58 protein-coding genes and 1 other annotated feature (1 of these 59 running past the window's edge) are annotated in these 56,735 nt (G+C 47.3%); of the genes, 31 read left to right on the forward strand and 27 right to left on the reverse strand.

All coding sequences use genetic code 11. The features are described from left to right. Together R7V76_RS05540 and R7V76_RS05545 are read left to right on the forward strand one after the other, a co-directional pair. A partial coding sequence (locus tag R7V76_RS05540) for an IS3 family transposase (protein WP_318091540.1) occupies positions 1-542 on the forward strand: 542 nt, incomplete at its 5' end. Between the two features lie 126 nt (positions 543-668). Further along, positions 669-1,241 carry a 3'-5' exonuclease gene (locus R7V76_RS05545; protein ID WP_012371709.1) on the forward strand — a complete coding sequence of 191 codons (573 nt, stop codon included), beginning with the start codon at positions 669-671 and terminating at the stop codon, positions 1,239-1,241. A 50-nt stretch (positions 1,242-1,291) separates the two neighbouring features. Here the strand turns inward: R7V76_RS05545 and R7V76_RS05550 are convergent, their stop codons facing one another. From R7V76_RS05550 to R7V76_RS05560, 3 genes are all read right to left on the reverse strand, one after another. Beyond that, positions 1,292-2,407, reverse strand: a complete 1,116-nt coding sequence (locus tag R7V76_RS05550; protein ID WP_012371710.1) for an NADH-dependent flavin oxidoreductase — start codon at positions 2,405-2,407, stop codon at positions 1,292-1,294. A gap of 103 nt (positions 2,408-2,510) precedes the next feature. Beyond that, positions 2,511-4,616 (reverse strand): MMPL family transporter, encoded by a 2,106-nt coding sequence (locus R7V76_RS05555; protein WP_318091541.1) that lies wholly within the window; start codon positions 4,614-4,616, stop codon positions 2,511-2,513. 62 nt (positions 4,617-4,678) lie between these two features. After that, the gene (locus tag R7V76_RS05560; protein WP_148206650.1) at positions 4,679-5,473 is read right to left on the reverse strand and encodes a hypothetical protein; all 795 of its coding nucleotides are present in this window, start codon (positions 5,471-5,473) and stop codon (positions 4,679-4,681) included. 115 nt (positions 5,474-5,588) lie between these two features. Here R7V76_RS05560 and R7V76_RS05565 point away from each other — a divergent pair, with 115 nt between their 5' ends. Continuing rightward, a complete protein-coding gene (locus tag R7V76_RS05565) occupies positions 5,589-5,765 on the forward strand; it encodes a YycC family protein (RefSeq protein WP_114596622.1) in 177 nt (58 codons plus the stop codon). Positions 5,766-5,827: 62 nt separating this feature from the next. On the opposite strand, the gene R7V76_RS05570 is transcribed toward R7V76_RS05565, so the two are convergent. Next, positions 5,828-6,310 carry a site-2 protease family protein gene (locus tag R7V76_RS05570; protein WP_318091542.1) on the reverse strand — a complete coding sequence of 161 codons (483 nt, stop codon included), beginning with the start codon at positions 6,308-6,310 and terminating at the stop codon, positions 5,828-5,830. A 208-nt stretch (positions 6,311-6,518) separates the two neighbouring features. Then, positions 6,519-8,531: a type I pullulanase gene (gene pulA / locus R7V76_RS05575; RefSeq protein ID WP_318091543.1), complete on the reverse strand. Its 2,013-nt coding sequence runs from the start codon at positions 8,529-8,531 to the stop codon at positions 6,519-6,521. A 160-nt stretch (positions 8,532-8,691) separates the two neighbouring features. Here pulA and R7V76_RS05580 point away from each other — a divergent pair, with 160 nt between their 5' ends. Next, positions 8,692-9,186 carry a YajQ family cyclic di-GMP-binding protein gene (locus tag R7V76_RS05580; RefSeq protein ID WP_318091544.1) on the forward strand — a complete coding sequence of 165 codons (495 nt, stop codon included), beginning with the start codon at positions 8,692-8,694 and terminating at the stop codon, positions 9,184-9,186. Positions 9,187-9,232: 46 nt separating this feature from the next. Here the strand turns inward: R7V76_RS05580 and R7V76_RS05585 are convergent, their stop codons facing one another. Beyond that, the gene (locus R7V76_RS05585; RefSeq protein ID WP_318091545.1) at positions 9,233-10,015 is read right to left on the reverse strand and encodes a 3-hydroxybutyrate dehydrogenase; all 783 of its coding nucleotides are present in this window, start codon (positions 10,013-10,015) and stop codon (positions 9,233-9,235) included. A gap of 114 nt (positions 10,016-10,129) precedes the next feature. On the opposite strand from R7V76_RS05585, the gene R7V76_RS05590 reads away from it, so the two are divergent. From R7V76_RS05590 to R7V76_RS05600, 3 genes are all read left to right on the forward strand, one after another. Then, positions 10,130-11,005 (forward strand): LysR family transcriptional regulator, encoded by an 876-nt coding sequence (locus R7V76_RS05590; protein ID WP_318091546.1) that lies wholly within the window; start codon positions 10,130-10,132, stop codon positions 11,003-11,005. 96 nt (positions 11,006-11,101) lie between these two features. Then, positions 11,102-11,515: a carboxymuconolactone decarboxylase family protein gene (locus tag R7V76_RS05595; RefSeq protein ID WP_290828155.1), complete on the forward strand. Its 414-nt coding sequence runs from the start codon at positions 11,102-11,104 to the stop codon at positions 11,513-11,515. 63 nt (positions 11,516-11,578) lie between these two features. Then, entirely contained in the window at positions 11,579-12,172 is a 594-nt protein-coding gene (locus R7V76_RS05600; protein ID WP_318091548.1) for a metallophosphoesterase family protein, read from the forward strand. 71 nt (positions 12,173-12,243) lie between these two features. On the opposite strand, the gene R7V76_RS05605 is transcribed toward R7V76_RS05600, so the two are convergent. Next, on the reverse strand, positions 12,244-12,849 hold the full coding sequence (locus R7V76_RS05605; RefSeq protein WP_214766471.1) for a hypothetical protein: 606 nt from the start codon (positions 12,847-12,849) through the stop codon (positions 12,244-12,246). A 30-nt stretch (positions 12,850-12,879) separates the two neighbouring features. Next, the gene (gene argS, locus R7V76_RS05610) at positions 12,880-14,562 is read right to left on the reverse strand and encodes an arginine--tRNA ligase (protein WP_318091549.1); all 1,683 of its coding nucleotides are present in this window, start codon (positions 14,560-14,562) and stop codon (positions 12,880-12,882) included. Between the two features lie 56 nt (positions 14,563-14,618). After that, positions 14,619-14,840 (reverse strand) — a binding site (T-box leader). Positions 14,841-14,965: 125 nt separating this feature from the next. Here argS and R7V76_RS05615 point away from each other — a divergent pair. Together R7V76_RS05615 and R7V76_RS05620 are read left to right on the forward strand one after the other, a co-directional pair. Then, positions 14,966-16,642: a GGDEF domain-containing protein gene (locus R7V76_RS05615; protein ID WP_318091550.1), complete on the forward strand. Its 1,677-nt coding sequence runs from the start codon at positions 14,966-14,968 to the stop codon at positions 16,640-16,642. A 6-nt stretch (positions 16,643-16,648) separates the two neighbouring features. Further along, positions 16,649-17,437 (forward strand): alpha/beta hydrolase, encoded by a 789-nt coding sequence (locus tag R7V76_RS05620; RefSeq protein WP_318091551.1) that lies wholly within the window; start codon positions 16,649-16,651, stop codon positions 17,435-17,437. A 60-nt stretch (positions 17,438-17,497) separates the two neighbouring features. Here the strand turns inward: R7V76_RS05620 and trhO are convergent, their stop codons facing one another. Next, positions 17,498-18,415 (reverse strand): oxygen-dependent tRNA uridine(34) hydroxylase TrhO, encoded by a 918-nt coding sequence (gene trhO / locus R7V76_RS05625; protein ID WP_012371725.1) that lies wholly within the window; start codon positions 18,413-18,415, stop codon positions 17,498-17,500. A gap of 239 nt (positions 18,416-18,654) precedes the next feature. On the opposite strand from trhO, the gene R7V76_RS05630 reads away from it, so the two are divergent. From R7V76_RS05630 to R7V76_RS05660, 7 genes are all read left to right on the forward strand, one after another. Continuing rightward, the gene (locus R7V76_RS05630) at positions 18,655-19,299 is read left to right on the forward strand and encodes a TVP38/TMEM64 family protein (protein WP_131503486.1); all 645 of its coding nucleotides are present in this window, start codon (positions 18,655-18,657) and stop codon (positions 19,297-19,299) included. A gap of 293 nt (positions 19,300-19,592) precedes the next feature. Then, positions 19,593-19,919, forward strand: a complete 327-nt coding sequence (locus R7V76_RS05635) for a DUF485 domain-containing protein (RefSeq protein WP_131503487.1) — start codon at positions 19,593-19,595, stop codon at positions 19,917-19,919. Then, positions 19,916-21,472 (forward strand): solute symporter family protein, encoded by a 1,557-nt coding sequence (locus tag R7V76_RS05640; RefSeq protein WP_012371728.1) that lies wholly within the window; start codon positions 19,916-19,918, stop codon positions 21,470-21,472. Before R7V76_RS05635 ends, R7V76_RS05640 begins: the two co-directional genes overlap by 4 nt. A gap of 107 nt (positions 21,473-21,579) precedes the next feature. Then, a complete protein-coding gene (locus R7V76_RS05645; protein WP_012371729.1) occupies positions 21,580-22,434 on the forward strand; it encodes a sulfite exporter TauE/SafE family protein in 855 nt (284 codons plus the stop codon). 204 nt (positions 22,435-22,638) lie between these two features. Next, positions 22,639-23,856 carry a PucR family transcriptional regulator gene (locus R7V76_RS05650; protein ID WP_114596638.1) on the forward strand — a complete coding sequence of 406 codons (1,218 nt, stop codon included), beginning with the start codon at positions 22,639-22,641 and terminating at the stop codon, positions 23,854-23,856. 120 nt (positions 23,857-23,976) lie between these two features. Continuing rightward, positions 23,977-25,101 carry an alanine dehydrogenase gene (ald, locus tag R7V76_RS05655; RefSeq protein WP_026827186.1) on the forward strand — a complete coding sequence of 375 codons (1,125 nt, stop codon included), beginning with the start codon at positions 23,977-23,979 and terminating at the stop codon, positions 25,099-25,101. 108 nt (positions 25,102-25,209) lie between these two features. Beyond that, positions 25,210-26,073 carry a tetratricopeptide repeat protein gene (locus R7V76_RS05660; protein WP_012371732.1) on the forward strand — a complete coding sequence of 288 codons (864 nt, stop codon included), beginning with the start codon at positions 25,210-25,212 and terminating at the stop codon, positions 26,071-26,073. Position 26,074: 1 nt separating this feature from the next. Here the strand turns inward: R7V76_RS05660 and R7V76_RS05665 are convergent, their stop codons facing one another. Then, entirely contained in the window at positions 26,075-26,722 is a 648-nt protein-coding gene (locus tag R7V76_RS05665) for a diacylglycerol/polyprenol kinase family protein (RefSeq protein ID WP_318091553.1), read from the reverse strand. Between the two features lie 115 nt (positions 26,723-26,837). On the opposite strand from R7V76_RS05665, the gene R7V76_RS05670 reads away from it, so the two are divergent. Next, positions 26,838-27,458 (forward strand): DUF1836 domain-containing protein, encoded by a 621-nt coding sequence (locus tag R7V76_RS05670; protein WP_012371734.1) that lies wholly within the window; start codon positions 26,838-26,840, stop codon positions 27,456-27,458. Between the two features lie 48 nt (positions 27,459-27,506). Here R7V76_RS05670 and R7V76_RS05675 read toward each other — a convergent pair whose 3' ends face one another. Together R7V76_RS05675 and R7V76_RS05680 are read right to left on the reverse strand one after the other, a co-directional pair. Further along, positions 27,507-27,983: a hypothetical protein gene (locus tag R7V76_RS05675; RefSeq protein ID WP_012371735.1), complete on the reverse strand. Its 477-nt coding sequence runs from the start codon at positions 27,981-27,983 to the stop codon at positions 27,507-27,509. Positions 27,984-28,155: 172 nt separating this feature from the next. After that, positions 28,156-28,680 carry a restriction endonuclease gene (locus R7V76_RS05680; RefSeq protein WP_012371736.1) on the reverse strand — a complete coding sequence of 175 codons (525 nt, stop codon included), beginning with the start codon at positions 28,678-28,680 and terminating at the stop codon, positions 28,156-28,158. Positions 28,681-28,897: 217 nt separating this feature from the next. Between R7V76_RS05680 and R7V76_RS05685 the strand changes: the two genes are divergently transcribed. The 3 genes from R7V76_RS05685 to R7V76_RS05695 are packed head-to-tail and all read left to right on the forward strand — an operon-like array spanning position 28,898 to position 32,864. Continuing rightward, positions 28,898-31,042: a PAS domain-containing sensor histidine kinase gene (locus R7V76_RS05685; RefSeq protein WP_290828132.1), complete on the forward strand. Its 2,145-nt coding sequence runs from the start codon at positions 28,898-28,900 to the stop codon at positions 31,040-31,042. Further along, the gene (locus R7V76_RS05690) at positions 31,039-32,124 is read left to right on the forward strand and encodes an SDR family oxidoreductase (RefSeq protein ID WP_012371738.1); all 1,086 of its coding nucleotides are present in this window, start codon (positions 31,039-31,041) and stop codon (positions 32,122-32,124) included. The genes R7V76_RS05685 and R7V76_RS05690 overlap by 4 nt, the downstream gene beginning before the upstream one ends. Further along, entirely contained in the window at positions 32,121-32,864 is a 744-nt protein-coding gene (locus tag R7V76_RS05695) for a sugar nucleotide-binding protein (protein ID WP_012371739.1), read from the forward strand. The genes R7V76_RS05690 and R7V76_RS05695 overlap by 4 nt, the downstream gene beginning before the upstream one ends. A gap of 63 nt (positions 32,865-32,927) precedes the next feature. Here the strand turns inward: R7V76_RS05695 and R7V76_RS05700 are convergent, their stop codons facing one another. Beyond that, a complete protein-coding gene (locus tag R7V76_RS05700; RefSeq protein ID WP_012371740.1) occupies positions 32,928-34,319 on the reverse strand; it encodes a TrkH family potassium uptake protein in 1,392 nt (463 codons plus the stop codon). Positions 34,320-34,548: 229 nt separating this feature from the next. Between R7V76_RS05700 and R7V76_RS05705 the strand changes: the two genes are divergently transcribed. The 3 genes from R7V76_RS05705 (at position 34,549) to motB (ending at position 36,350) form a co-directional block, all read left to right on the forward strand. Next, complete coding sequence (locus tag R7V76_RS05705) at positions 34,549-34,719, forward strand: hypothetical protein (RefSeq protein WP_235188802.1); 171 nt, start codon at positions 34,549-34,551, stop codon at positions 34,717-34,719. Positions 34,720-34,816: 97 nt separating this feature from the next. Further along, positions 34,817-35,602: a flagellar motor stator protein MotA gene (motA, locus tag R7V76_RS05710; protein ID WP_012371742.1), complete on the forward strand. Its 786-nt coding sequence runs from the start codon at positions 34,817-34,819 to the stop codon at positions 35,600-35,602. Further along, complete coding sequence (motB, locus tag R7V76_RS05715; RefSeq protein ID WP_214766451.1) at positions 35,577-36,350, forward strand: flagellar motor protein MotB; 774 nt, start codon at positions 35,577-35,579, stop codon at positions 36,348-36,350. The genes motA and motB overlap by 26 nt, the downstream gene beginning before the upstream one ends. A gap of 68 nt (positions 36,351-36,418) precedes the next feature. Here the strand turns inward: motB and R7V76_RS05720 are convergent, their stop codons facing one another. From R7V76_RS05720 to R7V76_RS05745, 6 genes are all read right to left on the reverse strand, one after another. Further along, positions 36,419-36,952: a DUF420 domain-containing protein gene (locus R7V76_RS05720; RefSeq protein ID WP_290828122.1), complete on the reverse strand. Its 534-nt coding sequence runs from the start codon at positions 36,950-36,952 to the stop codon at positions 36,419-36,421. Between the two features lie 3 nt (positions 36,953-36,955). Continuing rightward, positions 36,956-38,383 carry a dihydrolipoyl dehydrogenase family protein gene (locus tag R7V76_RS05725; protein WP_214766449.1) on the reverse strand — a complete coding sequence of 476 codons (1,428 nt, stop codon included), beginning with the start codon at positions 38,381-38,383 and terminating at the stop codon, positions 36,956-36,958. Then, positions 38,380-38,757, reverse strand: coding sequence for a DUF1499 domain-containing protein (locus tag R7V76_RS05730; protein ID WP_114596652.1), 378 nt, complete (start codon positions 38,755-38,757; stop codon positions 38,380-38,382). Before R7V76_RS05730 ends, R7V76_RS05725 begins: the two co-directional genes overlap by 4 nt. A gap of 97 nt (positions 38,758-38,854) precedes the next feature. Then, positions 38,855-40,240 carry a sensor histidine kinase gene (locus R7V76_RS05735; protein ID WP_012371747.1) on the reverse strand — a complete coding sequence of 462 codons (1,386 nt, stop codon included), beginning with the start codon at positions 40,238-40,240 and terminating at the stop codon, positions 38,855-38,857. Further along, complete coding sequence (locus tag R7V76_RS05740; protein ID WP_012371748.1) at positions 40,237-40,929, reverse strand: response regulator transcription factor; 693 nt, start codon at positions 40,927-40,929, stop codon at positions 40,237-40,239. The genes R7V76_RS05735 and R7V76_RS05740 overlap by 4 nt, the downstream gene beginning before the upstream one ends. 24 nt (positions 40,930-40,953) lie before the next feature. After that, positions 40,954-42,216: a hypothetical protein gene (locus R7V76_RS05745; RefSeq protein WP_251136009.1), complete on the reverse strand. Its 1,263-nt coding sequence runs from the start codon at positions 42,214-42,216 to the stop codon at positions 40,954-40,956. 125 nt (positions 42,217-42,341) lie between these two features. Here R7V76_RS05745 and R7V76_RS05750 point away from each other — a divergent pair, with 125 nt between their 5' ends. Next, positions 42,342-43,148, forward strand: coding sequence for a Cof-type HAD-IIB family hydrolase (locus R7V76_RS05750; RefSeq protein ID WP_012371750.1), 807 nt, complete (start codon positions 42,342-42,344; stop codon positions 43,146-43,148). Positions 43,149-43,202: 54 nt separating this feature from the next. Here R7V76_RS05750 and R7V76_RS05755 read toward each other — a convergent pair whose 3' ends face one another. After that, positions 43,203-43,862, reverse strand: a complete 660-nt coding sequence (locus R7V76_RS05755) for a uracil-DNA glycosylase (RefSeq protein ID WP_012371751.1) — start codon at positions 43,860-43,862, stop codon at positions 43,203-43,205. Between the two features lie 80 nt (positions 43,863-43,942). Between R7V76_RS05755 and R7V76_RS05760 the strand changes: the two genes are divergently transcribed. Further along, entirely contained in the window at positions 43,943-44,665 is a 723-nt protein-coding gene (locus tag R7V76_RS05760) for a WecB/TagA/CpsF family glycosyltransferase (protein WP_318091556.1), read from the forward strand. Positions 44,666-44,715: 50 nt separating this feature from the next. On the opposite strand, the gene R7V76_RS05765 is transcribed toward R7V76_RS05760, so the two are convergent. Further along, on the reverse strand, positions 44,716-45,348 hold the full coding sequence (locus tag R7V76_RS05765) for an NAD(P)H-dependent oxidoreductase (RefSeq protein ID WP_012371753.1): 633 nt from the start codon (positions 45,346-45,348) through the stop codon (positions 44,716-44,718). Between the two features lie 116 nt (positions 45,349-45,464). Then, on the reverse strand, positions 45,465-45,923 hold the full coding sequence (locus R7V76_RS05770; RefSeq protein ID WP_290828109.1) for a MarR family winged helix-turn-helix transcriptional regulator: 459 nt from the start codon (positions 45,921-45,923) through the stop codon (positions 45,465-45,467). A 172-nt stretch (positions 45,924-46,095) separates the two neighbouring features. Between R7V76_RS05770 and R7V76_RS05775 the strand changes: the two genes are divergently transcribed. After that, positions 46,096-46,353, forward strand: coding sequence for a hypothetical protein (locus R7V76_RS05775; protein WP_290828107.1), 258 nt, complete (start codon positions 46,096-46,098; stop codon positions 46,351-46,353). Between the two features lie 12 nt (positions 46,354-46,365). After that, positions 46,366-47,331, forward strand: a complete 966-nt coding sequence (locus R7V76_RS05780) for a LacI family DNA-binding transcriptional regulator (protein WP_290828105.1) — start codon at positions 46,366-46,368, stop codon at positions 47,329-47,331. A 68-nt stretch (positions 47,332-47,399) separates the two neighbouring features. Here R7V76_RS05780 and R7V76_RS05785 read toward each other — a convergent pair whose 3' ends face one another. The 5 genes from R7V76_RS05785 to cbpA form a co-directional block, all read right to left on the reverse strand. Beyond that, positions 47,400-48,062, reverse strand: coding sequence for a C40 family peptidase (locus R7V76_RS05785; protein ID WP_318091558.1), 663 nt, complete (start codon positions 48,060-48,062; stop codon positions 47,400-47,402). A 217-nt stretch (positions 48,063-48,279) separates the two neighbouring features. Beyond that, positions 48,280-51,453 (reverse strand): efflux RND transporter permease subunit, encoded by a 3,174-nt coding sequence (locus R7V76_RS05790; protein WP_318091559.1) that lies wholly within the window; start codon positions 51,451-51,453, stop codon positions 48,280-48,282. A gap of 44 nt (positions 51,454-51,497) precedes the next feature. Beyond that, positions 51,498-52,055 carry a TetR/AcrR family transcriptional regulator gene (locus R7V76_RS05795; protein ID WP_290828102.1) on the reverse strand — a complete coding sequence of 186 codons (558 nt, stop codon included), beginning with the start codon at positions 52,053-52,055 and terminating at the stop codon, positions 51,498-51,500. Positions 52,056-52,244: 189 nt separating this feature from the next. Then, on the reverse strand, positions 52,245-53,012 hold the full coding sequence (locus tag R7V76_RS05800; protein WP_318091560.1) for a pyrroline-5-carboxylate reductase family protein: 768 nt from the start codon (positions 53,010-53,012) through the stop codon (positions 52,245-52,247). Positions 53,013-53,069: 57 nt separating this feature from the next. Continuing rightward, positions 53,070-53,708, reverse strand: a complete 639-nt coding sequence (gene cbpA, locus R7V76_RS05805) for a cyclic di-AMP binding protein CbpA (RefSeq protein WP_012371761.1) — start codon at positions 53,706-53,708, stop codon at positions 53,070-53,072. 335 nt (positions 53,709-54,043) lie between these two features. On the opposite strand from cbpA, the gene R7V76_RS05810 reads away from it, so the two are divergent. The 4 genes from R7V76_RS05810 to R7V76_RS05825 all read left to right on the forward strand — a co-directional run. After that, positions 54,044-54,661, forward strand: a complete 618-nt coding sequence (locus R7V76_RS05810; protein ID WP_012371762.1) for a DUF47 domain-containing protein — start codon at positions 54,044-54,046, stop codon at positions 54,659-54,661. 16 nt (positions 54,662-54,677) lie between these two features. Next, positions 54,678-55,682, forward strand: a complete 1,005-nt coding sequence (locus R7V76_RS05815; RefSeq protein ID WP_290828099.1) for an inorganic phosphate transporter — start codon at positions 54,678-54,680, stop codon at positions 55,680-55,682. 131 nt (positions 55,683-55,813) lie between these two features. Continuing rightward, positions 55,814-56,629 (forward strand): bifunctional hydroxymethylpyrimidine kinase/phosphomethylpyrimidine kinase, encoded by an 816-nt coding sequence (locus R7V76_RS05820; protein ID WP_290828098.1) that lies wholly within the window; start codon positions 55,814-55,816, stop codon positions 56,627-56,629. 66 nt (positions 56,630-56,695) lie between these two features. Then, positions 56,696-56,735, forward strand: the start of a protein-coding gene (locus R7V76_RS05825; RefSeq protein WP_318091563.1) for a YojF family protein. 326 nt of this gene lie beyond the right edge of the window; the window shows 40 of its 366 coding nt (coding positions 1-40); its start codon is at positions 56,696-56,698; its stop codon lies off the right edge, out of view.

The following is a 56,735-nucleotide window of genomic DNA, read 5'->3' on the forward strand; positions in this document are numbered from 1 at the left end:
GTGAGCGCATCATAACGGCACCTAATCTTCTCGAGCGTGACTTCACAGCAAGTAAGCCGAATCAGAAGTGGGTGACGGATATCACCTATATCCAATACGGCAGCACGACAAAATATCTTTCCACCATCATCGATCTTTTTAATAACGAAATCATTGCCTACAAATTATACGATCACCAACAGACACCACTCGTCATCGATACGTTGAAATTGGCATTAGAGAATCGAAATCACCCCGAGGGGGTCATCCTTCATTCAGACCAAGGAAGTGTCTATACATCGTATGTCTTTCAAGATTTCGTCAAGAGGAATCATCTAACAAGCAGTATGTCGCGTAGAGGAAACTGTTGGGACAACGCAGTCATCGAATCGTTCCACTCCAATCTGAAGTCCGAGGAGTTCCAGTACGTCAAATTCAATTCACTAAAAGACCAGGAGGTCTACGAACGCGTTATCAACTATTTAAATTACTATAACGAAGAACGAATCCAAGAAAAATTAGGCTACCTGACACCGATAAAATATGGTGTACTGGCAGCCTAATCAAGGTGTTTTATATGTGTCTCATATCGCTAGGTCAGTCTACAGACGGACTTTTTTATCAAAAGAAAAAGACGAACATGCATTCTAAATCAAAATACGGTATGCTGTTTAAAAAGGAGAGATGACATGCCACCTTATACCTTAGCGATTGATTTTGAAACCGCGAACCGAAACAGCCGCAGCATCTGTGCCTTCGGCTGGTCTGTTTTATCCGAAGGACGCGTCGTGACGAGCGAGCAGGTTCTGATTAATCCGGAAGAAGATTTTGATGCCGGCAACATCCGTGTCCACGGCATTCGCCCGAGTGACGTCTGGGATGCACCGGCCTTACCGGAAGCAATGGAAGCACACGGATTGTTTAAGTTAATCGAGAAGGCCGAACTTGTCATTGCCCATAATGCGGCTTTTGATATGGGAGCGCTCCAAAAAGCCGTTCAAAAATATGACTTATATCAAATGCCGACGTTTCAATATGGCTGTACGGTTAAACTGTCACGCAAGCTGTATCCATGGTTACCGAACCATAAGTTAAATACGATGGCGGAATTTTTAAATGTTTCGTTTAAGCACCATGATGCGAAAGAAGATGCCTACATCTGCGCCTTGTTACTGCAGGATATGTTCGACCGGACGAATATCGAACATCCGGTCGAACTACACCGTTTTTGTGGCGTTCGGATGGGTGAAGTCGCTTACTGATGCTAAAAAAGGAGCCACTCAAAATTCTGAGTGGCTCCTTTTCGTATTTCTTATTTCGTTGTTTGTTTAATCGGGAACCAGCCTGGACGGCTCGTGATTCCCTGCCATAGTGCATCCGGTACGACGAGTTCCGCCTGTGCCGACGGATCGAGTTCTGTCCGGATCGATTCCGTTTCACCAGCTTCGACTTTTTCGACCCATTTCGGTTCCATGATTAACTCACGGCCCAGGGCGACGAGTGGCACGACTTCAAGCGAACGCTCGACTTCTTCTGGTGTATGGAGTGAACCGACACCGATAACTGGCACCTGTTGACCGACACGCTCTTGAACTAAACTGATTGGCGAGCGTGTTTCGTTTTGATCACGAATTGATCCGGCAAAGAAGTCCATCACAGAAACGTGCAGGTAGTCGAGATCTTTTTTCGCAAGTGCATCAACGAGTTGCATCGTATCGTCGAGTGTAATTCCCGGATTTTCAACTTCTTCCGGTGAGAAACGGTAACCGACGATGAACGAAGGATCTTGTTTTGCAACGGCTTCGACCGCATCGACGACGGCTAGTGGGAACGCAAGACGTTTTTCAAGACTTCCGCCCCATTTGTCCTCACGACGGTTCGAATGCGGAGAAACGAATTGTTGAATTAAGTACGTGTTCGCACCATGAATCTCCACTCCATCAAATCCGGCTTCCATTGCCCGGCGTGTCGCTTGACCGAACGCTTCGATGATCGCTTCGACTTCTGCTGCTTCCAGTGCACGTGGTGTCATTGCGCCTTCACGTTCTGGTGCTACTGCACTTGCGCTGACGGTTTGTCCGCCGACGAGTTCCGGTGGTGCCATACGACCCGCGTGGAAAATTTGCAGAATCGCTTTTGCGCCTTGATCTTGGATTGTTGTCGCGAGACGTTTCAGGCTCGGAACCAATTCGTCGCGCTCCGCGCCAAACTCATTCGGGAATCCTTGACCGTCTGCTGTGACGTTAGCACATGCTGTGATGACTGCACCGACTCCACCTGAACGTGCTGCGTAATAGGCAAGCTCCGCTTCTGAAACTTCACCGTTTTCTTCCGCCGCGTAGTTCGTCATCGGCGCCATCATAATCCGGTTTTTAAGGGTCACTCCGTTTGGAAGTGTAAACGTATCAAACATCTTTTCATTAGCCATTGAAGCATATCCTCCTCTGAAATCTTAACTTGAATATCGTCAGTATACGCCCGCTCTGCTTTAAATGACTAATGATGTGCTTCACTGATGTTCTGAACGCTGATCAGATCCGGTACTTCCGTTTCCGCCGCCCGCCCGGCCACCACCAGTTCCAGTGTCCGAACAGCTTCATCAGCGCCGGAACGAGGAACATGCGAACGATCGTCGCATCAATGAAGATCGCAAGCGCAATTCCGACACCAAGTTGCTTGATCGGACTGACGCCGGTAAAGGCAAAGGCCCCGGTGACGACAATCATGATTAAGGCGGCTGAAGTGATGATTTTACTTGTCTTCGCCAGCCCCATTTCCGTCGCGAGATCATTATCTCCGGTCTCATCGTAGTATTCTTCCATCCGTGAGACGAGAAACACTTCGTAATCCATCGACAGACCAAACACCAGCGAGAAGATGAAGACCGGTGTTAAAATACCAATTGTCTCGGCCGGGAACACCCAACCGGACTCAAACAAAATGACAAGCAACCCGAATGTGGCACCGAGGCTGAGCAGATTCATCAAAATCGCTTTGATCGGAATCAAGATCGACTGGAATGCAAACAACAGGATGATGAATGTGGCAAGTAAGACAAGACCTAACGCGAGCGGCATCTTCGAGTAGATTTCATCATAAATTTCCTGATTGAAGGCCGCCGGTCCTCCGACCTGATAGCCCTGGTCCCGTACTTCACGGACCCATTTTTGTGAACTCTTGTCTCCCGGATCTCCCGTCAACTTGACGTTAACCCGGGCAATTCCTGAATCAAACGCAATCAACGATGCTAACTGTTGTTTCCCTTGTTCACTTGCGGCAATCTGAGTCACGCTCTGTCCGTTCGCTTCCGCCAGTGACGTCGCTGAGATGACGCTGCTGACTCCGGCATCTGCTTCGAGACGTGTCGTCAATGCTTCCAGTTTTTCGACACCCTGTTCTGTTTGAAAATCAGCTTTCAGCAAGACAACGGCATCCGTTCCGTCGTCCCCGAAGGTTTTTTCCCACGCTTCAAAGGCAAGGCGCGATTCATAATCTTCCGGCAAAGCACTCGCTTGCGGAATGTTCAGTTCCAAATCACGCAACGGAATTAAACACGGCAACAGCAATAGAAGTGAAAAGATGGTAATGGCGACCGGACGTTTCATGACGAACCGGGCGAGCTTACGCCACCTGACTTCTCCCTGCTCCGAATCCGCTTTGAAAATCCGGCCCTTTTCCAGACTCCCGCCCAGTAATGCCAGCAAAGCCGGAAGTAAGGTTACGGCGCTGATGACAGCACCAAGCACCGAGACCAATGTTCCGATCGCAACTGCTTGAAAGACGTCGACGTCAATGACAAGTAATCCCGCCAATCCGACAAAAACACAAATTCCGGAAAATAAAATGGATCGTCCGGCCGTCGCCACCGAAACTTCCGCCGCTTCCGTAATCGATCGTCCGGCTGTCCGTTCTTCCCGGAACCGATTGACATACAGCAGGGAAAAATCAATTCCGAGGGCAAGTGAAATCATCGCTACGGCATTTAAGACAAAGATGGATAATTCCTGTTGTCCGGCGATGAAATACAGTGTTCCGGCCCCGAAGATGAATGTGACGAGTCCCATGATGAGCGGCAAGATAGCCGCGAGCGGTGTACCGAAAACGAGAAACAGGACCAGTAAGGCTGCCGGGACGCCAATCAATTCAGCACGGACCAAATCATTTTTGGACGCTGTATTCAAATCGTCAACGATCAACGGCTCCCCTGTCAGTCGAATCGTACTGCCGTCCTGCGGATCGAGTTTTTGTTGTACTGTCTTGACCCAAGAGGAATCAATGTCCGGTATCCCGATCGAGACATATCCTTTCCCGTCTTTGAATGCTTCTGGATTTTCCTGCGGACCGGCGACCTGTCCGACACCTTGAATCGTCCGAAACGCTTTGACGTGGCGTTCCATTTCCTGCCGGATGCTTTCTTTTTCCCCTTCAAACAACACGATAATTTGGTGAGGATCCTGCTTAAATTCCTTTTCTAACGTGCGTTCGACTTGTTGAAATTCCCCGTCCCGCGTAAAGCCGTTTCCTTTCAGCTGATCCGGCAGCTGCACTGCAAAATAACCGAGGATCAGCAACAATACCACCCAAGTCACGCTGATGCCTTTTCGAAAACGGACTACGTATCGACCAAAACGTTCCATCTGTCATCTTCCTCCCTGTATACAAGAAACACATCCTTCGCCTGCTGCGACAAAGGATGTGTTTACGTCTTCTGAAAAATTTGGAGCCACGTATTTCCGAAATTTGCCGACGTCGAGACGATGGCCAGTCGTTGCGCCGATTCATCCAGTAAGATCGTCTTTAACAGGATAGATGACTGGCATCCATCAAATTTAAATTTCAGTTGCTCTTTTTCGTACAGATAAAATCGATTGGCATCCGTTACAGAAAACAGATGTTCCCGGCTGTCGACCAGCAAATAATCATCGTACTCGGAAAACGGAATCAATTGTTCCTGTTCCGTAAACGCATCCCAAATGACATAACGCGCTTGATTCACATCATAGGAAATCATCGTTCCCGGTGCCAGCAGACGTTCAAACGCATACTGCGGGTCATACCCCCGTTCAATCAAACGTCCTAATAAAGGAGCTTCGTCATAATCCGAAAAAGTTCCTTCCTGTTTTTCAAAATCATAACGTACGACATCGGTTTCAGCCGAATACATAAAAATTTGTTCGCCTCGCCATTCATAAAGATTACTGAACCAAGCGTCCGCAAAGTGGCTGGGACGATTCATATATTGGAGACGTCCGTCTCTTAAATCGAGTAAACCAAACAATGAAGTTTCTTCAAAAACGATGAACACACGGTATCCGTCCGGTTCAAAGAACCAGGTAAATGGAACATACGCACATGCTGTCTCCCACCGTATTCTCAAATCCAAATCACATTTTGTAAATCCGCCTTGATCCCGGTATAAAACCAGATCATCACCGAATCGGTCAAAAAGTGAAACAGATTCATGGAACAACAGCTCAGCGGCTGGTTTATACATACGCATCACTTCCTACTTCCTACGGTATCAACCTTCTTCATTTCTAGCTACTGTCGATGCGCTCGAAGAGCATGTCCTGTATACTTAAAGGAAACAAAAAGGAGGTCTACACACAATGAAACCCCTACAACTGTCTGCTGATACAGCTGTTGAACTTTCGAAACGTCTCAATGTGCCGCTCGAACAGTTAATGCATATGCCGCGGCATATTTTAATACAAAAACTGGTCGAATTAGAAACAGAACAATCCGATTCTTCTTCTGCGGATGATACATCTTCAGAAGATAAATGATGCAAATATGCCCTTCTTTCGTGCGCTGGTCGCATAAAAGAAGGGCATTATTCTTTGTACAATCAAGCTTGTGGATTATATTCGGACTTTCCATAACGGAATACATTAACAATCGCTTTTCCATCACTCGGATAACCGTTCGGATGATCGATCGGAAATAACGAGAAGAAAATGAAATAGAACGAGAAATAGGCGAATTGATACGTAAAAATTGAAGCCTCGAAAACACCCGCATAAATCAGACCGTTTACAATCAAGATGCTCACCAGATTGAAAATGGCTCCACCGGCGTAAACCGTGATGTTCGTAAACTTATTTTCATGACGAAGCGCCTCGTACTGACACCACCCGTCCCAGAAATAAACGCGGTTCAAGCGGATGGGACCGACGCGTAACAAGGATTTTCCCGATCCGATATTGATTTCCATGTTACCGCCAAACAGACGTGCAAAAAAGTAATGACCCATCTCATGAATTAACGTGACAATTGGTAAAAGTAAAAAAAACGAGAAGAAAAATTTCCAGATATCATTGAAGCCAAACATATGATACATCCTTTCAAAAAAACCAGCACTCTAAATACTACTTATAGTATGTTCCCGGAAGTCATGAATTAAAACAGTAAACTTAAAAATTCATTAAGTCATTCTGATGACACCGCAACACGACTGTCACGTCATGCACTACGGCTAAATCAAAAAAAGAATCGGCGTCCACATCAGTGAACTCCGATTCTTCCAAGCGTCTTGTACATCATTTATTATTTTTACGTCGTTTGTTCGCTGCATAGAGCAAACCAAGAATCGTCAGTGCGGCACCGCCTGCCACTGCATATTTCTTATAGTCTGCTTTTCGTTCGGCAATCACCGTCGTCGATAAGGCTTTCACGACAAGTTGTTTTTCTTCGTGTAGACGGGGGGCGTGGATTTTTACCACCCCTTCTTCGACGAGAATTTCGAACTCGCCGCTCGGTAACTCGATTGTCACATCATGGTCCGTCGCATTGTGATATACCCGCTGACGCTCCACATATCCTTCGTACGTCCGCTTCAATTCATACGCAATGATACCTTCCCCTTCTTCGAGGAAGCGGAGATGTTTCCGAATCATTGCTGTATTTTCCAGACGGAACATCGGATACTGGCGCCGCAGGGCAATCAATCCTTTGACATATTCGACGCCGGCACGGAATTGTTCCGCGCGCTCATAATCCAATTGATTCACGACTTCTCCGGAATTAAAACTGTCCCGAATCCCGTTTTTCGTCCGGAAAAACTCCTGCCCTGCATGTAAAAACGGAATACCTTGGCCGGTTAAGATAATCGCATTCGCTAGCATTTGCCGCTTTCGACGGATTTCATCCGTATCTTCCGGTTTTGACACGGACAATTTGTCCCAAATCGTTAAATCATCATGAGCTTCAACGTACGAAACGACCTGATTCGGTTCCTCCGCAAAGCCTTGCGAAGAGACGTTTCCGGCGATTCCCCGTTTGACTTCATTCGTCCGCTCGAAAGCCCCGCTGATGAATCCTCGGTCAGCCGGTGTCTGAACGTCACCTTTGACACCGTCACGTAATCCGTTGTTGAAATGAGCGATTCCCGGCATCTGCGGCGCATTAAAGTAGTTGGCTTTTTGATCGGCTGCGAGTGGTGTGTCAAGATCCCACCCTTCCCCGATAATTAAAATCGACGGGTCAATCCGGTCAAGGGCATGACGAACCTGATTCATCGTTTCGACGTCATGTAAGCCCATCAAATCGAACCGGAATCCGTCCAGATGATACTCTTTCGCCCAATAGGTCACACAATCAAGAATGAATTTCCGCATCATAAAGCGTTCTGATGCTGTGTCGTTCCCGCAGAAACTTCCGTTTGAAAGTGTTCCGTCCGCTGCCTGCCGGAAAAAGTAACCCGGAACGAATTGTCCAAGTGGTGCCGTTTCCGCATCATAGACATGATTAAAAACGACGTCCATTACAACGCGAATGCCTCGATCGTGTAAGGCTTGAATCAAGGCTTTTAATTCCCGGATCCGTGCTGCCGGATCATCCGGGTTCGACGAATAGGAACCTTCCGGCGCAAAGTAATTGACGGGATCATATCCCCAGTTGTAGTTATCCGGATCATTTGGTGCCGCCTCATTGACTGAACCGAAATCATAAATCGGAAGAAGTTGGACATGCGTCACACCTAGGTCCGTCAGATAATCAAGACCCGTCAATCCACCTGCCGGTGTCCGTGTTCCCGCTTCCGTTAATCCGCGGAATGTGCCCCGCTCGATGACCCCACTCGCCGGATGGCTCGTCGCGTCCCGAACATGCAATTCATAGATGACAGCGTCTTGTGACGAATGGAACAGAGGACGTTCCTCAATCCAACGTTCCGGGTGAATCGCCGACGGATCGATTAATGCCCCCCGTTTGCCGTTCGTCCCGACTGCTTTCGCGTACGGATCGACTGCTTCGACTTTCTGTCCGTTGATGCTGGCTTGAAACGTATAAAAGTAACCTTCATACACAGCGCGATCCAGTTCGACGACGAATGTCCCCTGCTGATCTGCCGTCAATTCAAGTTCTTCAACTTTCCTTGCCCGCAATGTCCGGTACAAACGAATTACGACACGTTCCGCCGTCGGTGCCCATAAACGGACACGTATCGTATGCTCATCAAACGTCGCTCCTAAATCCGATCCTTTATAGGCATAGCGCTCATCCAACTCTTCCGGTGTGAGCGTCAACATATCTGCTGTTTGTTTCAAAGCCATGCACCCCTTTCATTTCATGGTTTTCATTATAACAAAATTTCATCCGGATGAACGATTCGACTCTCTTCCTTGCTTTTTCTTTGCCGAAAATTCAACCTGAAGTCAAAGCATTTCCGAGCAAATATGCTAAAATGGTTGTGGAACGAAAGGGGAGATTCTTATGGCAGCAAAAGACAATTCATTTGATATCGTGTCACAAATCAACATCGAAGAAGTTAAAAACGCGATGCAGGTTGCACTAAAGGAAATTACGAACCGCTTTGATTTCAAAGGATCAAAAAGCGACATGAAACTCGAGAAAGAAGATTTGATTCTGATCTCAGATGACGACTTTAAACTCGATCAAGTCAAAGATGTCCTGACAGCTAAACTCATCAAACGGGAAGTCCCGACGAAAAACCTGCAATACGAAAAAGTCGAGCAGGCAGCCGGAAATACTGTCCGTCAACGCGTTATTCTCAAAAGCGGAATCGATCGTGATGATGCTAAAAAAATCAATAACGCCGTCAAGGAATCAAAACTCAAGGTGAAAACTCAGATTCAAGACGATCAAATCCGTGTTACGGGAAAATCGCGCGATGACTTACAACAAGTTATGCAAATCGTCCGTGAGTTGCCGTTATCGGTCGACGTCCAATTCCTCAATTTCCGTTAAGCACAAAAAACCCTTACGCCAATTCGGCATAAGGGTTTTTTTATGCTTATTGAGCGGTATATCCGCCGTCAAGAACGACAGCTTGACCGGTGACACCGGCTGCTTTGTCACTTGAGAGGAAGATCGCGTAGTCGGCAATCTCTTTGACTTGCAGTAAGCGATGTTGCGGAACGAGCGGGTAGATGACTTCTTCAAGTACCCGGTCGAGCGGCACATTCCGTGTTTCGGCAAGCGAAGACAATTGTTTTTGGACGAGCGGTGTATCAACATAACCCGGACAAATCGCATTGACGGTAATACCGGACGTTGCCCCTTCTAGTGCGGCAACTTTCGTCAAACCGATGACACCGTGTTTCGCACTGTTGTAAGCGGCTTTACCGGCAAATCCGATCAAACCGTTAATGGATGACATGTTCAGGATACGACCGAATCCTTGTTTTTTCATGATCGGGAACACGTATTTCGTATAGAGGAACGGTGCCCGTAACATGATGCTTTGAAGTAAATCAAATTTTTCAGTCGAGAACTCTTCGATTGGTGAAACATGTTGCATGCCGGCATTGTTGATGACGATATCGATCCGTCCGTAGTGACTCATCGTTTGTTCAATGCTTGACTGAATCGCCGTTTCACTTGTGACGTCCCCTGCGACAGCAAAGGCTTCGAATCCTTTACTTTGAAGTGTTTCCGCCGCCTGCTTGGCTGCATTCTCCTGTAAATCGACGATGACGACTTTTGCGCCTTCCTGTGCGAATTCTTCCGCAATTTCGAGACCGATTCCGCTTGCTGCTCCGGTAATTAATGCGACTTTTCCTTCAAGTTGTTTCATCTTCATCTACTCCTCTTTACTCGTTTGTTTCTTTTACTGTACGCTTAGGCAATGAATAATAAAAATGAATACTTGTTATGATAGATATAACAAAAACGAATAGGAGTGAATCAGATGGATTTTCGCCAGTTGGAATATTTTACGGAAGTCGCCCGCTTCAAAAGCTTTACAAAGGCGGCGGATCACCTGCACGTCACTCAGCCGACCCTCAGTAAGATGGTCCGCCATTTAGAAGAAGAACTCGATATTGAACTGTTCGATCGAAGTAAACGGCAAATCGTCTTAACGGATGCCGGGGAAACTTTACTTGTCGAAGGCGAAAAAATTCTGAATCAGCTTGCCGATCTGCCGTCTCATCTCTATGACGTCATGCACTTGACGAAAGGAACACTCCGAATCGGTGTCCCACCTTTGATCGGTTCCTTGTTTTTCCCGCGTCTGCTCCGTCTGTTCCGGGAACGGTATCCGATGGTGACGATTAACATTACGGAAGCCGGCGGACATGCACTTGAAAAGGCCGTCGTTGCCGGCGAAGTTGATTTGATTGCGACAGTCTTTCCAGCCGATGAACATTTGACGGTCTATCCCTTTATTGAAGAAGAACTACATTTGTTCTTACCGGAACACCATCCCCTCGCTGAGCAGTCATCGATTGCACTGGCGGATGTTGCCGACATGCCGTTCGTTCTTTTTAATGAAACGTTCTCTCTTCACGACGTCGTTTTACAGGCCTGTGACACAGCAGGATTTCAGCCGGCCGTCGCCCATGTCAGCTCGCAGTGGGACTTCTTGTGTCTGCTCGTCGCGGAAGGAAATGCCGTGACTGTTCTTCCGCGGTCTTTGGCACAGCAAATGACGATCAAAGGTGTGAAAACCATTCCGCTCGATGTCCGTGTACCGTGGCAGATCGGTGTCGCTGTCCCGACCGGACGCTATCAGTCTTATGTGACACGTGAATGGATTCGCTTCATTCAAGAAAATCATTCTTAAAATGAATGACACATATAAAAACCATGTATTTGTAGCATGAGTATTCTTCCTTTAAGATAAACCGTATCGTTCATAACAGAAAGGAAGTTATTCATCATGGCTACACACTTAAACAACCGACACGAAGTAGGACTTAAAAAATTAAACGAATTTACCGATACGAATTCTGCGCAATCAACACACGAAAAAATCGCCGAATCGTTAAAAGATATCGCTCCGGCAGTTGGTGAATGGATCACCGATTTTGCTTACGGGGAAGTATACAGCCGCAACGGGCTCGTCAATCGCGACCGCGCGATCGTCACGATCGCAACACTTGTCACCCAAGGAACTGAACCACAACTCGCGCTTCATATTAATACCGGATTAACGGCCGGATTAACAGGAAACGAAATCGTCGAAGCCATCATGCACCTTGTTCCTTATACCGGCTTCCCGCGTGTCCTTAACGCACTCGAAGTCGCAAAAGTTGTTTTCGCTGAACGCGGCGTGACCGTCGACCCGGCTTAATTAAAAACAGGATGAGCCGCATGAAACGCGGGGTATACTCTTAGTACAAGGGAGCGATGCCACATGCAGTATGCACTCATCACCGATCTGCACAGTTCATTATCCGATACACGTGCTGTGTTGACAGCTATTCAACGGACGGCTCCGCAAGCAATTATTTTTTCGCTCGGAGACGTCCACGAATGTCATGTCGGAAAAAAACGGGCCAAGCGGTATACGTTTGAAGAAATCGAACAAGTCGTGACGCTTGATCCGGATTTTTTAAAGCTGCTGTTTTTTGAAACGTTGCTCGGAAATCAGGAAGAACGGTTGTTTTCATTGATTCCGACAGGGGTGTCCCATTATCTCGATCAGCTGCGCTCATCGGATCGGACAAAACAAACGGATTCTGCTTTGTTCATTCATGGTGATCAATTGAAATGGAGTTATGATTTGACGCCCGACACCTCTTCTTATCCGGACCGGCTCTTATTTTTCGGTCACAGTCATGTACGCGGATTGTTTAAAGAGGGCAAACGATTAACCGTTCATCATGATATTCCGATTTCGATCAAACGCGGCCGTTACGCCATCAACGTCGGACCGGTTCTGGTCGAACGGGAATGGTTGCTGTACGATACGACGACCGAAACCATCACGTTTTATCAAGCCAAATGACTGCCTGACATGAAAAATCCCCCGTTTCTTCACAATTCGTGAAGGAACGGGGGATTTTGAGTTATCCGCTGTTACAGATAACGGACAAGAGAAGCACGAACTAAATCCACTTGTGTGAACTCTGTCTTATCGGCAAACTGGTTGACGACGTGACGGACTTCACCTTGACGACGGACGAAGCTTGTCGGAACCGGTGTTTTCCGGACCAATTGTTCGTATAACGTCGTCAACTGATGATCATCGATGACCGTCGTCATCTGATCAAGGAATAACAGGACATGGAGACGGTTCAAATAGTCCCACGGCTTGTCTTCCGAACGAAATTCATTGCGGGCCAACCATTTCTTCAAACCGATCGCATCAATCTGGTTCAACGTCTCTTTTGTACGGGGTGCTTTCCATAACGCCAGCAACTCACCGAGTTTTTTGCGTGTCTGCTTTTTCGTCATGAAGAACTCAAAGTTGGTTTTCGTATCGAGTGCGTCACCGCTGATTGGAGCAATTTGATCAGCTCCTGGTGCTGTCACGAAATCGAATACGAAATCAACTGATTCGCCCGGAAGCCATGCAGCGACTTTTCCGTGAAAGTCAGCAATAAAAGCGATCGATGCAGCTAAGTCTTCCTGGTTCATTTGTGTAGATGCGTGCTGTAACCGTTCCATTGTCTCTTTGTTCATATGATAACCCCATCTTTAATCTGATTTATTTTACATTTCTTCCGGAGCGCCGACGCCAAGCAGGCGTAATCCTTCCGTCAATACAATCGTAACCGATTTTACGAGTGCGAGGCGAGATTGTTTTTCCGCATCGTCTTCGAGGACACGAACTTGTCCGTAGTATTTATTGAAGCTTTGAGCCAAATCAAGGACATAACGGCTGATGATCGACGGTTCGCGGCGTGTAAACGCCCGGTCAATGACAGCCGAGAACTGGTTCAGCATCGATACGACACCCCATGAATAATCATCTGCACTTCCGTTGAACGCTGATCCGTCATAAGCACCTTTACGAAGCAGTGAATTTGCCCGTGCATTCGTATATTGGACGTATGGACCGGTTTCTCCTTCAAATTTCAACATCTGCTCGAGATCAAACTCAATGTTGTTCATGCGTTCATTTTTTAAATCATGGAAAATGACGGCGCCGACACCGACTTCGCGTGCCGTTTGTTCCGCATTGGCAAGGTTTGGATTTTTTTCAGCGATGTTTTGTTTGGCAACGTTGATCGCATCTTGAAGCACTTCTTCAAGCAGAACAATCCGTCCTTTACGTGTCGACATCTTTTTCCCGTCTTTCATGATCAAACCAAACGGAACATGGTGCATGCCGTCAACATTTTCAAATCCGAGTTTCTTCAGGACAGCAAACAGCTGTTTGAAGTGAAGGGCTTGTTCGCCGCCGACAACATAAAACGCCTGTTCGAAACCGTAAGTCTCAAGACGATAGACGGCAGCCGCCAAATCACGTGTTGCATACAATGTTGCACCGTCTTTTTTCTTGATCAAGGCAGGAGGCATGCCTTCTGCTTCGAGGTCGACGACCATTGCGCCTTCCGATTCGACGAGCAGATCTTTTTCTTCCAATAAGTCGATCACGTGTTGCATCTTATCATTGTAGAAGGCTTCTCCGTTTAAGCTGTCAAAGCTGACACCAAGCATTTCATATACACGGCTGAACTCGACGAGCGAAACTTCACGGAACCATGTCCAAAGTGCTGTTGCTTGTTCGTCCCCCTGTTCAAGTTTCTTGAACCAAGCACGACCTTCATCTTCTAAGTCTGGGTTTTCTTCCGCTTCTTCGTGGAAACGCACGTACAGTTTGAGCAATTCTTTGATCGGCTCAGCCCGGACGTCTTCTTCCTTGCCCCACATATTGTAGGCGACCATCAATTTCCCGAACTGTGTTCCCCAGTCTCCGAGGTGATTGATACCGACGACATCATATCCTTTTTTCCGTGAAATCTGGTTCAATGCATTTCCGATGACCGTCGAACGCAAATGTCCCATCGAGAATGGTTTTGCGATATTCGGAGATGAGAAATCCGTCACGATTGTTTTACCGTTCGGCTCGCTTGATCCGTACGCCTGTTGTTCTTCCAAGACACGTTTGATGATTTCACGCGAAACCACTTCCCGGTTCAGGAAGACGTTCACGTACGGTCCGGCTGCCTGGACGTTCGAAAACAGCGGGTTATCGATTTTTTCAGCCAGTTCCGTCGCAATCATCATTGGTGCTTTACGGAAGGCTTTTGCGAGTTGGAAACACGGGAAAGCCAGGTCTCCGTGATCCTCATGCTTCGGCTGTTCAATCAGCTGTTCAATCTCTTCTTGTGACAGGGCGTCACCGATCACATCATGTAACACTTGGGCATACTGTTGCTTGTAACTCATTTTATTTCCTCCAAACAGTTATTTTTTCCAATAAAAAACGCCCTTTGCGCAACACGCAAAGAGACGGAATGACCGCGGTACCACTCTTCTTGGTGTCGACGGTACGACACCCACTTTAACGGGGATAACGGGGTTCCCCCGGCTAGGCCTGATCACATGGATTCGGATAGCATCTCGGAAGTGCGTTTCACGATGGTCTAATCTGTTCAGGCTTCCACCATTCCCTGATTCGCTGGTCGATTACATCCTATCGTTACTTTCTTCGTCATCGATTGTCTGATATCTTTCACATTATACGCAATTCACCCCATTCTCTCAACCTTATTTTTTTGTAAATCCCTTATCATAATTTCCACAAAACGGGTATAAGTAGGGAAGGACTGTTAAAGGAGGGGGACGCACCATGGTCTACTATCGAAAAGTGGCACGAAACAGTTGGCTCGTCTTGTGTCTCGTCGCCAGTCTGCTTACCTTCACTTTACTTACACATCCGACACTCATCGACTTTCCACTCTCACTTGGCAATGCCGCCTACCTTCTTGCACTCATCATCCTGTTTCAGTTCGACAACATCCGGCGCGGAGGTATTTATTATACGTTTCAGGAAGGGATCATCTTATTCATCTTCCTTAATTACGGATTATGGCCGTCCATCCTTCTCAGTCAGATAGGTATCATCATTTTTCAATATTTTTCTCACAAAAAAGAAATTCGCCGTCAACGCTTTTTATACTTGTATCCAATCAACGTTTTGTTTGATTTGGTTTACCTCGCCTGTCCGTCCCTTGTCTATTTAGCACTCGGTGGACCGATTGGGACCGGTTTTACTTACTCGAAAGCGCTCTTTCCGCTTCTCGGATATTTGGCGACCGTCATGATCGTTTCCTATCTCCAGTGCCGGTTCGTCAACCGGATCCTGTATTTAAAATATGATTGGGTCCGTCTTGTCCGCCTGCAGACGCTGGTCTACGGCATCAGTATCTTATGTGCCTTGCTCGGAATCTGGTTTTACGATGAGAATCCGCTCATCGCCGCGTCTGTCTCGACACTGATTTTATTTTTATTCAAACGTTTGCTCCAACAACGCGGGGAGACGATTGAAGCGAATGAGAAAGCCAAGCGGTTTGATGACGCCAAAGAACACCTGCTGATTTCCCGGTTTGAACAAGAAACGATTGATTCCTTATTACGCGACTTGCCGCACCTGATTGATTTCTCAGAAGGATGGATATCGATTCAGCAACAGCGTAAGCAAACCATCTATAACATACGAACGAAGACAGTCATTGACGTGTTGCCTCTATTTCATTCCTTGTCGGCCGAACAGTTGCACACCCCAATCATCCACGGCCTTCGATGCGATTGGGGCTCGGACATTCAAATCGACTTGCCCGTTGACCGTCATTCGATGATTGCCATTCCGTCGATTACGAACGAAGATGTCGATGTATCGATTGTTCTTTTCCATCAGATTGCCGATGCCTATGATGCGACAAGTGCAGATGAACTTTCGCGTTTGTTACGCATTTTTTGCCGGGTTTTACACCGTTCACGTGAAACTTATCAACTGTACGCCGAAAGTCGGACGGATGCCTTGACGGAGCTCGCCAACAGCCGTGCTTTTTACGAGGAAGGGGCCCAACAGTTTGCCTCCGATCGTTATCCGTTGTCGATTGTTTTATTTGATATCGACCACTTTAAGTATGTCAACGATACGTATGGGCATAAGGTCGGTGACCTCGTCCTGCGTGAACTCGGTCGCAGAATCCGGTCCATTCAGCAGAAAAAGCACAATGTCTTCGCAGCACGGTACGGCGGGGAGGAATTTGTCCTGTTACTTCATCAGTCTCCACAGAACCAGGCCATCGATGTCGCAGAAGAGGTCCGACATGCTGTACTCGATCGACCGTTCGTCGTCGACGGACATCGTTTATCCATCACCATCAGCCTCGGCGTCGATACCGTCGAATATCGGTCGGAACGATCGTTTGAAGAATCGCTTCGTCAAGCGGATCATGCCCTTTATGTCGGAGGCAAACACAACGGTCGCAATTGTACTGCTCATTACGCTAATCTTTGAAAGGTCGTGACTATCTTGTCGATTACTGAAATTGAACGATTGGTTCCTACACTTGAAATGCCCCGAACGATCCGAATTTATCGTCCGACTGAACTCCCGGCCGATGAAGCACTCCCGGTCATCTATATGCACGATGGACAAAATGTATTCAGCGGTGAAACCGCCTCTTTCGGAAAAGGCTGGGAAGTCCATCATGCTTTACACACCGTTCAGTTACACGCGATGATCGTCGCCATCGACAGTCCGGATGACGGGATGGACCGTTACGATGAATATGCCCCCTGGACAGATGAAGCCCTTTTGATGCGCACTGCATATCCGTCTCATCGCAAGACGATCGGCGGTAACGGAAAACAATACATGCACTGGATTGTTCATGAATTAAAACCGTATATCGATGCGCAGTATGCGACGATTCCGACGGATACGACCATGATCGGCAGTTCCATGGGAGGTGTCATTTCACTGTACGGCCTATTTGCTTATCCGGAAGTCTTCACACGTGTGGCTGCTTTATCGACGGCCGGTTGGGCGAATTTTTCTTCTTTACTGGAATTCATCGAGCGCAGTCCGGGTTTATCAGAGGACCATCGTTGTTACATGGACGTCGGTACGAAGGAAGTCAGCGGACCGATGACAGAAAATGACTATCTGCATACGAACGAGGTTTTGGCGAAAGCGGTGCAGAAAAAAGTTCAACAAGCGGCTTATGAAATCATTCCGGATGCCGTCCATCATGAAACCGAATGGGCAAAACGGATGCCGGATATTCTCCGCTTCTTATTTTCATCCTAAAAAAACAGGCTGACAAAATCCGGAACCCGGATTTTGTCAGCCTGTTTTTTTTATACGCCGTCACTTTACCAATTCTTCCATCTGCTCTTTCACATAACGGTTGCGCGGGTGTTCCCGGCATTCGTCTGAACAAGAACGCATGACTTTCGGTTCACACTCTTCACAGCAGAAGTGTTGACGATTACATTCCGGATTTGCACAATTCACGTAACGTGTTTCGTCTTTCCCACAGTAATAGCATGTTGAGACAACGGTTGGATTCACTTCGTTGACCGGTACTTGGATGCGTTCGTCGAACACATACAATTCCCCTTCCCAGTCTTCTCCGCGTGTCGCTTCATCTTTCCCGTACATGACGACGCCGCCTTTAAGGTGGAAGATGTCGTCACTGTTTTGACGTTTACGGAAATACGCTGTGAATTTTTCACAACGAACACCACCCGTGCAGTACGTCAGGACTTTTTTTCCTTCAAACAAGTGTTCATTTTCATCGAGCCATTGCGGAAACTCACGTGACGCATCGACATCGACCTTGACGGCATTTTTAAAATGACCGAGATCGTATTCGTAGTTGTTCCGAACATCGAGAATGACGACATCTTCATTTTGCATCATGTTTTTCCATTCGGCCGGTTCAAGATACGCGGCATGTTCTTCCGGGACGTTGAACTCGTCTTCAAAACGCCATGTGACCAGTTCGCTTTTATAACGAACGAAGATTTTTTTGAAGGCATGTTCGTCGACCTCATCGATTTTAAATTCGATATCATTAAACCGTGGATCGGCAAGCAGGTCTTGCATGTATTGATCGGTTTGTTCGACTGTTCCGGATAAAGTACCGTTGATTCCTTCCGGAGCAATCAAGATTCTTCCTTTGATGCCGAGCTCTTTGCAATAAGCAAGGTGCTCTTTTGTTAATTGTTCCGCATTGTCAATCGGAACATACTTATAAAATAATAGTACGCGATAAGGTTTCATAATCCTCATTGGCCCCCATGTCAGTTTTTTGCAGTAAAACGAACGTTGGCGAACGAAGCGTCATAGCTATAAGCTAGCTGGGAACGCCTGCAAAACGCACCCATTTAAGTATAATACCAACTTCATTTGAAATGCACAATTACTAGTTTCAGAAGAAGCTCCGGACAAACTTTCTCCCTTTCTGGCGGGGAAAGAGTTAAAATAGAAAGTAGCAGTTTATATTGTAAGGAGGATTCCGAATGCTCCAAACCGTCCGTCAGTGGATTGAACAGATGATTACGTTTCTCCAGGATCTTCCGGGTGGTGCTGCGACCGGATTGATCGCACCCTTTTTGGAATCACTTTTTCCGTTCCTCCCACTTGTTCTGATCATTTCCGCCAATGCCGCCACTTATGGATTTTGGATGGGTGTGCTCGTCTCTTGGGTCGGAAGCATGCTCGGCTCACTTGTTGTCTTTGCCTGTATCCGTTATTTATTCCGTCGCCCTGTCACGAGGTGGCTTGAACAACATAAAGCCGCTCAACAGTGGATTGAACGGGTTCGCCATATGAGTCCGATTTCGCTCGGTTTTTTCTTTTCCCTTCCGTTCATGCCGGCGTTCATCATTACAGCCATCTCCGCCATGATTCAACTGTCGCTTCGGACGTATTTGATTGCTGCCGGAGCAGGACGACTGATCGTCGTCATCATCTTCTCCTTAATCGGTAAAGAATGGTCGACATTTTTGGAACGGCCGATCCGGCTTGTTTTTCTGTTCCTGATTTTACTCGCCATCTGGGGAGTCAGCCGCGGCGTCGAAGAAATCATCAAGCGCCGTGCCTTGGCACGACGTTCGAAGTCATTACGTGAGCTTGAACAAGAAATCGAGCACAATAACAAATGATTTACCTCTAAAGATACATCCTGATGAAGGGTGTGTCTTTTAATTATGCTGTTTCATCACGCTTTTCTAAGGTTTGAATCCATTTTCCAGAGCAGGACTTTTGAATCATTTTTTGAAATCAATATGTTATTAAAATAACGTTCACATTTTGTTCACCATTGAAAACGCTTACAATTAATTGGTAAGACCAATACTAGTATAATATCTCTGTTTCCCTCTTCTAAATTAGGATAGATTTTCCAAAGTAAGTGTCTCTATAATGAATTTAAATTCATTTTCAAAGGAGGCGTCCCATGCATCAGGTATCCGAAACAGCTAAGACGGAAACAACACGCTCTGCTGAAGCGATTGTCGAAAGTCCATCATTTAAACAATTGATGCGAGAAAAAAAGGCATTCATCTTACCCGCTATTCTATTTTGTCTCATTTTTTATTTTACGTTGCCTATCATGACCAGCTATTTTACCTTCTTGAATCGGCCGTTGCTTGGTGATATTACAGGAGCTTGGCTATTCGCTTTCCTGCAGTTCATCATGACGTGGACGTTCTGTACCCTTTACAGCAAAAAAGCGCGTTCGTTTGATCGGTTGGTCGAACAAATCAAGGAGGAATCGAAATGAACTATACAGCTGTCGCCCTATTCGCCGCGATTGTCGGGTTGACACTCGTCATTACATACTTCGCCGCCCGTAAAACGAAGACGGCAAACGATTTTTATACCGCGGACGGTGGTTTGACCGGTGCCCAAAACGGAATTGCCATTGCCGGCGACTATATGTCAGCTGCTTCTTTCCTTGGAATTGCCGGAATGATTGCCTTGGCCGGATTTGACGGATTCTTTTATTCGATCGGTTTCCTGGTCGCCTACCTCGTCGTTCTTTACCTTGTCGCCGAACCGTTGCGTAATTTAGGAAAATATACGATGGCAGATATGATTGCTGCCCGCTTTAATGCCTCGAAAGTTCGGGGTGTCGCAGCGATGAACTCCATCGTCATCTCCATTTTCTATATGATTGCCCAGTTGGTCGGAGCCGGTGCCCTCATTGAGTTATTACTCGGGATTCCTTATACGACAAGTGTCATCATCGTCGGTATTTTGATGACGGTGTACGTTGTGTTCGGCGGGATGACGGCCACTTCCTGGGTGCAAATCATCAAAGCCATTCTGTTGATGGCCGGAACAGCTGTTATTTCCTTTATGGTATTTGCTAAATTCGACTTCTCAGTCATGAAGATGTTTTCGGAAGTGAAACAAGCAACGCCGCTCGGTGATTCATTCCTGAACCCCGGTAATAAGTTTAAGTTGCCGCTCGATACGATTTCCTTAAACTTGGCACTTGTTCTCGGAACAGCCGGCTTGCCGCATATCTTAATCCGCTTCTTTACGGTTAAAGATGCACCGACTGCCCGGAAATCAGTAGTGTATGCGACCTGGATCATCGGTGCGTTTTATATCTTAACGATTTTCCTCGGCTTTGGAGCCGCAGCTTTCGTCGGAGCAGATGACATCATTGCTGCGAATGCTGCCGGTAACATGGCGGCCCCTCTCCTTGCGCAGGCGCTTGGCGGAGACTTACTGTTCGCCTTTGTTGCGGCTGTTGCTTTTGCGACCATCCTTGCCGTCGTCGCCGGACTCGTTTTATCGGCTGCTTCCGCCTTTGCCCATGATTTCTACAGTCACATCCTGCGCAAAGGACAAGCGACGGAAAAAGAACAAATGACGGCTGCCCGTCTCGCTTCCATTGCCGTCGCACTCGTTTCGATGGTACTGGCGTTATTCGCGCAATCGATGAATGTCGCTTTCCTCGTTTCACTGGCCTTTGCAGTTGCAGCCAGTGCTAACCTGCCCGTCATTTTGCTGACGATTTTCTGGCGCCGTTTCAATACTGGCGGAGCTGTCACAGGTATGGTCGTCGGTCTTTTCTCTTCACTGCTTCTCGTCGCGCTCAGTCCTAACATCTGGGCAGTCGACGGTTCAGCCTTATTCGTCGGGGAAGCGTTATTCCCACTGTCGAATCCGGGAATTGTTTCGATTCCACTTGGTTTTCTAGGTGCGATCATCGGAACACTTGTTACGAAATCGGACGAAGTGGCCGGTAACTTCGAACGTATTCTTGTCAAAGCCAATACCGGTATTGATACAGCAACTGAAGTTGCGGCATCAAAAGAATAATCCCCTTAACGGCTCCTTCAACCCCCTTGAAGGAGCCGTTCCCTTTTACATTTTGCGAAGGGATTGCCATACTAACCGTATGAAAGAACGTGAAAGGAATGTCTCAAATGGAATTTTATTATTTTTTACCGCTCGGCTTTTTCATTGGTATCATCTCCGGTTTCTTCGGAATCGGCGGCGGCATCATCTTAACACCGCTTTTGCTGATTCTCGGTTTTGCCCCGAGCGTCGCCATCGCGACCAGCTTAATGTTGACGCTCGGCTCGACCGTATCTGGTACGCTCTCACACTTGCGCCTTAAAAACGTGGTTTGGCGTGACAGTCTGGTCGTCGGTCTCGTCGGGATCATCGGTTCTACCATCGCAACGCCGATCGTTCTCCGCTTGGAAGAAGTGAACGGTGCCCATCTCGTCATCTCGATCGTCTATATTGGTTTGCTGCTGTATTTCGCCAATAAATTTTTACGTCCCAAAACAACGACCGGATCACAGACCGGTTGGAAAAACCGTTACCTGGCGCTTGGATTCATCGGACTGTTTGCCGGATTCATCTCGTCGTTGCTCGGTGTCAGCGGTGGTTTCATCATCACGCCGCTCCTCGTCGGTATCGCCGGATATGAGTTGAAGCGTGCAGTCGGAACAAGTATTGCTTCTGCCTTATTGATCGTCTTGTCCGGGCTCGTCAACTATACGGTCGCAAGTACCGATGTCGATCTGCTCGTCGGAGTCATGCTGATCATCGGAGCGTTACTCGGTGCACCGATCGGGGCCAAACAATTGGCGCATTTCGACAGCCCGTTCGTCAAAAAATATCTCGGTATTTTTTATCTGACCGTTGCAACAAGCGTTCTTCTTGAGGTCCTTCATTTCAATACGGCTTCACTGATTGTCTTGATTGCCCTCAGTCTTGTCTTCTTGCTGACACTTGTCGTCTACAGTCGTAAACGCTCTGTCCGCCGCTGATTCTTTGTATAATCTCGCCTCCCGACAGTTCCCCGGTAAATCCGGTTAACTGTCGGGAGGTTTTTTGTGTCTGATTTTGACGTGGAGTCGTTTTATATTTTGTTAAAATTTACAACTTACAGGAATTTCTTTGTGCTTGTACACAACCAAAGATATACTTACTTCAATAGGATTTTTTAAATAGAGAAAGAAGGTCTGATTTTTATGTTGGAAGCGACGTATCATTCCCTTGAGGATTTAGCCGAAGCGATTGGTGTCGCACTGAGTGCTCCCATTACGATCGAGGACCGGAATCACCGGTTACTTGCCTACAGCACACACACAGCTGATACGGATCCGGCCCGGATTGCAACAATTATTGGGCGGCGCGTCCCCGAATCGGTCATCGATCAACTGTGGAAAGACGAAGTCATCCAGAATCTTGCTGCGCAAGACGAACCTTTAATCATTTCAGCCCGGACGGGTGTCGGATTGAATGACCGCGTCGCGATTGCAATCAAACAGGACACAGAAATTTTAGGGTATATTTGGTCGATTGCCCGCAGCACTCCCTTTTCGGAAACGGAGTTATCCGATTTAAAAAAAGGAGCGTTGCTTGCCCAGCGCCAGTTGCTCGCGATCGACATGCAAAAGAAACGCCAGGAAGAAAAAACGGAACAATTCTTTTTTGAACTGCTGCATGAAGACATGCCCGAATCGGAAATTTTAAAGACCTTCTCTAAGTTACATGTTGCGCCACCCGGAATCAGCCGTCTGATGGTGATCCGGTTTTCAGAAGCCATCACGCCGCGACTCGCGGATCGTTTACGCTATTTGCTGACTATCCAGCAAACCGTCCGACCGCTTTTGTACGCATATGATGAAACTGATTTTATTTTGTGGATCAGCACAAACGATCAAGATGCCCATCATGAACGACTCCAGTTCGATGCGTTCATCCAGTCATTCCGACAGATGCTCGCGGAACGGTTTAATTATACGAACTTCATCTCTGCCAGCAGCGAAGTGTTTACCGGCGTCCAATCGATTCCGGAACGGTACGAGGAAACCGGCATCGTTCTGCGGTTAAAAGATGCTTTTCCGTTTGAACTCAGTACGGTTACACGATATGAACGTCTTGGTCTGTTTCAACTCTTGCCGATTTTTTCTGAACGGTTGCGCAGAAGAACTGTCCGCTTGGAAGAAATCGAACGCTTGCGTTCCTATGACGAGAAGCATGCCGCTTCCCTTTGCGAGACGTTGGAATGGTTCCTTCATTATGACGGAAACGTCAAACAGGTCGCTTCTCATCTCCATGTTCACCCGAATACGATTTTGTACCGGATGCGAAGAATCGAAGAAGAAGCCGGTATTCGGATGGAGTCGCTTCCGGAACGGGCCCTTCTCTACCTATACCTAAAAGCAGACCGTTATCCTTTGTGATTTTTCACAAAGGATTGCTTGTATTTTTGAAATCGCCGATAAAGTAGAACGCTTTCATTTCTCGTATACTGAAGAAGAAGTGACACACTGTTTGTTTATTCGCGAAAGGGGATCGCATTTATGATCATCGGAGTATTAAAGGAAATCAAAAACAATGAAAACCGTGTCGCGTTAACGCCTGCTGGGGTAGCAGCATTAACGGGTCAAGGACATACGGTCATCGTCGAAACAACTGCTGGTATGGGGAGCGGCTTTACAAACGAAGAGTACACGCAAGCAGGGGCACAAATCATCGAGACAGCGGCTGAAGTTTGGGCGACTGCAGAACTCGCACTGAAAGTGAAAGAACCGGTTGCTTCAGAATATCAATACTTCCGTCCGGAACTGACACTGTTCACATATCTTCACCTGGCTGCAGAACCTGAATTGACACGCGCACTCGTCGATTCAAAAATTACAGCTATCGCATACGAAACGGTCGAAAAAAACCGGACATTACCACTCTTGACACCAATGAGCGAAGTCGCTGGTCGGATGGCATCACAAATCGGAGCGCAGTTCCTCGAAAAACCACACGGCGGCATGGGAATCCTGCTCGCAGGTGTTCCGGGTGTGCGTCGCGGTAAAGTAACGGTCATCGGCGGTGGTGTCGTTGGAACAAACGCAGCGAAACTTGCGGTTGGTCTCGGTGCAGACGTAACAATCATCGATGTCAGTCCGGAACGTCTTCGTCAACTCGATGATATTTTCGGTAATTCCATCAACACATTGATTTCAAACCCGTATACGATCGCAGAAGCTGTCGCTGAAAGTGATCTCGTTGTCGGTGCCGTCTTGATTCCTGGAGCAAAAGCTCCGAAACTTGTCACGGCTGAAATGGTCGAGCGGATGAAACCGGGTTCTGTCATCGTTGACGTAGCGATCGACCAAGGTGGAATCTTCGAAACAGTCGATCGTATTTCGACACACGATGATCCGACATATGAGAAGTTCGGTGTCGTTCACTATGCGGTCGCCAACATGCCAGGTGCGGTTCCACGCACATCGACACTCGCTTTGACGAACGCGACACTTCCTTATGTATTAGAGCTTGCGAACAAAGGCACGCATCGCGCGCTGGCTGAAAACGCCGCTCTTGAAAAAGGTCTGAACGTTGCCCAAGGATTCGTCACGTACGAAGCAGTTGCACGCGATCTTGGATACACGTACAAATCGGTGGAAGATGTGCTTCATCTACACGCTTAAGCCTATCTGATAAAGACAAGAAACAGCCCGTTGCTGAAGCAATGGGCTGTTTCTTGTCTTCTCTTTCCATTATCATGAAGATATCACATGACATAAGGTGGTCTTCACATGATCCATACGTTACAAGCACAATCAAATGAGATTACAATCCCTTTCGCAGAGCTTGATCTGTTGTCGCATTTGACGTCTGAATTTGAACCCAAGCTGTTTCAGCAAAAAATTGAACGCCTGCACCAGTTGGACCCTGGGCATCCGCTTCCCGGGATTGCCAAAGCCTATGCTTTCTTTCACGAACAAAACTTTTCAGCCGCACGTCGACAACTTGAACAGGCACGTTCCGAAACCGGTGATCATGTCCGGGCGCACCTGCTGCTCGGTTTGATGAGTGAAGTCGAAAATTTTCAACATGAGGCCGAACGGCATTTCCTGGATGCGTTGTCGCTTTTTCCGGAGGAGCCGAGTGTGCATCGTCATTTAGCCGTTCATTATCACGAACGGGAATTTTTCGGTGAGGCCGCGTCTCATGCACTCCAATACCTGAAAAAAATCGGTCCCGGTGGAGAAGGGACCTTGATGACCATCGATATGATGCAGTCGATGCCGGGGCATGATGAACATGTGCTGGAGTCTCTTTACTCATTGCTGTTCGAAATTCCGGAACACCACCACGATATGGTGTTCCATTCGATTGCCGCCAACAATGCGGAAATGCGTTATGAGTTATTCCATCAGGCACTGGACGGCGAACCGGATGAAGCAACCGTCTTTCGGCTCGATTCCATGCTTTCCCTGATGGTCGAACACAGCATGTGGGCAGCCGTCTACGATCAGACGAAAGACCGGATGTGTCGGACCGTTTTTGATACGCTTTGCCGTGACTTGACGTATCGCCATGCCGGAATCCGGTCCATTCCGCTCTACCTGACGATCCGGTCCCGGTATTTCATGCGTTGTCTGTTGCACCGTTCGTAATTCACAGGGCGAATGCGACAAGAGCTCCGATCGTCAGCGGAATCAACAGGTTATCGGTATCCCGGTAAGAGACCGCTTCGATCAAGGCCGCAATGTTGGCCAGTAAAAAACCGTAACTGACGGCAAGCCAAGCCGGTTCTTCATACAATAGGAAGGTCACTGTCAACACGAGAAAAGACGCTAAAAACATCGCGATGCTGCCTTCGAACGAACGACGGATTTTTCCGCGGGTGTAGAATGTTTTCCCAAAGCGTTTTCCGACGAGGGCGGCTAATCCGTCTCCCCAGGCAAGGACCATACTTCCTGCGACAAGCGCCATCGGTTCCTGTTCGAAAAAGAACAGAACCAGCAGGGCCAAGGCCATCGGGTAATACACCGTTCCATACGAAATCCGTTCCACCTGATTCATTCGTCCGGTCCCTCGTTTCAATGTAATCCAATTGATCAGTGTGAAAAAAAGCAGCGGTGTGATGGCGACATACCAATGCTCCATCCAAGCGAGGGCTAAAAACACCCAGTGCCCGACCGCGATATGAATCCACTTCCGTATCGTCTCGGGTTGCATCTGCAATTTTTTTCCCGTCCATTCGAGAAGGGCTAAGACGATTCCAACGATGACGATTGTTCCGACTGCAGCAATCCACTCCATACGAATCCCCCTTTTTTGATAGTTTCATTGTACTTCGTTCAATTGGCGTTTGCTCTTTCGAACCTTCATTTGTTAACATAAGGTCAAATGACGTTCTAGAGAGGAAGTATTCTGCATGTATGATGCTCAAGCAGTACAAACGTTATCCAGTTGCCTGCTTCGTTTAAAAGAAGGCAAAGGAATCGGGACACTTGTGTCAGAAGATGAGGCCGATCTGCCGAAAGTAATGACCCGTCTCAAACAGTTCGATCCTTCCAAAAACGGTTTATCCATTAATGAAATCGTTCACCTTGCCAATGCATTGATCGGGGAACATATGTCGGCAACGACGATTCAAAATTGGACGAAACGCGAAGTCCGTGACATCATCGGCGTTCCGCACCGGGGTAAGAAGTATTCCATTAACCAGGCTGCCATCATTTACTTACTGGATGATTTAAAGCATTTGTTTTCACTGGAGGAAACACGTGAATTATTGACGATTGTCTTCAAAAATCCAAACATTGATGAAGATGATTTAATCAGTCCGCTTGACTTCTATCTTGTGTATACACAACATGCTGAAACAAGCGGTCCGATCGAGTTGACGGAAAAACGCTTGAGACGGTCCTTAGAGCGCATCAACGCCTACCGACCTGAAACTGTCCACGTTCTCCAACTGTGCCTCTATGCGCGCCGTATATCGCATCTGACGCACGAAGCGAAGCAACGTCTTCAACATGTCTTACAAACTTAACAAAAAAAGATGTCCGGTCATCATCGATGGCCGGACATCTTTTTTATTTTAGACTGCTGTAAGTGACTTGTAGTTGACGTTATTCGTCAGGCTCTTTAGAACCGAGAGTAATTCGTACATCGAAAGCTTATCCGCATCTTTGACGAGACGGTATTCATCGCCGTCTTGCAGCAATTCTGCGACGACTTCTCCCGCTGAACTCCGTACTGAGAATTTTCCTTTTGTCAGGTCGAAGGAAATGGTGTACGTACCTCGTTCGTAAACGTTGTACTCACATTTCTTCGAGAAGAGTGAAAATTTCTCACGCATTTGACCTACTTCTTGACCATCGTGGTTCATCACGACCCATTTCTTGCATGTCGGGATGAACTTACCAAACGCTACCCCTCTACCTTCACCATTCATTACTTGAACACGACCTGTATCGTCGTGTTGAACCGCCCCAATCATTTGGTGGGATTCATCATAAATCGCGGCATGACCTTGCGAAAAAACGCAACCCTGCACATAGACAACTTTGCGCAACAGAAATTCTCCTCTCACTGCTAAAAAGTGCTGGTATTTCGTCCCCAGTATATTTAGACATTCCGTATAATTTTGATTTTCTTTATCTGACTGATATTTCGTTAACGAAAATGATTATTGCACCGTTTGAACAAATTGACAACCCCCTTTTGTCGACAATCATTCGACAACATTAGCGAAAGCCAATTTCATGAGCAAATTCCAATAATTCGTTCCGATCAATCAACCGAACCTGATTCGGTTCTGCCAGACGATACGCAGCTTCCGTATAGGTCGAGTTCGTCACGACCCATCCTTCATCCATACCGTAAAACGGGACGGCCGCCGCCACTTGTTGAACGGCTTCGAGTCCTACGACCGAACCATATCGTTTCGCTTGAATCGCAATCCTATACCCTTGTGCGTCTTCAATCAATAAATCTGCTCCGAAATCACGTGAGGCCGGTGTCAACTCGACACGATACCCGGCTTTTTCAAAAAGCTCGACCAACCATTCCTCAAACTCTCGTCCTTCCATCCGGTCCAGCCGATTGGCGAGTGACGGTGTCAGGAAGGAAAGGATTAAAAAGAGTGTACACCCTACTATACTGACAATCAAGATTAAAGGTTCCCAAGAACTCGAAAAAAAATAAGCAGCGGCTCCCCCGCCTCCTGCAAATAAGAAGGCAATCATTCTTCGTTTCGTATGTGTTTGCATCGTTTTGTTCCGCCCTTCCGAGTCCGCTCGTCGGTTTACGTGTCACACCCGTCCGTAGTCGGATTCGTTCTCTGTATTCATCATACTAAATTCGTGCCTGTCTTGCGTAAGTGATAGGAACGACGTCATGGGATGGAGAATATATAGAGAATACGTCACCTTACTGACTTTTTTGTACACATTCGTCTACCGCTCATTTCTTTTAAGGAGGCAGCTCATGGCAGAACATTCATCTCCTTCTTCCAGCAGAGTCATCCATGCAACGTTGCGCGCTCTCGAAGAGCCTGTCGTGTTAGTGGATCGACTTGGTATCATCGACTTTGCGAACCCTGCATTTCATAATCAGTTCCAGCTGTCATCAGCTGATACATCGCTTTCTTCATTCTTCTTACTGGAGGATACACTTTTCCCGATTTCAAGCCGGATTCAAGTCGTCTCGCTTCCATACACGTTGACGATTTCTCCGGTCGAGCAGACGGATTTCTTTTTAGTCACGATCAAGTCACTTGATCTCCACCAACTATTGAATTCAACGATTGATGCCGCGATTCTCGTGACAGATCCAGATTTCCGCATCACCGCCATCAACGAGACAGCCGGCACGATGTTCGGCGTCGATCCCGCTGCGCTGCCTCAGGAGATGACACCGATCTCGATTCATGATCCGGAAGAATTCCAACTCCGAAAACAACATCTTGAACAGTTAAATCTAAAAAACTTGTCCGATGAAGATATTCTCTTGTTACACGGACGGGATACAGAAAATGACTGGACGTATCACCGGACAGACGGTTCTTATTTTTACGGCCGCCTGTATATGACGCGTCTCCAAAATGGCGGTTTCTTTTTATTCATCACGGATATCAGTTCTCAAAAACAAGTCGAGCTGCATCTCGCGAAAAGTGAACGGCGTTTCCGTCTGATTGCCGAATCGGTTCTTGAAGCCGTCATCTTTCATGATAACGGCGTCATTCTCGATGCGAACCGGGCGGCGGAAATTATTTTCCGGACCCGACTCGAACTGATGAAAGGTCATCAGATTCTCGACTTTATCCAACCCGAGTTTCAGAACTCCGTCACTCAGCGAATCATGAAGCATCATGAAGAACCGTATGAAGTCATCGGGCGGCGGGCGGACGGCACTTCTGTCGAAATTGAAGTCTTTCCCCGTGAAATCACCTACGAAAAGACCCGGATGCGCGTCGCCGTCGTTCGCGACATGACCGAACAAAAGAAAATCGAAAAGATGTTAGAACGTGAAAAAAATGCCATCATGCGCCAACGCGATATCACACAGTCGATTCTCCAAGCTTCCAATGAAGGTTTTTTACTGACCGGGGAAGACGGCAGTTTTACCTATATGAACGTCAAAGCACGCAAGCTGCTGGATGTACCGGGTATCGCGCCAAGTAAAATCCAGGAACGGATCAGCATGATTCCGAATCTCGATTTAGCGACACGGTACGCCATGCTGCAACAGGTCGAGGAATTGTTGGCAGGGAAACATTCTGAGATCTCCTTCCGCTTCACCTTGCAGCAACCGGATGAATCCGGTCATCATTACTTTGAATTTTATGCGACCTCGATCAAAAAAGAACGGAGCCGCTTTTCACGACACGGCTTCCTGTTCGTCTTCCGTGACCGGACGGAAGAACAGAAAATGGATCACGTCAAAGATGAACTGATCAGCACCGTCTCCCATGAATTACGGACACCGCTCTCATCTATCCTTGGTTTCATGGAACTGTTGCGTTACCGGCAACCGACACCTGAAAAAACGACGCGGTATGTGGAAATCGTCCATGAAGAAGCGAAACGCCTGACGAATCTTCTCAATGATTTCTTAGACATCCAACGCATGGAAGGCGGCAAACAGGATTATGCCTTTAAACCATTTTCGTTACGCCAATTGTTGGAAGAAACGATCGAAACCTTCGGGGAGACAGCAGAGACTCATACGATCCATGCTGTGACGGACGATGACCCGATCCTTATTTTTGCCGATGAAGACAAGGTCAAACAAGTCATCATCAACCTGTTGTCCAATGCCATTAAGTATTCCCCTGCCGCTGATCATATTGATGTCCGTTTGGAAAAAACAGCAGATCAGGCCATCTTAAGCGTGACAGATTACGGCATCGGCATTCCGCCCACCGCTTTTGATAAATTATTCACGAAATTTTATCGCGTCGATAACTCCGCCGTCCGAAAAATCGGCGGAACCGGCTTAGGACTAGCTATTTGTAAAGAAATCATCGAATCTCACGGAGGCGCCATCTCCGTCGAATCGGAGTTAAATCAAGGATCGACGTTCACGATTGTATTGGAGCTGGATCCACGAAAGGATTTTGAGAAAAAATGACGCGAACTTATCTGATGACAGGATTCCCCGGATTTTTGGCAACGAAGCTGATCGAACGTTTAGCTTTGGTTCCTGAACAAATCGACTGCTTTTATCTGTTGCATCTTAAACATGAATACGCGAGCGCCGTCTCGCAGAAGGAACAGTTTTTACGGACGACGTCGCTCAAGGAAGAACAGCTGATTTTAATTGAAGGCGACATTACGAAAGAGGGGTTGGGTTTGCCCGAGTCCATCCGGAAGGAGCTGGTAAGTCGCGTCACTCATCTCTTCCATCTGGCTGCTCTTTATGACTTGGCGACTGCTTACGCTGCTGCCTTTCGGATTAACGTCACCGGCACCTCGAATGTGACGCGCCTTGCCCATACATTCGTCCACCTGGAACGTTATGTCTATTTCAGTACGGCTTATGTTTCCGGTCTCCGGATCGGAACGATTTCTGAAAACGAGTTAACACATCAGGTCGACTTTAAAAATGCCTATGAAGAAACGAAATATTTGGCAGAAGTACGATTCCGTGAAGAAGTCGGAACCTTACCCTATACGATCATCCGGCCCGGAATCGTCGTCGGACATTCCCAGACCGGTGAAACCCCGAAGTGGGATGGTGTGTATTTTGTTCTGAATGCGCTACGGCTGCTCCGTCCTTTTGCCCCGTTACCGTATGCCGGACGAGCAAACGCACTCGTCAATCTTGTTCCGTATGATTACGTCGTCAATGCGACGACGTATCTCAGTCATGCGCCAGCCGGCATCCGGACGACGTATCACCTGACCGATCCGTTCCCGCATGGTGCCCGCGCGATTTACGAGATGCTGCACGTCGTCTATTACGGTTCATATCCGAGAGGTACTGTTCCGTTTCGACTGGTCACGTCTCTTCTCACACCGCGGATCGCGAAACGCCTGCAGATGCAACGGCAGACACTCGATTACTTCGTCCATCCGGCCCGATATGATACGAGTAACGCCTTACGTGATTTGGACGGAACGGGTATTATCTGTCCGGATTTAGCGGAACTGATTCCCCGCCTTGTCACCTATTACAAAACAAAACATCCGCAGACAGGAGAACCCGTATGAATGTTTTAATAACAGGTATGAACGGAACGGTCGCGCCCGTTCTCGCAGACGTCTTCCGTTCCCATCACTACGATATCACCGCCTGGGACCGGTCCGTCGTCTCTACGACTGATTCTGCCGTCATGGAAGCGTTCATCGATCGTGTTCAACCCGACCTCTTGCTGCATATCGGGATGGGTCCGGCTGAATTCGCCGAAACACTTGCACGACTGTCGTTCGAACGAAACATTCCGTTTCTTTTTACAAGCACGGCTTCCGTCTATTCCGACGAACAAAAAGGACCTCATGATCCTGCAATCGTCCCTGCAGCAACGGATGAGTACGGAGCTTACAAACGAACGTGCGAACGGCTGATTCAAGCGGTCAATCCCGATGCCTACATCGTCCGGATTGGTTGGCAGATTGGGCAGGCAGCCGGCTCCAATAATATGATTGATTATTTGGAACGCCATGCTATCGCAGGTCCAATTCCCGCCAGCACACAGTGGTATCCTTCCTGTGCTTTTCTAGAGGATACGGCCCAGACGCTTTATACGATCGTCACGACGTATACTCCCGGTCTCTATTTGGCAAACGGAAATGCAAGTCATTCCTTTTTTGACATCGTGACCGCTTTGAACATCCTGCATGGGTCGAAGTGGCACATTACTGAAGATAACAGTATGACGCGCGACGATCGGATGACCGACTCACGGGTTGTCATCCGACCAATTTCAGAACACCTGTCCTTCGTTCATTAAAAAAGTGTCGTCCGTCCCATAAAAAATGGGAGAGACGACACTTTTTTAACCATTCCCGGAAAATCAGCCAATCAGCATATTTTCTTTCGGATAACGAATCAAACGATCGTGTTGAGCGGCAAACGTAAACAGAATCGTTAACGATCCGACACGTCCGAGTAACATCATAAACATGATCAAGGCTTTCCCGAAGTCGTTTAATTCCGCCGTGACATTCAACGACAGACCAACTGTCCCGAATGCGGACACCGTCTCGAAAAACAGACCGACAAAGGAGAGATTCGGTTGGGACAAAGCAAGCAACGTCGTCACGAGAGCGATGAACAACAGACTGAACACGGCGATGGCGTAAGCTTTTTGAATTGCCTGCGGCCGGACAGTTCGCCGCATCAAGACGGTTTCCCGTTGTCCGCGCAGGTACGTCCAGACATTTTTCAAGATGACCGCTGCCGTCGTGACCTTGATTCCGGATCCTGTCGAAGCAGAACCTGCCCCGATATACATCAAGACCATCATCAAGCCGATTGATAACGGGACCATCGTCGTTAAATCGATCGTTTGGAACCCTGCCGTCCGCGTCGTAACGACTTGGAAGAAGACGATGTGCAATGCTGCAAAAAAAGATTTATCGTGAAGCGATCCGAGATGTGATACCCACTCATAAATCATCATCGCAAGAACCCCAAGACCGTTGATGACGACAAGTGATAAGAGCATCAATTTCGAATGTAAGGAGATCTTCTTGAAATTCCGTTTAGCCGATATATCCGCGATGACGGTAAAACCGAGTCCACCGATCATCAGTAATGCTGAAATCGTCAGGATGAACGTCGTATCCTGTTGAAAACCGACCAGATTATCGCCCCATAACGCAAAGCCCGCATTATTGAAGGCCGATACAGCATGGAACAATCCGTAATACAAGGACTTACCGAACGTGTACTTATATTGAATGAACAGATCAAGCGCAATCAACAGCATCCCGATCAATTCGACGACGACAGTCGTCAGAATAATGTTCCGGGCCAGACGGATCGTACCGCCCGGACTGTCGAGATTAAACATCTCTTGAATGATGATGCGTTGCCGGATTCCGATCTTCCGTCCTGTTACGCTCAACAGGACAAGCGCAATCGTCATGAATCCGAGTCCCCCGACCTGAATCAGCAGCATCATAATGATTTGTCCCAACAGATTAAAGGATTCGGCAATATTGACCGTCGAAAGACCGGTGACCGTCCCGGCCGAAGTCGCGACAAACAAACAGTCGATGAACGGTATGTCCTGACCGTCCTGTTGAGCAATCGGTAACCACAGTAAAAATCCACCCAATAAGATGGTCAACGTAAAACCGGTCGCGATAAAACGGGCCGGTTTATCGAATAACTGATGATAAATCAGTTCCCCGAACCGTCCGAACTTCGCGAGCCGCGAACGTCTTTTATGAGAAAACATATTCGTACTCCTCCTAGATGAAATGACCCAATTGCATCTATCATACTCCCTCAAAAACATTTGTTCTATTTAAATTTTGAATCTGCTAAACGTTTTCGTTTTTTTTTGGTAAAATAGATAAAAGTCGACGTTTAATCATAAAAGGAGGTTGAGGGAAACAGTGGACCCTAGGACGGCTGACCATTCGATTGAAGATGTCTCGCGAAGGCTTGAACGCCAATCGCAATGGATGCCCGCACAGCTATATTATCAATTCGAGGAGTTATTATCGCTACATGTGGATCAATCAATTCTAAACGAATTGTATATTGCATTAAAAAAATACGATGTATTAACCGATATAGAACGTGACGAACGAAACGAAAGCATTCAATTGCTTATCGATGAAAACGGCGCGTGATTCTCGGTTTTTGGATTTCCGAGCAGAAGACGCCTCTTCTGCTCTTTTTATTTTTTCGTTCACGATCAGACAACATGGGAAAGGTGGCACAAATGAAATGGATATCGTGTCGATTATTGGTATTATACTGGGGCTCATCACCCTGGTCGGAGGAATGATTTTAAAAGGGGCCTCCCCGATTGCATTGCTGAACCCTGCAGCACTTGTCATCATTTTTGTCGGTACAGCGGCAGCAATCATGATTTCATTTCCAAAAGAACGTTTAAAGATCATCCCGGCTTTGTTTAAAGTCATTTTCTTTGAGCAACAACTGATGACGAAACAAACATTGCTCCAACAATTCCTGACCCTTTCGACACAAGCCCGAAAAGAAGGTTTGCTGTCGCTTGAGACGGCACTCGAAGAAGTCGATAATGCGTTCATGCGCCGCGGCGTCATGATGGTCATCGACGGTCAGCCGTCGGAATATGTCGAAGATGTCATGACGCGTGACCTTGAAAACATGACCGAACGACATCATGCAAATGCCAATATCTTCACGCAGGCCGGTACATATGCCCCAACGCTCGGGGTACTCGGAGCCGTCGTCGGACTTGTCGCCGCGCTGTCTGATTTATCCGATATCGAAAAGCTCGGACATGCGATTTCCGGTGCCTTCATCGCAACGCTGTTCGGGATTTTTACAGGATACGTCCTCTGGTTCCCGTTCGCGACAAAATTAAAGCAAAAATCAGCGACTGAAATTCAACTGTATGAAATGATGATTGAAGGGATTTTATCGATCCAGAACGGAGAATCGCCTAAAAACCTGGAGGATAAGTTACTTGTCTATCTGACACCGAAGGAGCGTGCGACGTATGAAACGGAAAAAGAAGCCGCATGACGAACACATTTCCGAAGGCTGGCTGATTCCTTACGCCGATCTCCTGACGCTGTTACTGGCCTTATTCATTGTCCTGTTCGCTTCGAGTAACGTCGATGCCGTCAAGCTGAAAGCGATGTCCCAATCGTTCAGCTCCGTCTTTAACGGCGGCTCCGGCATGATTACGAACAGTTCCTTATCGACCTCACAAGAAGAAGAGGACTCGAAAAAGACGGATGCCCGGACGAAAGCACAAAGCTATGAAATTGCTGAACTTGAAAAAATCAAGGAAGAAGCCAATGACTACATCAAACAACAGAAGCTTGAGAAGGACATCAAAGTCGAGGTTACGAATGAAGGGCTTGTCTTCACCATTCGCGACCGGGCTCTCTTCTCCCCTGCCCAAGCAGATGTTAAAGGTGACGCGATTCAAATTGCCCAAGGCATGAGTAATCTGCTCGTCAAAGCGGGACAGCGTCAAATTCAGGTGTCGGGTCATACCGATAATATTCCGATCAATACCGTTCAATATCCATCGAACTGGGAACTCAGTGCAGAACGCGCCATCAGTTTCATGCGTGCTCTTCAGCGGAATCCAAAACTGGCCCCTAAACGATTTACAGTCAGCGGCTACGGCGAGTATCAACCGATTGCTTCGAATGATACAGAAAGCGGCCGCAGTCAAAATCGGCGGGTCGAAGTTTTGATCCGTCCGCTGATTGATATCAAGGCACAAAATGTCCTCGATGAGACAAAGGTCAAACCATAATATCCACTTACTAATCAAAACAGGCCCACTCCGAAAAAAATCGGAATGGGCCTGTTTTAACGTGCTGTTTAATAATATGGACGAATCATCACATACACGATGACACCCGTCAGACTGACATATAACCAAAGCGGCATTGTAAAACGGGTCCACTTTTTATGTTTCTCAAAGTTTTGATTCAAGGCATGAGCGAGTGACATCAAGACGAGCGGGACGATAATCGCCGCCAAAATGATATGCGAAATGAGAATAAAGAAGTAGACGGGACGGACAAATCCTTCGCCGCCGAATTTCGTTGATTCACTGACCGCATGATACGTCACGTACGAAATCAAGAATAACGTCGTCGTCGTCATGGCACCGCCGATGAAACGACGGTGATTAATCCGGTTGCCCCGGCGGATCGAAATCCAGGCACCGAGCAACAGCATAAAGGTAAAGCTGTTAAAGATCGCGTTTAAAAAAGGAAGCAGCGTCCAGTCAAACCCGTCACCGACCTGAACAGGTGGTGCAAAAAACAACAGTGCGACCAACAGATTGATGACGAGCGTCAAGAGGATGACGACCGGAACGAAATTACGTTTTTTAGCAGATTGTTGCATGTATTATTCTCCTTGTTTCCAATCAAAGTATCGTTTTAACCATTTTGGCAATGGACCGTCAAACAGACGTTCACGCCAGTAAAGATCGGCGGCACGCTGAACGGCGGCTCCCCGGATCGGGTACGGATGCACGACACGTGACAGCTGACCGACTTTATCTTTGCGAGCCATCGCATACACGACTTCCTGCATCCATTCACCGGCCTGTTCGCCGATGGCATGGGCACCAATCAATTTCCCGCGTTTATCGGCAATCAGTTTGACACGCCCTTCTGTTCGGCCGTTGATGACAAACCGGTCGACTTCATCCAGTCCGGTTTCGTAGACTTTGATGTCGCTGTACTTTTGACGGGCTTCTTCTTCCGTCAGTCCGAGGTGGAACAGTTCCGGTGTCGTAAACGTCACCCACGGAACGGCACGGTAATCCGGTTTGGTCCGTAAACCGAACAGAGCGTTTGTGACGACGGTTTTTCCTTCAAGACCTGCGACATGCGTAAACGGTAACGATTGAATCGTATCACCGACCGCAAAGATATGACGTTGATTCGTCCGAAGTGAACCGTCAACTTGAACATAACCTTTTTCAACATGGACGCCGGCACGGTCGAGACGTAACGCATCAATCCGCGGCTTGCGACCGACCGCAACGAGGACGGCATCCGTTTCAATGACACGGGACTCTTCACCGGTTTTGACCGTAACTTCGATTCCTTTTGCCGCTTTACGGACACTTGTCACCGTCGTATCCAAGTGGAGCGTCAATTCCTGTTCAATTTGCCGTTGTAACACTTCGACCATACTGCGGTCTTCTTTCGGCATCAGTGATTTGGCACCTTCAATCACGGTTACTTCCGTTCCGAGATGCGCATAAGCTTGCGATAATTCAAGGCCAATCGCACCGCCGCCGATAACGAGTAATCGTTCCGGACGTTCCGTTTGTTCAAAAATCGTCTCATTCGTTAAGTACGGAATCGTATCGAGACCCTCAATCGGTGGAATGATCGGCTGTGATCCGGTCGAAATCGCGAATTTCTCTCCGACGACCAACTGACCCGCCACTTCCACTTCATTGGCACTCAAGAAACTGGCTTCACCGATATAGACATCCACGCCTAAATCCTTAAACCGTTTTGTTCCGTCATGCGACTGGATGATGTTCCGGGCACGGTCAACGCTTGCTTTCGTCTTGCTGTAGACCGCTTCCCCGTTCAACGTCACATTGTATTTGGCGGCTGTCTGCTTCATGACATGAACATCGTGTGCCGCTTCAATCAATGCTTTTGACGGGACACAACCGTAATGCAGGCAATCACCGCCGAGATGCGTATGTTTTTCAATTAATGCGACGTGTGCGCCGAGACTGGCAGCCCCTGCTGCAATCGTCATTCCAGCTGCTCCGCCGCCGATTACGACCAACTGATAACTTTTCATCGGGAAGCCTCCTTATAGCGTGCCGAGATGTCTTCCATTCGTTTGCGGTTGACGCCCCAGTCGGAATAGCCGACACGGGAAGCTGAGCGGAAATGGACTTTTTGCGAAGCTTCATCGAAGTAAAATTCAACATCATCTTTAAAACGAAGTACCTTACTTGAGAAGACCGCATGAATGTACGTTGAATCTTCTTTGACTACTGTCACCCGGTCAAGACTTTGAAGAACCCGCATGATTTGAAATTTTGATTCTGCTAGATTTCCGTTGAACGGTAAAGGTGTCATTTTCAACGCTTCTTTATCCGTCTGTGTCGATACCGCGTTCGGTTTCCCTGTAAGCGGACTTAATCTGCCGTTCGATACGCCAAGTGCCATGACTGATTCCTCCATTCGTTTCGTCTTGCTGTGAAGCATGATTCTCATTTTACTTTACCAGTTCAGTTTCGAAAGCGCTTCTCATTTGACTTTGCCGTTATGCTTTCGTGACCGGCAGGAGGATCGTCGCAATGGCTCCGCCTTCCGGTTGATTATCGATGAACAGTTTTCCTTCATGCGCTTCCACCAGTTCCCGGCAAATCGCCAGTCCTAATCCTGTTCCCCCTTTTCCTTTTTGAACCTGATAAAATTTCTCCGTGACGTGACGAAGATGATTTTTCGGAATTCCGGGACCCTCATCGCTGAAGGATAAAAAGAGGACACGTTCGGAACGGACAAGACGGATCGTAATTTCACCGTCAACCGGCGAAAAGCGGATTGCATTGTCGAGCAAATTCAAAAAGACCTGTTTCAAACGGTTCTCATCATATAAACCGACGACCTGTGCCGGTAATTTCCGGATGATCCGGATGTTTTTCTCCTCCAGCTTTTGCCGGAGTTGCGCCGTCACCGTCTCGATGACTTCCGTCAGATTCACTTCCTGCCGGTACAGGACTAAACGACTCGTTTCGAGCTTTGAAAAATCCAGTAACTGTTCGACGAGGGAAATCAGGCGTTCGGTTTCGGAATGGATGATCCCCATTCCGAGCGAGGCTTCTTCCGGCAATCGTTCCGGCTCTGCGAGCAACGTTTCACTCCACCCTTTGATCGAGGTCAAAGGTGTTCGCAACTCATGCGAAATACCGGAAATGAACTCATCTTTTAACGTTTCCTGTTGTTTGATCTGTTGTCCCATATAGTTGATCGTCCGGGCCAGCTCCCCCAGTTCAAACGTATACTCTTCATTGACTTTGACATCATAATGCTGTTTGGCAATTTGATCGGACGCACCGATGACTTCCTGAATCGGACGAACGATCGACGATACGAGACGGGACGAATAAATGTAGGCCAGTCCCCAAATGACGACACCCAACAGGAGAATCGCCAAACAAATTTCAATGACCCGCTGATCGATTTTCGCAAGCGACGTCGTATAACGCAGTGCTCCCGTCGTCTGTCCGAAAGAAACGATCGGTTCCGTCACTTCAAGCAGATGTTCCCCTGTCGTCGGATCATCATAACGTTTCGTGATTGTTCCCCCGCTCAACAGACGGGTCACTTCCTGTTTCGTCATGTTTCGTTTTGAGACGAATCCCGTCGACGAATAGCGGGGAATCCCCTTCGCATCAAGGACTTCGATTTCTGCATCCGTGTAGGCATAGGAATCGAGTACGTCATGAATCGTCGCCTCCGAATCTTGAAAATCATAGGCAAGACCGCTGTTCGCAAATAAGACGGCACTGGCATTCGCATGTCGTTTCAAGACATCGGTCGCCGTCACATAATAATAGTTATACGTCACGAAGGATAAGATTCCGATGACGAGCAGCACCGTCACCGTGATGATCGTCATGAACCGCATCAAAATCTGTCGTTTCATTTTTCGTTACGCCACTTATAGCCGTGACCCCACAACGTCTCGATGAATTGGGGTTCCGCTGGATTTTCTTCGATTTTCTGACGCAACCGGCGAATGTTGACGTCGACCGTCTTACGGTCGCCGAAATAGTTTTCGCCCCACACCGCATCGAGCAACTCATCCCGCGACATGACTTGATCTTCATTTTTGATGAAATGGCACAACAAATCATATTCCGTCGGTGTGACTTCGACATCGACTCCTGCTTTTTGCACCCGCTTCGCTCCGAGATCAATCCGAAATGGTCCGGAGACCAGTTCACGCGGTTGTTTCCGGCGGCGGAGCGTCTCGACCCGGCGGAGCAGGGATTGAATACGTGCCAACAGTTCAGCCGGACTGAACGGCTTCGCAATATAATCATCCGCCCCGACGCTGAGTCCCATGACTTTATCTTCTTCGCGCGTTCGCGCAGTCAGCATGATGATGCCGACAACTTCATCTTTCGAGCGGGCCTGTTCGCAGACCGCGAATCCGTCGACTTCGGGCATCATGATGTCGAGCAGCAGGATATCGAACGTCTGCTGTTCAAAATAGTCCAGTGCTTCCCGTCCGTTCTCCGCTTCAATCACTTCATATCCTGCACGTTTTAAATTAATGACGATGAAACTGCGAATCGCATGTTCATCCTCGGCCACTAATATTTTAGTCATCTTATTTTCCTCCTGCTTTTTCCTTTATTCCACGAGTGCTACGTTGGCAGCGTACTCTTCATAGGATTGATTGGTCGAGATGACATACACGTAATCAATGCCTTCTTTGATTTTTTTCTTGCGATGACTGGCGATGTATTGAGTCTTCGGAATGATTTCGAGCTCAAAATCAATCGTCCCGGTATCCCGGTTGATGAACCGGACCCGGTTGTCCTTTTTCTCAATCGTTTCACGCGTCGCCCAGTTTGCCGGGAAACGCATCACGAAATTGTATTCGAGATCGATGTATTGCTCTTCCCGAAGTTCAAAGCCGCTTTCGAGAAATGGTTGCACGTCGGCGCCATTCCAAGCGTAATATGCCGTAATCCGCGGTTTTTCTTCGGCCGCGCGTCCGATGCTTCCGTCAGGCGTATATTGATGCGCAAATTCGATGACACCGTCCTGATCGACATCTTTCGGGAACGTATACATCGGCTCGACGATTTCTGATGTCTCACCCCAACGGACGGGTGTCAGCCGGGTTTCTTCAAGCTGAAAGACCAGCAGATGCATCTTGGCTTCACGGGTAAAGGAGACGAATACCCCTTTTTTCTTGGCCGGATTGACGGTATCGATTTCAAACAGGTCATGATCCGCAAACAAATCACCGTCTTTGACCGGCAGTGTGATGTCTTGCCGGTTGGTCGGATTTAAGGCTTCTTCATAATATATGAGTTCTGTCGTCTGTTCTTTTTTGAGCAACACCATATCCTGACGTCGATCCTGATTCAAATCGGCAATCGTCAATCGATCATATGTATCGATTTTCGTAACGTGAATCGATGGCTTCATCAAATCTTTCAGGAGATAAACGGTATTCTTTTCAAGACTCGTCACACCAATCATCAGTTGATTCGACTTTTGGGATTCATCCAGGATGACATGGAGTTGGTCAATCGATCGGCCTGTCGCAATCGGCTGGCTGACACGCAACACCCACTTCTTTTTCAGGCGTTCATGTACCAACACTCTGATTTGAAATGCTCCCTGATGTTCAATCCGGTAAAACGTAATGGCTTCGTCCCGCCCATCCCGGTTTAAATCAATCAATTCATACAGCCTGGAAATGGATTGATTACGCGGCGCCACGATTTCCGCCTCTGTCGGCAAATCGGTATCAATTCTTGCTTTTAATGACTTTTCCCATTCCGGTAAAGCCGGGTGCTCCAGCAAGGAAGCAGGATGAGGCAGTGTAAGACCACATCCGGCCAAATATAGGGTCGATAAGAAAATTATAAAATATTTCATCAGACTTAAATCCTTTCCATACATGCTCTTCTCAAACTTTATCACACTCTTTCAAGCGAGAGTATATTGTGGAAGAAGAGTCAACTTGTTAAGATGTAACAGATATTCGAAAGGGGTTTATATTTATGGCTTACGAAATGATTGTACTTGATCTTGACGATACATTATTGACGAGCGACCACACGATTTCTCCAAAAACAAAACAATCGTTACTCGATGCACAGCGTCGCGGAAAAAAAGTCGTGCTCGCGAGCGGCCGTCCGACTTACGCGATGATTGATTTGGCAAAAGAGCTCGAACTTGCCCGCTACGGCAGTTATATTCTGAGTTTCAACGGGGCTTCGATCATCGACTGTAAAACAAACGAGTCCCTGTTCTCCAGTACCCTTCTTCCGGAAACCGTACATCGCCTTTACGATTTAAGTAAACGTGAAAATATCGATATCCACACATATGTCGGGCACGAGATTTTTACGGAACGGGCTAACGAATTTTCGACGATTGAAGGCGAACTGACAGGAATGGATGTCATCACGGTTCCGGACTTCAAGGCAGCCATTACAGAACCGGTCGTCAAGTGTTTGATGCTTGCGGAAGAAAATCGTTTGGCGGAAGTCGAGCTGAAACTTCAGCTTGAGTTAGCCGGTGAGCTCGCCGTCGCCCGCTCCAAACCGTTTTTCCTCGAATTTACGGAGGCCGGCGTGACGAAAGGAACAAGTCTCGCGTTGCTGGCTGAACGCCTCGGGATCAAACAGGCAGATGTCATCGCGTGCGGAGACGGCAACAATGATTTATCGATGATTGAATGGGCCGGTCTTGGTGTTGCCATGGCAAATGCTGCCGATACCGTCAAAGAAAAAGCCCAGTACATGACTGCCTCTAATGATGAAGACGGCATTGCCCTCGTCATCGAAAAATTCATGATGGACTGAACAAAAAAACCAATCCACTCCATTGTTGTCGGAGTAGATTGGTTTTTTGGGATGTCAGGAGATACACCAGTCGATCGGTGTTCGATTTTGTTGCTGCAACCAGTCGTTCGTTTGCGAGTACGGCCGGCTGCCGAAAAACCCGCGGCTCGCCGAAAGCGGACTCGGATGAACGGATTCGAGAACAAGGTGCCGATTCGTATCAATCAAACTCTTTTTACTTTTCGCATGGTTTCCCCAAAGAATGAATACAATCGGTTGTTCCTGTTGTCCAAGCACTTCGATGACGCGATCCGTAAACGATTCCCAGCCTTTTTTGGCGTGGGAACCCGCTTTTCCTGCTTCGACCGTCAAGGACGTATTCAGTAAAAACACACCTTGGTTCGACCAGGCTTCCAGATTACCCGTCGTCGGTGCCGGACATCCGAGATCGGACATTAATTCCTTGTACATGTTACGTAAGGACGGCGGAATTGCAACCCCGTCATTGACGGAAAAACTCAGTCCATTCGCCTGATTCGGTCCGTGGTACGGATCCTGCCCCAAGATGACGCAACGGACATCCTGCGGTGCCACCGCGTCAAAGGCATGGAAAATTCGATCCTTCGGCGGATAAACCGTCGTTTCCCGGTAAGCAGTCTTGACGAAATCCCAGAGCCGGATAAAGTAGTCTTTTTCTTTCTCTTCTTTTAAAATCTCTTGCCAGGCTGTATGCATCCCGTTCGCTCCTTTTTCAGTCTCAAGCCCCTGTTCGTCCGGCCTGATTCTGCTATGATGGTATATGAGGTGGAATAAAGATGATTCAAACAATTCAGTTGTTCGGGTTGCCTTTTGTCGATGCAACACCATCGCATTGGTATACCCATATTAAAACGATTTTACACAATAACGAAAAGGCCTTTCTCGTCACCGCTAATCCGGAACTCGTTTTACGGTCTTTGCGTGATCCCGCGTACAAGCATATTTTACAACAAGCGACGTTCATCACGCCTGATGGAATCGGCGTGACGGCAGCCAGTAAACGGATGGGGAAACCGCTCACTGCGACATTACCCGGCATCGAGACGGCCCGTGAACTGCTCCGGACTGCCGATGCTTTAAAAAAACGTGTCTTTCTACTCGGCGGTCGTCCGGAAGTCATGAAGTCGCTGATTCAGCAATTATCGATTCGTTTTCCTGATATCCAGTTTGTCGGAACCTTTCACGGATTCGGCAAGGAAGAAGAAGCCGCAAAAGCAATCCGGTCGGCCGAAGCGGATTTGATTTTGGTCGCTCTCGGGGCACCGAAACAGGAAGAATGGATTGCCTCTGTTTACGATCAGGTCGACCGCGGACTTTTCATCGGTGTCGGTGGTGCCTTTGATGTCTGGTCGGGTCACAGTAAACGGGCGCCCAAATTATTCCGGCAGTTAAAGTTGGAATGGCTGTACCGGATTTCGAGTCATCCGCGCGGACTCGAGAAATTGAAGGATTTACTCCTGTTTGCGTCTCTCGTCTTACGGAAAAAAACGCATCTGTAAACAAAAAATACCCGCTGTCCGGTTGAACGGACAGCGGGTATTTTCGTTTCTTATGCGTTGACTGTTGAGAATGAACGGCCGAGTTCTTTTGCTTTTGCGATTGCTTCTTCTTTAATTTCTTCTGCTTTTTCTGGGTTCATTGCCATACCTTCGATGAACAATGAGTTGTAGTCTGTTACACCAGTGAAAGCCAGTGCTTGACGGAGGTAGTCATCGCCGAAGTTGAGGCCAGAACCAGTGTAGACACCGCCTGTTGCCTGGATGTGGAGCGCTTTTTTGCCTTCCATCAATCCTTTAGGACCTTCTGCCGTGTAAGCAAATGTTTTACCTGCAAGAAGAACGCTGTCGATGTACATTTTAAGACGTGCTGGGAATGAGAAGTTCCACATTGGCGTCACGAATACGTATTCGTCCGCTTCCATGTACTGCTCAAGGTGTTTCGTCATTGTACCGACTTTAGCGATTTCTACTTCTGAAAGCTCTTCGCCTGTAGCGAATTTGCCCCATGCGCTGAGTACGTCTGTATCGATTTCTTGGACATCTTCTTTATATAGATCAAGAACTTGTACTTCAGCGTTCGGGTTAGCTGCTTTGTAGCTTTCGAGGAAAGCTTCACCAGCTTGAAGGCTGAATGAATGTTCTGTTGATTTCGGGTTTACAGTTACATAAAGTAATTTAGTCATTTTTATTTCTCCCTTTTATTTAAAGTAAATTCTGTAAGTAAATATACCAACACCATTTTCTTTTGTCAATTAGTTTGATTTCAAAGAAAGCAACAAAAAAAGCTTAATCAAGATGATTAGGCTTTTTCTGAATGTGTATAATGGTCTGCGCGATGACCGATCCGTTTGAGTTGGTCGATCAACTGTTCTTTTTCTGGAATCGAAAGGTCACTGAACAAGTCTGTGAGGAACGCTTCGTGCTTCGGGAACGTTTCTTCCATTAATTCTCTTCCCGCCTCCGTCAGTGTTCCGAACGTTACACGACGATCCGTCGGGCATGATCGTCGGGCCAGGAGACCCCGGTTCTCTAATTTATCCACGACGTACGTGACACTGCCACTCGTTAATAAGATTTTATCGCCGATTTGTTGAAGTGGTGTATCGCCTTTGTGGTACAACAATTCCAGTACACCAAATTCCGATAAATTCAGCTGATGGGTCTTGATGTCTACTTTCACTTGTTCCGCTACTGCATGCATTGTGCGAGATAGAACAACGAGCATTTTTAATGCCAGCTTCGAGTCTGTCGATTCCATTTTACGTTCGCCCCTCTTTATCTTGATTCGAACCAATCATAGACCTCTTTTTTCCATTGGTCAATTCCAGTCCGGATTTTCCACTTTTATGACGGACCTCTCAGTTTTTGCTTGCCGTGAAACGCGTTTCATAGTTTACGGTCTTGATATACACTACAAGGGAGGTCTTCTCATGTCAGTTCAAACATTCTTGTCTCGTCTCGTTCAAAAAAATGTTGCTTACGAATTAGCGATTGAACAGTTGCACACATCGACCGGTTACTATTTGTGTAAGCATACGTTGGTCGATCAATTCCCGGACTTGCCGCCAGCTCGTCAGGTCGAACTGCTTCAAAGAATTTCGGAACAACTCGATCGTTCGGCTTGGCTGGAAGGCCCGATCACGAGACAGGACTGGATTCAAATCCATCAACAATTATCCAACAGCTAGGAGGAAACTTTGATGACCAACATTCGTGACTTAGCACGTGAAGCAGAGGTTTCAGTGACGACAGTCTCGCGTGTCCTCAATGATCATCCGTACGTCGCGGAAGATAAACGCCGGGCCGTCCGGGACGCCATCACAAAGCTCGGTTATATCCGTAATCAAACCGCTGTCCAGTTGTCGACCGGTCAAACGAAAACGATTGGTGTCATGCTGCCTTACGTCGACCATCCCTACCACGCTGCCATCCTGCACGGGATTGCCCAGTGCGCTTTTGAGGAAGGCTATCGTTTTTTGACGTGGCAGACGAACTATATTGCGTCACATGAACAGACGGTTCTTCAAGCCCTCGCCCAACGTGAAGTGGACGGGCTGATTGTCGTGTCCCACAGTCTGCCGGTCGATGAGATTTTACGATACGAGCAGTACGGTCCGATTGTGTTTTGTGAGCATCATGAAGATGTCTCTTCCGTCTATATCAATCATTATACCGCGTTTCAAAGCGGGTTAAAGACCCTTCAGTCTTTCGGGCATACTCAGATCGGGATTTGTCTTGGTCGCCCTGACAGCACAAACAGTCGTGCCCGAAAGCAGGCCTATCAGGATACCGTGTCACCGGAAGATACGTCATGGATTTATCAACAGGCGTTGACGATTGAGGACGGAGCCGACATCGCCCGGCAGTGGTCCAATCAATCCTGTCGCCCAAGTGCTTTGTTGACCGCCAGTGACCATGTGGCCGCCGGTATCATTCTCGAGCTTCGCAAACAAGGTTACCGGATTCCGGAAGATTTAGCCGTGATTGGATTCGACGGCAGTGATTTGGCTGTCGTCCTGAATCTGACGACGGTTGCCGTCCCTTATGAGACGATCGGCCGCCAAGCCTTTTCCATCGCGATCAGCGACAATTGGCGCGACCATCCCCAAATCGAAATCCCGACTGCTCTGCTGAGTGGATTAACGGCTGTTGAAGTCAAAGAATAGATGAAAACCAAAACCCGCTCTTGTCTCGCAAATGCGTCAAGAGCGGGTTTTTTGAATGATTTGCTGTTTTATAGAGAACCTGCCGCAACGTAACGCGATCCCCAGTAGCCGCTCCGGAATGATTCTTTGACGACCTGTCCGTAATAGGAATTGGCATTGATCATCGTCGATCCATCAACCGCAATCCCGACATGCTGAATTCCGCTTCCGTGCGTGAAGAAGACGAGATCTCCGGCAACGGGAGCCGTTCGTTTCGTCGCGCCGTATTGTGCCGCTGCCGTCCGCGGTAACGACTTGCCTAACGCGTTGTAAACATAACGTGTGAAGCCGGAACAGTCGAAACTGACAGGCCCCGTCGCACCGAATACGTACGGACGTCCTTTTAAGCCTTCTGCGACCGATACGACGGCTGCTCCATTTTTAGTTAATCCTGTTGTCGCTTTTGCATTAAATGCTTTTGTATATGTAGCCGCTATGTACGCATTTTTTCCCGCATACCGGAGTTGATACCAATTGTTTGCTGTTTTACCGAGGACCGTTACCGTTTGTCCTAGTTTCAGTTGACCCAGTTTTTGTCCCATCGTCGTCGCTTTGGACCGGACATTCAACACATCGACCGCTACGACAACTTTTTTCGATGTACTGGCTTTCGTTTGTTGTGGAACAGCCGCGAAGCTGCTGATGAGTAATATTGCCAATACAACGATCCGCACTAAACATGAACTTTTCATCCGTCTGTCTCCTTTATAAATATGTTTATGCAAAAAACTAAATTATCAGATAATTACTGTTTTTATCCTATCATGCTGATTTCTTCCATCGTGTTACATTTTATTAACAGGGTTAGTTTCCCGTAACACTTCTGTAACAAATAAAAAAACAGGTCCTGAAACGGCAGTTTAGAGCCGTTTCAAGAAACCTGTTCAAATGATTAAACCTTAAGTCTGCTTAATCCATTGACTTCTTTTTCCGAAAGCGTGCAAAGAATTCGTAGACGATCGGAACGATCAGCAACGTCAAGAGTGTCGAACTCGTTAGCCCACCGATGACCGTTACCCCAAGTCCTTTCGAAATCAAGGCGCCGCCTTCAAGACCGAGTGCCAGTGGTGACAAGGCACCAATCGTCGCGAGAGCTGTCATCAAGATCGGACGAAGTCGTGTTCCTGCCGCGTCCAACAAGGCTTCCCGCGTATCGAGTCCTTCTTTTTCCTTATGAATGACACGGTCGATCAATACAATCGCGTTTGTTACGACGATTCCGATCAGCATCAATGCACCGATCAACGAAGAAACGGAAATCGTTTCGCCTGTAATCAACAGGGCAAGTAACCCGCCGATGATCGCAAACGGAAGCGAGAACAAGATGACCAGTGGTGTCAACGCGCCTCCGAATGTGACGACAAGAACCAGATAGACAATCGCGACGGCTGCTGCCATTGCAAGTCCGAGTTGCGTGAACGATTCCTGAATTTGTTCCGTCACACCGCCTGCTTTATAGGAGACACCTGTCGGAAGATCAATCTTTTTGACCGTTTTATCGATTGCTTGTGAAGCTTCTGTTGCTTTGTCTGTTTTTAATTCTGCTGTGACTGTCGCGACCAGCTTACCGTCCCGCTCACTGAGTGAATCTGGTGTCGTCCCTTTTTTAACGGAGACGAAATCCGACAGTTTCCGGACACCAAGCGGCGTCGTGACATCTGTTTTTTGTAGATCGTTGATGGAATCATATGTCGTCTGTTCGTTCGGAACGATGACATCAAGTTCCTTACCATCTACTTTTATAGTAGAAAGTGGTTTTTCTTCACCTTGCACATTAGCAATACCTTGAGCCAATTGCGCTGTCGAGATACCGAATTCAGCGGCTTTTTGTTGGTCGACTTCAAATGTGTACTGTGTATACGACTCCTTTAAATCAGTCGTTACTTTACGCACGTATTTCGATTCGCCTTCAATCGCTTTCACGAATTCAGGTGTAATCTTTTGCAGATCCTCAATCGAATTGGCATAAACCGAATACGAGACACCGGAAGAGGCCGCTCCTCCGCTGAAGTCCTGTTCTTTCCATTCGCCGGTCGGAATCTCTTTATTCAATTGTTTGATTGCCTGTTGTTTTACATCTGCAAAATCAGCTGTATCCGGATCATACTGGGCAATGAAAACAGCTTGCTTTGTATTTCCGGGATTCAATGGATTTTCTCCACCGACTGTAAATTGAAGATTATCCACATCACGTTGCTTTTCAAAATATCCTTCTGCCAGGTCGGCAGCCTTCAATGAATCATCTAACGTTTGACCCGGTTTTGGATTATACGTCACGTAAAATGTTTTTTCACTCTCTTGATTCAAGAAGTTGACACCGATGGTCGGAACAAGCGCGAAACTGCCGATCAGCAACAGTACAGCGAGCCCAAAGACGACAAGCTTATGGTTCAACGACCAATTCAGTACACCACGGTACCAGTTGGCGAGTTTTCCACCGTCTTCTTTTTCCGGTTTTGGTGCCTTCCCGCGTTTAAAGAGTGAATCAGCAAACATCGGAACAACCGTTACAGCTACGATCAATGAGGCAAAGAGTGCAAAGACGACCGTCAAGGCGAACGGAAGGAACAGTTCACCAACAAATCCTGTAACGAATCCGAGCGGCAGGAAGACGGCAATCGTGACGATTGTCGATGAAGCGACCGGAATGAAGACTTCACGTGTCGCATCAATGATGAGCGCCTTGCCTTTTAACGGTTCAGCCGGATCCGTCAATCGACGGTAAATATTTTCAATGACGACAATCGAATCATCCACGACTCGACCAATCGCTACCGTCATGGCACCAAGCGTCATAATGTTGAGTGAGATGTCCAACTGTTTCAAAACCAAAATCGCCATCAGCAGGGATAATGGAATCGAAATGACCGCAATGATTGTTGATTTGAAGTTCCGTAAGAACAAGAGAATGATGACGACCGCGAACAAGGCACCAATCAATGCTTTGCTGATCATCGTCGAGACAGATTCTTCAATCGGCTTCCCTTGGTCAAGCGTGACCGATGCTTTGACGCCGTCGTTCTCTTTCTCAAAGTCTTTAATCGTCTCTTTCACCGCATTGACGACTTCGACGGTATTAGCATCCTGTGATTTCGTTACCTGGACGCCGATTGAACGTTCCCCGTTCGACCGGGAAATCGATTCTTCGATTCCTTTGTCTTCAATCGTCGCCAGTTGTGACAATTTGACGGTCGGAACTTGCGTCGGTGTTGCAGCAGCCGGCGTTTGTCCTGCAGTTGCCTCTGCCGGTGCAGATGATGCAGGTGCCTGTGTCTGACCTTGTGCTGATCCTGATGCAGGTGTTTGCGTCTGTCCTTGTCCTGCGTCTGGTGTTGCTTGTGGCGTGTACGGCAAACGGAGATTTTTTAACTCGTTGACCGTCGTGGCCTTCCCATCGAGTACGACTGCCTGTTCTTTATCGCCTAATTCATATAACCCGAGAGCTAAGCGGGAATCATTTGCTTGAATCAGTTGTTTGACGTTCTCTTCCGTCAATCCGTACTGTTGCAGTTTCTTCTCATCAAATCGAATCTCAATTCGGCGGATTTCCTGACCGGCGATTTGAACCGTCTGTGCCCCTTCGATTCCTTCAAGTTTCGGTTGGAGTTCGTTTTCGACCAGTTTCGTCAAATCGGATAAGGAACGGTTTTCGTCCGATACAGCAAAGCCGATGATCGGGAAAGCATCAAATGAAATTCGGGAAACTTGAGGTTCCTGTGCGCCTTCCGGTAAATCTACATTAGCCAATGCTTCTTTGACTTTTTGTTCCGCTTCGTCCATGTCTGTACTGAAGCTGTAGTCGATTTGTAGATTTGAAGCATTCTGGAAAGAGGACGAGCGGACGGTTTCGACTCCGCCAAGATTCTCGACCTTACTTTCAAGTTCACGACTGACCTCATCGAGTACTTGTTCCGGTGTTGCACCCGGATAAATCGTCGTCACAGACACAGTTGGTGTCGTGATGTCCGGCAACGTCTCGAGTTTCATCGTCGTTCCGGCATAAATTCCGGCAACTGTGATGATAATCGTCAGTAACCAAAGAGCAAACTTATTATTGACTGAAAATTGAATGATACGCTTCATGGTAAAAATCCGCCTTCTCTCTCTTCTTTTTCAATTCCATCTTGTTACTTCGCTGCTTGATCAATCTTACGTGCTTGTTTTAATAAACGTTCAATCAAGGCTTGCCGTACGTCAGGTGCAGGCTGACCAAACTGAAAATGTTCCGACATTTTCAAGCCGTCCAGTGTAAAACGGATCATCATCGCTTCTACAGGATCTGCCTGTTCCATCAAGTGATCAAAAAATTGATGGACCTGCTTTTTTCGTTCTTCCACGAAAGCGGCATTTTCCTTTAACAGGGACAATAAAAACAATACCGTGTCAATATCGAGACAAAACTCGTCATCCCGCAGTGCCTGCAGCATGACGAAAGCTTCCATCGGACCAAACCCTTGTCCGAGATACGTCTGATACTGCTGGAACTGACGCCGTTCCTGTTCTTCGATCACACCCATCAACAATTCTTCTTTCGAAGAAAAATGATACAACAGACCGCCTTTCGAGACATTCGCCTGTTTCGCCACTTCTTCAAGTGTCAGTTGCGGAAATCCTTGGGTCAGCATGACTTGAACGGTCGCATCCGTAATTCGACGTCGTGTTTCTAACGCTTTTGTACTGACCATAACCTTTCTCCTTTCACTTTACTGTACCGTCTGGACGGTTTCTTTTTTAAATATACGAAGTTCCGTTCCGTTTTGCAAGATTAAATACATGTTTCACGTGAAACGCTTTACTTTACTTGAAACAACTTGTTCAAAAATGCCCGCCGCTTCTCTTGTAATCAAGGAGCGGCGGGCGTTTCGGATGAATGTTTAATTTTCTTCGCGAGCACTTTCCATCAAAGCCGCATACATCGTTTGTGTCAAGTCATGTTCACGCAACACACGGACTCCACGATCCGTCGGTCCGTCCGGTGCTGCCACATCCTTGATCAGTTCTTCTGTCGGACGTTCTTCATGCAACAGCAGTTCAGCTGATCCTTTCATCGCCTGGGCGATGATTCTCCGGGCAGAAGAAGCATCGAAACCGGCTTTCGTCAGCACAGGTGTCATCGCGCCGACAATTTCATAGAAGAATGCGGGACTGCACCCTGCTGCTGCCATCAGATACGGCATCGTCGCCGCATTCGTTTCGACCGTTTCACCCACGCGTTCAAACAATGCCGTCGCCTGTTGTCTTTTCTCGTCCGATACAAGGTCACCAAACCAAAGTCCAGTCATCCCTGTCCGAAATGCGACCGGCGTATTCGGCATCGCGCAGACAGCACCACATGAAATATGTGCTTCGATGTCTGCCGGTGTAATGTGCGCGGCGACGGACACGACCAGTTGATCCGTCCAATTCTGCTGTTTGATGTAGTCGAGCACTCCGTCCGGCTGCATTGCCAAAACGACGACATCAAATTGATTCACCTGTTCCTCAGCCGTCGTCCGGACACCGTACTGCTCCGCCAAAGCAAACAGACGCGACCGGTCCGCTCGATTGGTCATCGTGATCGTTTGAGGAGATATCCCGGAATCCAGCCAGCCTTTGACTAACGACTCACTCATCGAACCTGCTCCTACCATTAAAATATTCATTCGATTGCCTCCCAACAAAAAAAGGACCAATTGCTGGTCCTTCGGATTTCCTAGTCATTATACACGAACTGCCAAGTCCTCGACAGCAACGACGCGGAGTCCTTTTTCGTTTAACTTCTTGACGATTTTCTTTTTCGTCTTCTCATCACAATCCGTCGGTAATGTGATCAAGACACGGCGCATAACACTACTTTTTGCATCCAATGTCATCAGACTCGCAACCGTTGAGTATTTGTTAATGATTTTCGCAATTTTTTCAAGCGCCCCTTTTTGTTCACTGAGGGCGACCGTCAGGACATAACTGCCTGAATCGCGATTCCATGCTTCTTCGAGCATGCCAAGCATTTTTCCGTGGGGTAAAATCCCGAAAAATTGTCCATCATCGTTCAGGACAGCAATGTAAGGCAATTCTTTGATGGAGAAAAAGACTTCAAAGAAGTTACTGCCTGTGTAAATGAACTTCGTCGTATTTTTGATCAGTGTCATGACGTTGTCGTCTAAACTTCCACCGTTCATTCCGTGGCGGTAAATATGCATTTTATAGATGTTTCCTTTGAACAATTGACCGGTTTGATCAAGAACCGGGACACAGCGGTATCCTGTCTCTTCAAGCGTCTGTAACGCTTCTCGCAGGGTAGCCGTCTCTGAAATCTTGACACACTGGTGTTTCGGAATACACAAACTTTGAACGAGCATACAAAACGTCCTCCTCTTTCCTCTACATGATTCTAACTGATTTACATGACGTCCTAACTTAATTCCTTGTTCGTTCTCACTTTTCCTGCTTTTCTTCTATTCCCTTACAAAGGGCAACGGAAAACACAAGTTTCCTCAAGATTAATAAAGGAATCCATGTTATTGTCGCAATTTTTAATTCTTTGTTAAATCAGCAATCCCCTTAGTATTAAGATTTATTAAGATTTCGTAAAGACGGGACATAGTTGTATTCTTTTACAATAGCGTCTGATACAATCGAACTCGTGAAGTCACTTCACTATTCTATTCTTGTTCTTAATATGGAGGCAGAAGAAATGTTCAGTAAAAAACAAGATCCATTCGCGGTTAAATTATCTGAGATTGCAGGACACCTGCAACGAACATCACAATTTTTCGTCGATTTTAAAATTAATGGTATTGCCGATGTCAAAGAATTCGCCCATAAAGTAAAAGATTTTGAAACAGCCGGTGACGATCTGATGCACCAATTGATCATCGATTTGAACAACGCGTTCATCACACCGATCGACCGTGAAGATTTATTAGCACTTGCTAATTCACTTGACGACGTCCTTGACGGTTTTGAAGAATGTTCTGCTATTTTTGAAATTTACAACATCGTCCAAGCAGACGAGCATATGATCCGTTTCGTGGATGAGATTCACATTGCGGTCAACGAGCTCGCTCTATCAATGGATTTGTTAGTCGCACGTAAACTTCAGCCGATGCGTGAACACGTCATCAAAGTAAAAGAACAAGAAACAATCTGTGACAACTTGCGTCGTAAATCAATCAAAGCATTGTTCGCAACAGAAACAGATCCAATCAAAATCATTCAATACAAAGAAATTTATGAGTCGCTCGAATCAATCGCCGATTACTGCCAAGATGCAGCAAACGTCATTGAAACGATCATCATGAAAAACGCATAAGTGAGGAGCTAACGAGATGGATAGTCTGTTTATCATCACCGCCATAATCGTCATTCTCGCACTTAGCTTCGACTTCATTAACGGTTTCCACGATACAGCGAACTCGATTGCGACTTCGGTGTCGACTCGTGCTTTGAAACCGCGTCACGCTATCATTCTTGCGGCGACGATGAATTTTTTAGGTGCAATCACGTTTACTGGCGTTGCTAAAACAATTTCCAGCGATATCGTCGATCCGTCGACGCTACAGCACGGAAGTTATGTCGTCATTGCTGCTTTACTCTCTGCTATTGCCTGGAACCTCTTGACGTGGTATTTCGGTATTCCGTCTAGTTCTTCGCATACGTTGATCGGTTCAATCGCCGGTGCAGCCATTGCATCCGTCGGTTTTGGCGGAATTGAAGCTAAAGGGATTTTAAAAATCGTTCAGGCTCTGATCATTTCACCGATTCTTGCCTTTACGCTTGGTTTTATCGTTTACGGTATTTTCAAAGTTGTATTCAAAAAAGGGAATTTGGCGAAGACGAATCGTCGTTTCCGTCATATGCAAATCGCAACAGCTGCGCTTCAATCGTATACACACGGGACGAACGATGCGCAAAAAGCGATGGGTATCATCACACTTGCCCTCATTTCGTCCGGTTTCCAAACCGATCACGAAGTCGCACTTTGGGTTAAATTATCGTGTGCGATTGCCATGGGTCTCGGAACATCCGTCGGTGGATGGCGGATCATCAAGACGGTTGGTGGACAAATCATGAAAATCCGTCCCGTCAACGGGGTTGCGGCTGACTTGACGTCTGCTGCCATCATCTTTGGTGCGACAGCAATCCACTTACCGGTTTCAACGACACACGTCATCTCTTCTGCCATTCTCGGTGTAGGTACATCACACCGGAAAAAAGGCGTTAAATGGGGAACAGCACAACGAATGGTGATTACATGGGTCATCACATTGCCGATTTCAATGGCAGTGGCGGCGCTCATCTACTACATTCTTGATTTCCTATTCATTAAATGATTCATTCCCCATCTAGTCAGCTAGGTGGGGATTTTCTGTCTTGATTAAGCCCCTGCAGTTGTCGCTTGGACTAGAATTCGCTATGATTGATGGCAAGAAGATATGCTTATTTTATTTAGGAGGAATTCCACATGACAAAACGTAAAGCTTTAACGATTGCCGGCTCTGACACGAGTGGCGGCGCTGGTATTCAAGCTGATTTGAAAACGTTCCAAGAACTTGAAGTCTACGGGATGAACGCATTGACGGTCATCGTTGCTCAAGACCCTGATCATTCTTGGCACCATGCGGTTTATCCAATCGATGCCGAACTCGTCCGGACACAAATCCATACGGTCCTTGGAGGAATTGGTGTAGATGCGATGAAGACGGGTATGCTCCCGACTGTCGAAATCATTGAAGTTGTTGCTGAAAAAATCAAATCATCCGGTGTTAAAAATGTCGTCATCGATCCGGTCATGGTCTGTAAAGGCGAAGATGAAGTTCTGAATCCGGATACGGCTAACGCTTTACGCGATGTCCTGACACCGCTCGCAACGGTCGTGACTCCTAACGTCTTTGAAGCAGGTCAATTATCCGGTCTTGGAAAAACGCCTTCGACGATTGACGAAATGAAGCTCGCCGCTGCCCGGATTCATGAAAAAGGTGCGCAATATGTCCTTGTCAAAGGCGGCAGCAAGATCGACCACCCGCAAGCAGTTGACGTGCTTTATGACGGAAAAGAGTTTATCCTAATTGAGGACGAACGTATTGAGACACCGTATACGCACGGAGCAGGATGCACCTACTCTGCCGCTATCACGGCTGAACTCGCAAAAGGAGCTTCCGTGGAACAAGCGGTCCGTACAGCGAAATCGTTTATCACTTCTGCGATTCGTCATTCATTCCGGTTGAATGAATATGTCGGCCCGACTGACCACGCTGCTCATCGAACAGTAACGTCTTGATCGTTCAGGAAGTCCGCGCAATGCTCGCGGACTTCTTTCTGTATAGGAAAGGGGATTTATCTTATCATGCAAGCACTGGATTTAACTGCTGTACAAGACTATATCG

The sequence above is a fragment of the Exiguobacterium artemiae genome (assembly GCF_033342815.1).
Taxonomy (GTDB): domain Bacteria; phylum Bacillota; class Bacilli; order Exiguobacteriales; family Exiguobacteriaceae; genus Exiguobacterium_A; species Exiguobacterium_A artemiae_A.

Excerpts from the sequence above, each read along its gene's own strand:
- R7V76_RS05810 (WP_012371762.1), top strand. The coding sequence starts at position 54,044 with ATGTTCAGTAAAAAACAAGATCCATTCGCGGTTAAATTATCTGAGATT.
- R7V76_RS05565 (WP_114596622.1), top strand. The coding sequence starts at position 5,589 with ATGAAACCCCTACAACTGTCTGCTGATACAGCTGTTGAACTTTCGAAA.
- R7V76_RS05615 (WP_318091550.1), top strand. The coding sequence starts at position 14,966 with ATGGTCTACTATCGAAAAGTGGCACGAAACAGTTGGCTCGTCTTGTGT.
- R7V76_RS05815 (WP_290828099.1), top strand. The coding sequence starts at position 54,678 with ATGGATAGTCTGTTTATCATCACCGCCATAATCGTCATTCTCGCACTT.
- R7V76_RS05700 (WP_012371740.1), bottom strand. The coding sequence starts at position 34,319 with ATGTTTTCTCATAAAAGACGTTCGCGGCTCGCGAAGTTCGGACGGTTC.
- trhO (WP_012371725.1), bottom strand. The coding sequence starts at position 18,415 with ATGAAACCTTATCGCGTACTATTATTTTATAAGTATGTTCCGATTGAC.
- argS (WP_318091549.1), bottom strand. The coding sequence starts at position 14,562 with ATGAGTTACAAGCAACAGTATGCCCAAGTGTTACATGATGTGATCGGT.
- R7V76_RS05735 (WP_012371747.1), bottom strand. The coding sequence starts at position 40,240 with ATGAAACGACAGATTTTGATGCGGTTCATGACGATCATCACGGTGACG.
- pulA (WP_318091543.1), bottom strand. The coding sequence starts at position 8,531 with ATGGCTTTGAAACAAACAGCAGATATGTTGACGCTCACACCGGAAGAG.
- R7V76_RS05560 (WP_148206650.1), bottom strand. The coding sequence starts at position 5,473 with ATGTATAAACCAGCCGCTGAGCTGTTGTTCCATGAATCTGTTTCACTT.
- R7V76_RS05730 (WP_114596652.1), bottom strand. The coding sequence starts at position 38,757 with ATGGCACTTGGCGTATCGAACGGCAGATTAAGTCCGCTTACAGGGAAA.
- R7V76_RS05820 (WP_290828098.1), top strand. The coding sequence starts at position 55,814 with ATGACAAAACGTAAAGCTTTAACGATTGCCGGCTCTGACACGAGTGGC.
- R7V76_RS05670 (WP_012371734.1), top strand. The coding sequence starts at position 26,838 with ATGTATGATGCTCAAGCAGTACAAACGTTATCCAGTTGCCTGCTTCGT.
- R7V76_RS05685 (WP_290828132.1), top strand. The coding sequence starts at position 28,898 with ATGGCAGAACATTCATCTCCTTCTTCCAGCAGAGTCATCCATGCAACG.
- R7V76_RS05600 (WP_318091548.1), top strand. The coding sequence starts at position 11,579 with ATGCAGTATGCACTCATCACCGATCTGCACAGTTCATTATCCGATACA.
- R7V76_RS05590 (WP_318091546.1), top strand. The coding sequence starts at position 10,130 with ATGGATTTTCGCCAGTTGGAATATTTTACGGAAGTCGCCCGCTTCAAA.
- ald (WP_026827186.1), top strand. The coding sequence starts at position 23,977 with ATGATCATCGGAGTATTAAAGGAAATCAAAAACAATGAAAACCGTGTC.
- R7V76_RS05680 (WP_012371736.1), bottom strand. The coding sequence starts at position 28,680 with ATGCAAACACATACGAAACGAAGAATGATTGCCTTCTTATTTGCAGGA.
- R7V76_RS05550 (WP_012371710.1), bottom strand. The coding sequence starts at position 2,407 with ATGGCTAATGAAAAGATGTTTGATACGTTTACACTTCCAAACGGAGTG.
- R7V76_RS05780 (WP_290828105.1), top strand. The coding sequence starts at position 46,366 with ATGACCAACATTCGTGACTTAGCACGTGAAGCAGAGGTTTCAGTGACG.
- R7V76_RS05660 (WP_012371732.1), top strand. The coding sequence starts at position 25,210 with ATGATCCATACGTTACAAGCACAATCAAATGAGATTACAATCCCTTTC.
- R7V76_RS05770 (WP_290828109.1), bottom strand. The coding sequence starts at position 45,923 with ATGGAATCGACAGACTCGAAGCTGGCATTAAAAATGCTCGTTGTTCTA.
- R7V76_RS05580 (WP_318091544.1), top strand. The coding sequence starts at position 8,692 with ATGGCAGCAAAAGACAATTCATTTGATATCGTGTCACAAATCAACATC.
- R7V76_RS05570 (WP_318091542.1), bottom strand. The coding sequence starts at position 6,310 with ATGTTTGGCTTCAATGATATCTGGAAATTTTTCTTCTCGTTTTTTTTA.
- R7V76_RS05545 (WP_012371709.1), top strand. The coding sequence starts at position 669 with ATGCCACCTTATACCTTAGCGATTGATTTTGAAACCGCGAACCGAAAC.
- R7V76_RS05740 (WP_012371748.1), bottom strand. The coding sequence starts at position 40,929 with ATGACTAAAATATTAGTGGCCGAGGATGAACATGCGATTCGCAGTTTC.
- R7V76_RS05790 (WP_318091559.1), bottom strand. The coding sequence starts at position 51,453 with ATGAAGCGTATCATTCAATTTTCAGTCAATAATAAGTTTGCTCTTTGG.
- cbpA (WP_012371761.1), bottom strand. The coding sequence starts at position 53,708 with ATGCTCGTTCAAAGTTTGTGTATTCCGAAACACCAGTGTGTCAAGATT.
- R7V76_RS05775 (WP_290828107.1), top strand. The coding sequence starts at position 46,096 with ATGTCAGTTCAAACATTCTTGTCTCGTCTCGTTCAAAAAAATGTTGCT.
- R7V76_RS05755 (WP_012371751.1), bottom strand. The coding sequence starts at position 43,862 with ATGCATACAGCCTGGCAAGAGATTTTAAAAGAAGAGAAAGAAAAAGAC.
- R7V76_RS05665 (WP_318091553.1), bottom strand. The coding sequence starts at position 26,722 with ATGGAGTGGATTGCTGCAGTCGGAACAATCGTCATCGTTGGAATCGTC.
- R7V76_RS05800 (WP_318091560.1), bottom strand. The coding sequence starts at position 53,012 with ATGAATATTTTAATGGTAGGAGCAGGTTCGATGAGTGAGTCGTTAGTC.
- R7V76_RS05605 (WP_214766471.1), bottom strand. The coding sequence starts at position 12,849 with ATGAACAAAGAGACAATGGAACGGTTACAGCACGCATCTACACAAATG.
- R7V76_RS05725 (WP_214766449.1), bottom strand. The coding sequence starts at position 38,383 with ATGAAAAGTTATCAGTTGGTCGTAATCGGCGGCGGAGCAGCTGGAATG.
- R7V76_RS05595 (WP_290828155.1), top strand. The coding sequence starts at position 11,102 with ATGGCTACACACTTAAACAACCGACACGAAGTAGGACTTAAAAAATTA.
- R7V76_RS05785 (WP_318091558.1), bottom strand. The coding sequence starts at position 48,062 with ATGAAAAGTTCATGTTTAGTGCGGATCGTTGTATTGGCAATATTACTC.
- R7V76_RS05555 (WP_318091541.1), bottom strand. The coding sequence starts at position 4,616 with ATGGAACGTTTTGGTCGATACGTAGTCCGTTTTCGAAAAGGCATCAGC.
- R7V76_RS05585 (WP_318091545.1), bottom strand. The coding sequence starts at position 10,015 with ATGAAACAACTTGAAGGAAAAGTCGCATTAATTACCGGAGCAGCAAGC.
- R7V76_RS05745 (WP_251136009.1), bottom strand. The coding sequence starts at position 42,216 with ATGAAATATTTTATAATTTTCTTATCGACCCTATATTTGGCCGGATGT.
- R7V76_RS05750 (WP_012371750.1), top strand. The coding sequence starts at position 42,342 with ATGGCTTACGAAATGATTGTACTTGATCTTGACGATACATTATTGACG.
- R7V76_RS05640 (WP_012371728.1), top strand. The coding sequence starts at position 19,916 with ATGAACTATACAGCTGTCGCCCTATTCGCCGCGATTGTCGGGTTGACA.
- R7V76_RS05760 (WP_318091556.1), top strand. The coding sequence starts at position 43,943 with ATGATTCAAACAATTCAGTTGTTCGGGTTGCCTTTTGTCGATGCAACA.
- R7V76_RS05650 (WP_114596638.1), top strand. The coding sequence starts at position 22,639 with ATGTTGGAAGCGACGTATCATTCCCTTGAGGATTTAGCCGAAGCGATT.
- R7V76_RS05635 (WP_131503487.1), top strand. The coding sequence starts at position 19,593 with ATGCATCAGGTATCCGAAACAGCTAAGACGGAAACAACACGCTCTGCT.
- R7V76_RS05765 (WP_012371753.1), bottom strand. The coding sequence starts at position 45,348 with ATGACTAAATTACTTTATGTAACTGTAAACCCGAAATCAACAGAACAT.
- R7V76_RS05720 (WP_290828122.1), bottom strand. The coding sequence starts at position 36,952 with ATGCAACAATCTGCTAAAAAACGTAATTTCGTTCCGGTCGTCATCCTC.
- R7V76_RS05690 (WP_012371738.1), top strand. The coding sequence starts at position 31,039 with ATGACGCGAACTTATCTGATGACAGGATTCCCCGGATTTTTGGCAACG.
- R7V76_RS05795 (WP_290828102.1), bottom strand. The coding sequence starts at position 52,055 with ATGGTCAGTACAAAAGCGTTAGAAACACGACGTCGAATTACGGATGCG.
- motA (WP_012371742.1), top strand. The coding sequence starts at position 34,817 with ATGGATATCGTGTCGATTATTGGTATTATACTGGGGCTCATCACCCTG.
- R7V76_RS05695 (WP_012371739.1), top strand. The coding sequence starts at position 32,121 with ATGAATGTTTTAATAACAGGTATGAACGGAACGGTCGCGCCCGTTCTC.
- R7V76_RS05645 (WP_012371729.1), top strand. The coding sequence starts at position 21,580 with ATGGAATTTTATTATTTTTTACCGCTCGGCTTTTTCATTGGTATCATC.
- R7V76_RS05630 (WP_131503486.1), top strand. The coding sequence starts at position 18,655 with ATGCTCCAAACCGTCCGTCAGTGGATTGAACAGATGATTACGTTTCTC.
- motB (WP_214766451.1), top strand. The coding sequence starts at position 35,577 with ATGAAACGGAAAAAGAAGCCGCATGACGAACACATTTCCGAAGGCTGG.
- R7V76_RS05705 (WP_235188802.1), top strand. The coding sequence starts at position 34,549 with ATGCCCGCACAGCTATATTATCAATTCGAGGAGTTATTATCGCTACAT.